Source organism: Pseudarthrobacter sp. 1G09 (genome assembly GCF_050038305.1).
Classification (GTDB): Bacteria; Actinomycetota; Actinomycetes; order Actinomycetales; family Micrococcaceae; genus Arthrobacter; species Arthrobacter equi.
Genome location: NZ_CP188306.1, coordinates 563,043 through 619,741, shown reverse-complemented (window position 1 = coordinate 619,741; position 56,699 = coordinate 563,043). Strand labels below are relative to the sequence as shown.

Sequence of the window (56,699 nt, the reverse complement as noted above, 5' to 3'; positions counted from 1 at the left end):
CGAACAGTGCGCTCATGCGGGCTGTCCCTGCTGGGAAGGGACCTGCTGGAAGGGGCCCTGCTGCACCAGGTTTGCCGGGGTATCTCCGGCGGCGAGTGCTTCGAGCTGGCGCTTCAGGAGCTTGAGGATCCTGGGCTCGAACGCGGAGGCGTTGCCGCCCACGTGCGGGGTGATGAGGGCATTGTCGGTGGACCACAGGGGGTGTCCCTTCGGCAGCGGCTCGGGGTCCACCACGTCCAGTGCACACTGCAGCCGGCCGGAAACAACTTCGGCGGTGAGCGCGTCGGTGTCGATGACGGGGCCGCGGCCCACGTTGACCACCAGGGCGCCGTCGGGCAGGGCAGCGAGGACCTGTGCGTTGACCAGTTGGTGGGTGTGGTCGTTCAGCGGGAGGACCGACACCAGAATGTCGTGGTCCCGGGCGAGAGTTTCCAGGTCAGTGGAGGAATGGACCTGGCCGTGCTCATCCGTGCGGGCCGTGCTGCCCACGCGCGTGACGGTGACCTCGAAGGGTTCGAGCCGGCGGGCCAGTTCCTGGCCGATGCCGCCGATTCCGAGCAGCAGGACGCGCCGGTCCGCCAGGGACTGGCGCCGCTGCGGTGCCCAGTTTTCGGTCTGCTGGTCGCGGACGGCCTGGTCGATGCCGCGCAGCTTGGCGAGGATGAGGCCTACCGCCAGTTCCGCTGTGGCAGCGGCGTGCACGCCCGAGGCGTTTGCCACTGCGGCGCCCGGCCCGGCTGCCTCGCGGACGCCGTCGAACCCGGTGGACTGGCTCTGCACGAACTTCAGGTCCTGCACCTTGTCCAGGTTCCCCAGGACGGCCCCGGCATTGATGTAGGGAAGGATGACGCCGTCAATGCTGCCGTGGGCCGCGTCGGGTTCGCCCTGCATGTCCCACACCACGCCCCTGAGTCCTTTGGGAAGCGGGGAAAGGTCAGCCAGGAGCTGGGGTTCGGGGAAACTGACGGTACGTATCAACTGCATCGGTGCGGCCTATCGGGTTGGCGGGCTGGATATTCGGCTGCCCGGTCCCGGGCAGTGCGGAGTGGCTGTTTCGTCAGTCCTCGCGGCGGTCAAAGGTGAGGCCGCCGGGAACCTGGAACGTGGGCATGAGTTCAAGCATGCCAACATTCACGTGGCGCGGGGTTTCGATGGCGTAATCAAGCGCATTAACAATGTCGTCCGTGGTCAGCGACTCGTAACCCTCGTAGTACGTCTTCCAGGCTTCTTCCATGGCTTCGGGGCTGCCGCCCATGTTCCGGCCGAAGATCTCGGTTTCCACCCGGCCGGGGCAGATTTCGGTGACCCGGATGCGCTTGCCTACGGTGTCGTTGCGGAGCTGGCGGGAAATCTGGTGCACGGCGGCCTTGGTGGCGTGGTAGACCGTGTGGCCGTAGAAATTGTAGGTGCCGGCGATCGAGCTGATGTTGACGATGTGGCCAAGGTCGCGCTCCACCATGCCCGGCAGGACCAGGCGGGTCAGCTGCAGCAGCCCGCGGAGGTTGACGTCCACCAGTTCATCGATGTCCTCTTCGGAGGAGTCCAGGATGTTGCCCGGGCGGGAGACGCCGGCGCAGTTGACCAGGACGTCCACGTTCAGGTCGCGGACGACGGCGGCCAGGGCGGCGGTGTCGGTCAGGTCCACCACGTGCGGGACTGCTCCCGTCCGGTCCGCCAGTTCAGCGAGGCGTTCTTCATTGCGGGCCACGGCGTGGACGGTGAGTCCGCGCTTGGTGAGGCGTTCGGTGATGGCGGCGCCCATGCCGGTAGAGGCTCCGGTGACGAGGGCGGTGGTGTAGTCAGAAAAAGACATGTGGTTCTCCAGGTGTGGGGAATGGGAGTGCTCCTGCGCCCGGCAGCGGGGCCGGACGCAGGAGCCTGTGGGTCAGGGGTGCTTACGCGTCCCGCAGCGGTTCGTGGGCACGGTCCTTGACGGTGCTGACCGCCGCGAGGGTGCCGAGTGCCGTGATGACGGCGTAGAAGGCGGGCATGTAGATGTTGTTGGTTTCCGCAATCAGCCAGGTCATCAGCAGCGGAGCGGTTCCGCCGAAGAGTGCCGAGGAGATGTTGTAGCCCACGCCGTAGGCGGAGTAGCGGACGCGGGTGGGGAACAGTTCCACGAGCAGGATGTGGATGACTGCCGTGTGGCCCGCGAAGACGACGGCCATGATGCAGGCGCCGAGGATGGCCAGGCCCATTTGGCCGGTGGCGATCAGGGCGTAGGACGGGATGCCCAGGACTGCCATGGCGATAGCCGAGCCGGCGATGACCTTCTTGCGGCCCAGGCGGTCGGACAGGGCGCCCATGAACGGGATGGCGATGCAGATGACCACCAGGCTGCAGGCGGTGACCAGCAGCGCCTCACCGATGGTGAAGTTCAACTGCTTGCCCTTGAGGAACGTGGGCATGTAGGAGAACAGGACGTAGTAGCCGGAACCGTTCATCAGCGGAATGAACAGCGCCAGGAGCATGGCGCGCCGGTGTACCGGGCTGGCCAGGGCTTCCTTGAGCGGGTTCTTGGAAAGGCCGCCTTCTTCCTTCAGCTTCTGGAAGTTGGGGGTGTCGCTGATGGCCTTGCGGATGTACCAGCCGATGATACCCATGGGGATGGCCACCAGGAACGGAATACGCCATGCGAAGGAACCGAAGCCGCCGCCTTCGATTGCTGCCTGGGTGAGCCACGGGGACATGGAGAAGGCAACCAGGGTGCCGGTCAGCAGTGCTGCGAAGGAGGCGATCTGGGCGTAGGAGGTGATCACGCCGCGCTTGCCTTCGGGGGCGTGCTCGGCGAGGAAGGTCATGGCGCCGGCAGCTTCGCCGCCCACGGAGAAGCCCTGGACCAGGCGGAGCAGGACCAGCAGGATGGGCGCGGCAATTCCGATGGCCGCATACGGCGGCAGCAGGCCGATGCCGGCGGTGGCAATGCTGATCAGCATGATGACGAAGACCAGCAGTTTCTGCCTGCCGATCCGGTCACCCAGGTAGCCGCAGACGACGGCGCCGAGGGGCCGGACGAAGAAGGACACCGCGTAGCCCGCGAAGACGAACAGCAAGGCGTTGTCCGGGTTGCCCGGGGCCAGGAAGACCAGGGCCAGGGTTCCGGCCATGAAGGCAAAAATGCCGTTGTCGTACAGCTCCACGAAGATGCCCACGCATCCGGCGGTGACAACCTTGCGTGTCTGCTTCGCAGTCAGACGGTCATTCTGCGGTGCTACCGCATTCGTTGATGTTGACATCTTGTTTTCCTTTGTGGGTTTGGGAAAAGCATTCACGGGATTCAGCTTCCTGACGCTGGGCTGAGTTCGTGCCAGCGCTCGCCGGCTCCGATGCCGAGGAGTCCGAAGACCGTTTGGATGGTGCTCCGCAGCCTGTCCAGTTCCAGGCAGGCTGCCCTGTGGGTGGCCGTTGCATCAGCAACGGTTGTCTTTCGAAAGGTGATGGTGTGTCCGGGCCTGGCCTGCGCCAGGGCGTCCAGGGAGCGGCTCGTGACCACTGCCAGGACCGGATATCCTGCCGTCACGCCGCGTCCCCGGTGCAGGACCAGCAGTTCCTCCCGGGACGGGACCTCTATGGCCCCCACCGGGACGCCGCGGGACAGTACTTCTGTGGTGAGCTGGCGTTCGGGCAGTGCGCCGCCGAGCCGGAGGCCGATGTGGTTGCTCCTGGGGCTGACGGTGTACTGCGAGGTGAAAAGCAGGTCTGCGGTGTTGCCGAATTCCGCCACGTCCGGACCATCGGTGACGTCGATGACCGGGTGGGTGGTGAAGTCCGGTTTGGTCAGGCCCAGCCGGAACAGGGGCAGTCCGTAATGCGGTTGGGTGATGGGGGCGGTGGCCTTTTGCGTGGCGAGTTGGGTTCCCTCAATGAGCTTGAGGCCAAAGCCCACCACAGTGTCCGGGGCGCAACTGCCCAGCAGGGTGGGCACCGTGAACGATCCGTGGACGGCGATGTAGGCCCGGAGCCCGGTACGGATTCCCCGCACTGCCACTGTTTCGCCGGCCCGGACCGAGACCGGCTCCCACTGCGGGCAGCCGCGGCCGCCCACGGTGAGGTCCAGCGGTGCGCCGGTGACGGCGATCAGCAGGTCCGTGGTGGCGCGCATCCGGAAATCCAGTGCGGTGAGTTCCAGCAGCGGTTCGTTGTCCGTGTTGCCGGCCAGGATGTTGGCGGCCTTGGCAGAGAATTGGTCCAGGGCGCCGTTGACCGGGAGGCCAAAGCCTGGGCCCTTGGTGCGGCCGAGGTCGGTGACCACGGAGTGTCCGGGCTGCAGGATGACGAGGGATCCGGTCATGGCCGCGCCTCCAGGAACTGCCCGGCGAAGCTGTCGAAGTCCGCGTCCGGAATGGCGTAGAAGCGCAGCTCGTCGCCCGGAACGTAGGGCACCAGCGGTTCCCGGGTGGCGTCGAGGACTGTCAGCGGCGTCTGGCCGATGACGCACCAGCCGCCGGGTGCCGCAGCCGGGGCGATCACTGCCTGGCGTCCGGCAACGGAGACTGCCCCTGCGGGGACGGAGAGCCGCGGGTCCTTGAGCCTCGGGACGGGGAACGGGAAGTCCGGTCCGTCCATCATGGGAGAGCCGGCGGGCGCTCCGAGGCAGCGGATGACGTAGGTCTTTTCGGTATGCCGGGCGATGACGTCCGCGGCGCCCAGGCCCTGCTGCGCTGCCACGCGGTCCAGGTCCGGTCCGTAGCTGCCGCCGTACACCACCGGCACTTCGAAGCGGCGGGGTTCGCGGACGGTGGCGCCGGTGAAGTCCAGCTGGCGCATGGCGAGGAGCACGAAGGCCCGGACCTGCCGCGCGGAGGTGAGGTAGGGATCGAATTCCACCAGTACGGAGTCGTAAGTGGGCACGGCGCCGTGGACGCCGTCGACCCCGGCCGTTGCCAGCCACCCTGCCAGGGAGTGGACGGTGGCCCAGTCGGCTTCGGCGTTGCCGGAGGTTGCCACCACCCGGAGGGCGGCATCACCCGACTCGTGGATTTCCAGTGCCGCGGGGGCGGCGATGGTTGGAGCCGGCATGGTCAGGAAACCTTCTGCTTCGCGGCGAGCACCTGCGCCAGCGGGGCCACGGTGACGCCCGCGGCGATCAGTTCGCTGCGGATCAGGCGGGCCAGTTCGACGGCGCCGGGGTTGTCCCCGTGCAGCAGGATGGTGTCTGCCTGGATGGCGAGGTCCCTGCCGGACGCCGTGGTGATCAGGCCTTCGCAGACCATGCGGACGGTCCGTTCGACAATAACTGCGGGGTCGTGGATGACGGCGCCGGGCTGGCTGCGGGGAACCAGGGTGCCGTCCTCCTGGTAGGCGCGGTCGGCGATGCCCACGATGGCAACCTGCAGGCCACGGTCAGCCGCGGCGGTGGCCAGTTCGCCGTCCTGGGCCAGCACGATCAGGCGGGGGTCCACACGGGCTGCGGCGTCGGCCACAGCCTCTGCGTAGTCGGCGCGGGTGGCTACGAGGTTGCCGAGGCGTCCGTGCGGTGCAAGGTGGGAGACGGATCCGCCGTGGTAGGCGGCGAAAGCGGTGAGGGCGCCGAGCTGGTACACGACGTCGTTGCGGACCTCGTCCGCGGTGAGGTCCATGGCCCGGCGGCCGAAGCCGCGGAGATCCGGGAAGCTCGGGTGGGCGCCAATGCCCACTTCCTTGCGGACGCATTCGGCAACGGTGGCGTTCATGATGTCCGGATCGCCTGCGTGGAATCCGCAGGCGATGTTGGCGCTGGAAACGATATCCAGGAGGGCCTTGTCGTCGCCGATCGAGTAGGCACCAAAACCTTCACCAAGATCCGCTACGAGATCAACTGTGGGCATTGCGGGCCTTCCTCTGCTGCATGTTTGGGGATGTAAAAAAGTGTGGCACCGGAGACTTGACTCACACAAAGACGTAATCGGTGTCACGGGATAGGGGACGGTTATGACCCCGCCTGCGGCGTTTTGGCCGACATGTTGAAATGTACTTATGGCGTGTTTCGGAAATGTAAAAAGAATGCGGCTAAATGATGCCTCTGCGGTTTATGCAAAACGCATATGCCGTCATCGGAAGCCGCTATGACCGGAGCGGGGATAGAATGTTCTGGTCATTGGGAAGTCATCTGCAATTAACCTATGCCTGAGGCCGGGATCACACAAAGACGTAATGCCTGTCCCGCCATAGCGCCAACGTATGACCCCCTGCAGCACTGTGCCGTCCCCGCCGGAAAGAGGAACGCTATGGACACCCGCAAGCTGGCGTACTTCGTGAAGATTGTCGACTCCGGCAGCATCACCAAGGCCGCCGCCGCCCTCCACGTCGCCCAGCCGGCCCTGAGCCAGCAGGTCTCCTCCCTGGAAACCGAATTGAAGCAGCGGCTCCTGATCCGGAGCAAGCAGGGTGTGGAGCCCACCGCCGCGGGCCACACCCTCTACCGACACTCGCAGACCATCCTGAGGCTGGTGGAGCAGGCGCGGCTGGATGTGGCAGCGTCCGGTGCTGCGCCGTCGGGCCGGGTTTCCATTGCCATCGCCCCCTACAGCATGGCGTCGAGCCTGACGCCGAGGATCATCAGCGAAGTGAACCGGCGCTACCCGGACATCGTGTTGCACCTGACCGAAATATATGGCGGTGTGCTGAGCGAAGCCATCAAGAACGGCCGGCTGGACATGGCCCTGATCTATGAGCCCGGGCCCATCCGTGGGGTGCAGTTCACCACCCTGATCGTTGAGGACCTGTACCTGATCGTCAACGCCGGCCGCGAGCTCCCGGTGGGGCCGGACGCGGACACCATCACCCTGGAAGAAGCCTCCACGCTGGGGCTCTTCCTCCCCGAGCAGATCCACACCCTGCGCCAGGTGGTGCAGGCCGGCATCGAGGGCAAGGGGCTCACGCTCCGGCTGGTGGGCGAGGTGGAATCCGTCCCCTCCCTCACCCGGCTGCTGCGCAGCGACCTGGGGGCCACCATCCTGCCGAAGTCGGCGGCAGACGCCCTGTTCCATGAGGAGGACTTCCGGGTCCTGCGGATCGTGGATCCGGCGCTGCAGTGCAAGATCGCCCTGTGCACGCCGGACCATGAGCCGCTGTCCGAGGCAGGGTCCGCCGTGCTGCTGGTCCTGAAGGAAATGCTGCAGGAAATGCTCCGCAGCAAATACCCGCCAATTTCCGCCGAAAAGCCTGCCGCTTCGAAATAGGCCATCATAAGGCGGCCTTATCAGGTCACGCTCCATTAGTCTTATCCATGGAATGGCGGGCGTTCTAGGATAAATGCCATAAGGGTTCGCCAACGGCGTTTACCCGGCACAAATGATTCCTTGGAGCCCAGCCATGAAAAAGATCACCAGCCTGCAATACCGGAAGTCCTCGGACCGAAGGATCCAGCTCAAGGCGGGCACCGGCTCGCATTGCCCCACCAACGGTTTCTGGCGGCCTGAGGACGGGCCGGCGTCGGACCCCGTTTTTGTCTTTGAGGGAAGCATGATGCCGCCGGGCAAGCGCGGCTCCACCATGTGGTACCTGGATGACACCCAGGTTGGCCCGCCGGCGCACCTCCTCCCCGGCATGAACTGACAGTTTCACCACAGCAAAAGGGCCCGGGGTTCCGAAAGGAACCCCGGGCCCTTCCGCTGTGGTTACAGTGCGGGTTCGAGTTCGGCGTCCTCCACCAGCAGGCCCTTGGCCTTGAGGACGTCCGTGAGCTTGCACAGCTCAATGGTGGTGCCGCCTTCCTTGTAGAGGCGGATGAGTTCGTCCTCGGCGTCAACGCGCGCCTGGGACAATGCGATGACTTCCTCGATCTCGTCCTTCCGGACCACCACCACTCCGTCGGCGTCACCCAGCAGGACGTCGCCGGGGTAGACGATTTCGTCGCCGAAGACCAGCGGGTGGTTGATGGGGCCGATGGTTTCCTTGACGGTGCCCTTGATGCAGACGCTGCCGGAGAACACCGGCAGGCCGAGCTCGATCAGGTCCTTGGTGTCGCGCACGCCGGAATCGGTGACCATGGCGGCTACGCCCTTGGCCTTCATGGCGTTGCCCAGCACGTCGCCAAAGGTTCCGGCTTCCTCGAATTCACCGGCCGCCACCAGCACAACGTCGCCCTTCCGGGCGTAGTGAATGGCCACCTGCAGCATGAGGTTGTCCCGCGGCGCACACACCACGGTGACGGCCGGGCCGCAGAAGGACATGCTGCGGTCGATCGGCTTAATCTTTGAGCTCAGCGCACCCTTGCGCCCCTGGGCTTCGTGGACCGTGGCGGAGGAGAACTTGGACAGGCGTTCGATGGCGTCCTCGGACGGCTTGTCGAACTTGGTCTTGACGTGGATCACGGGATGGCTCCTAAAGGGGCTGGAAAGGGAGGTGTTTCAGAGGGCGGATGCAGGTCATGGGGCTCAGAAGAGCGCCAGGACCGCTTTTTCGATGGCAGCGATGGATTCCTCGATCACGGGCAGTCCCGTGGCGTAGGAGATCCGGAAGTAGGGGCCCACGCCGTAGGCCGAGCCCTGGATGACGGCTACGGAGGCGGCGTCCAGCAGGTAGAGGGTGAAGTCCTCGTCGTTGGCGATCGGTTTCCCGTCCGGCGCGGTTTTGCCGATGACCCCGCCGCAGTTGACGTACGCGTAGAAGGCGCCTTCCGGCGTCGCGCATTTAAGGCCTTCGATAGCGTTGAGCCCGGCAACTGCCGCGTCCCGGCGTTCGCGGTACACGGCCACGCTTTCGCGGACGAAGGACTGGTCGCCAGTGAGTGCCGCGGCGGCGGCCGCCTGGCTGACGGACGACGGGCAGGAGGACATCTGGGACTGGAGCTTGTTGATGGCCGCTACCAGGGGCGCCGGTCCACCGGCGTAGCCGAGCCGCCAGCCGGTCATCGCGTAGGCCTTGGAGACACCGTTGGTGACCAGCACGCGGTCCTTGAGTTCCGGCGCCACGGCAACGAGGCTGGTGATCGGTTCCGAACCGAAGTGGATTTCGTCGTAGATCTCGTCGGTGAGGACGTGGACGGCGGGGTACGCCTTGAGGACCGCGGCCAGGCCGGCAAGTTCTGAACGGGAGTAGACAGCCCCGGTGGGGTTGGACGGCGTGTTGAGGATGACCCACTTGGTGCGGTCCGTGAGGGCGGCCGCCAGCACCTCCGGGGTCAGCTTGAAGCCGGTGTCCTCGGAGCAGGGGACGATCACCGGGGTGCCCTCATTGGCGAGCACCATATCCGGGTAGGACACCCAGTAGGGGGCGGGAATGACCACCTCGTCACCCGCATCCAGGGTGGCCATGAAGGCGGTGAAGATGACCTGTTTGCCGCCGCCGCCGATGGTGATCTCGCCGGCGGTGTACTGCTGACCGGTCTTGCGCTCGAGCGTCTGCAGGATGGCTTGCTGGAGTTCCGGCGTTCCGGTGACCGAGGTGTACTTCGTTTCGCCGCGGCCAATGGCGGCGATGGCGGCGTCCTTGATGTGCTGGGGGGTATCGAAATCCGGTTCACCCACCGTCAGGTCCAGGATCCGGCGGCCCTCGGCCTTGAGTTCCCGGACTCGGGCCGCTGCGGCCACACTGGGTGAGGATTTGATTCGGGTGACGCGTGACGCTGGCACGAATTCAGGCATGTTCTCTTCCGGGGCCTTCCACTGCGGACGGAGTGTGATTCATTCGAGCGTAGGGAACGAAGGTCCCGCTTGGATAAGACCTAAAGTGCGTGGACGGATAAGCGGCCCTTATGACACCGCACCCAGAAGAATCCGCTATAACACCACGCCAAATTGGTATTCCCCGCCCGGCGGCGAGGCCGCGTAGCGTGGCAGGCTGGACATCCTTCCCGCGCTCGGCGCCATGGCGCACGACGGCGGTGGCCGGCTTTTCCGCTGCCGCCCGGGAGTCCTCCGCCACTTTCGTCCCAGGAGCCTTTTGGCAGCAAGGAGCCGGCCGTGTCCGCCCATCATGCCTTCCGTCCAACGGCCGCTGCCGCGGCCGCGGCCACGCACTCCGGCGGCTCCCCGCGTGGTGCGTACCGGTACCGGGGAACACCACAGCCGGACCCTGCAGCCGCCAAGGTTGGCGAGATCCGGGACCTCCTGGAGGAGCAGCGGAGGATGATTTCCCTCCGGTCCAGCCGGCTGCGGGCCCTGTTCTCCGAGCTCAACGAACGTGTGGCACAGGCCGTCTGCGACGGCGTGAAGGTCACCACCATCGCGCAGGCTGCGGGCGTGCCGGTCACCGCGGTCCGCGGCATCGGGCTGGGCCGGGACGGGCTGTACCCCTCGGGCCTGCCTGCGGAGGACCAGCTGCGCACCATTGCCGGGATCGCGGACGAGGTGTCCGCCGTCGAAGCGGCGCGTGCCGCCGTCGAACGCCACCGCATCCAGGTGCTGGCGGACGCGAGGAAACAGCGCCTGCTGGACGATTACCAGCTCGCCTCCGCGAGCGGCCTGAAGCACGACGAAATCCGCAAGATGACCAGGGGCGTGAACACCCGGCCGGAGGGCTGACCGGCTGCGCCCGGAACCCGGGCCGGCCGGGAATATTGTGGCCCAGCCCCGGCGTTGTTGCCCTGTTCGGAAGAATCTGTCCAGAAGAATCAGTCGGGAACAATCCCGTCGGAAGAACCTGTCCAGGCGATTCCGGATTTCACCAGCCAGAGAGGAGAACGCATTAATGGCAGTTGACTACGACGCTCCACGGGTGACGCCGGAAGACGAACCGAACGTTGCCATCGAGGAGCTGAAGGCCGACAAGCCGGGACGCCGTGAGGCTGCTCCCGATGTGGACGAGACAGACCTTGCGGACAGCTTCGAGCTCCCCGGAGCCGATCTGTCCCACGAGGAACTGCAGGTCCAGGTGGTCCCGGTCCAGGCGGATGAGTTCACCTGCATGTCCTGCTTCCTGGTCCACCACCGCAGCCAGCTGGCGCGGGAAAAGGACGGAAAGAAGTACTGCAGGGAATGCGAGTCCTGAGCGGTCATGCGGAGGCGGCTGACGGCCGCTTCCGCCCGGACCGGTTGGCCCGCCAATAACGGAAAGCCCTTTCCAAGGCTCGCCGGTCCTGATTGAATGAAGCACGCCACCCTTTCTTCAATCACACAGAACGGCTTTCACAGTGCGCATCAATGACAACGGGGCATGGTGCTGGTTCCAGGACGAGCGCGCCCTCATCGATCCGGCCAACAACACCCTGCTGGTGGGTTCCGTCGCCGCTCCGGAAGGCCCCGGCGGTGCTGGGCGCGGCGGCAACATCGAGGTGGCAGTGCTTGACCCCGTCACTGGGCGCAGCCAGGTCCACGTTCTGCACGAACGGCTGGAATCCGATGACCACAATGCCCCGGCGCTGCTGATCCGGCCAGACGGCAGGTACGTGGCCATGTACGCCCGGCACAAGACGGACAACTACTCCCGCTGGCGCGTATCCGTCCGGCCGCATGACGCCTCCGAATGGGAGCCCGAGCAGGTATTCGACTGGACCGAACTGGCCGGCGGCCGCGGCGCCACCTACTCCAACCTGCACCGCCTGGACGCCGAGTCCCGCGTTTACAACTTTGTCCGCGCCATCAACGACGACCCCACCATGCTGGTGTCCGAAGACGACGGCAGCACCTGGCGCTACGGCGGCAAGCTGTTCACCCGCCCCAAGGTGGGCTACGTCAACGGCTACACCCGCTACTGGGGCAACGGAGTGGACCGGATCGACCTCATCACCACTGACCACCACCCCCGCGACTTCAACAACAGCATCTACCACGGCTTCCTCCGCGACGATGCGCTGCACGACGCCGAAGGCCGGGTGGTGAGCAAGCCGCTCCTGGGGTCCGCGGGCGTCAACCAGGACACCCTCACCACCGTTTTCCGGGCCGGCACCGAGATCGACGGCGACGTCCTCACCCACGCCTGGACGGCAGACCTGCGTGGCCGGGACAACCAGCTGGCGGCCATCATCAGCTGCCGGGCCAACGACGTCAACGGGCCGCTCCAGCGGGAGCAACGGCTCGACGTCGACGACCACCGGCTGCTGTACGCGCGCTTCGACGGAACCGAGTGGGCCCTGCACCCGCTGGCGGTGGCCGGTCCGGGCCTGCTCCCCCACGAGCAGGACTACACCGGACTGGGTGCCGTGGATCCCAACAACCTGGACCAGGTCTACATTTCCACCCCGGTCCACCCCGGCACCGGCGAAGCCACGGGCCACTACGAGATCTACCGGGGACGGACGGCCGACGGCGGCGCCAGCTGGAGCTGGCACGTGGTGACGGAAAACTCCGGCATGGATAACCTCCGCCCCATGGTGGTTCCAGGAGATCCGTCCGTTCACGCCGTCCTCTGGTTCCGCGGCAGCATGAGCTCGTCGCAGGCGTACAGGGCCGAAGTAGTGGGACAGGTGAGCAGCCCGGAAGAGACCTGACGGACGAACCCACAGCCGTCCCGCTGAACGATTCTGATCGAACCGCCCCAACACGTTGACCCGTCCACGGCACCCGCAAAGAATGGTTGAAACGATATTTCTCACACACCGGGGAGACCCTTGCAGTACCTTCCAGAGGGCCGCCCGGTCCTGACCGTTTCCACCCTGGGCGCCCCCGGCGAAGGGCTTGGCACCGTCCTGGGCTGGCTGGCCGCGAACGGCGTATCGGGCGTTGAACTGCGGCTTGCGCCGGGCCAGATCGCAGCGCCGGCGATGACCCGGCAGGACCGTGCCCGCCTCCGCGCGGAGGTGGCGGACGCCGGTGTGGCCATCACGGGGCTGGCCAGCTACATCCGGATGGCGGACCCGGCGCCGGACGAACTCGTGGTGGGCGCCCTGGAGGCCGCGCTGTTCCTGGCCGCGGACCTCGGAGCACCCACGGTCCGGGTCTTTCCCGGCGCCCCCACGGAGCCCGCCGACTACCGGCAGGTTCCCGTGACGACGACGGCCCGCCACGAAGTCAACGCCCTCGCCGCCCGCCGGCTCACCGCCGTCGGCCGCCTTGCCGAAGAACTGGACGTGTTCCCGGCGCTGGAAACCCACGACTCCCACCCCCGCGGAGAAGACATTGCCGCCATCCTGGCCCAGGTGGAGGGAAGGGTGGGTGCGGTGTGGGACCTGATGCACCCCTGGCGTGTGGGCGAAAGCCTCGAAGATACGTGGAACATCCTGGCGCCCTGGCTCACCAACGGCCTGGGCAGTGTCCAGGTCAAGGACGCCGGGCTGCCGAAGAGCCGGACCCCGGTGACGATCGGGAACGGGACCCTCCCCGTGGACGGTTTCGCGCAGCTCCTCAAGGACCGCGGCTACACCGGGCTACTGTGCCTGGAATGGGAGAAGGCATGGCACCCCGATGCGGTCCGGCTGGACGCCGCCATCGGGTCCACCAAGGCCTGGTACCTGCGCCACTGGCCGGACAGGCCAGCGGCGGTTGAAGAGCCGCAGCCTGACCTGCCGGCCGGGAGCCCCGGCGGCCCGCCCGTTTCAGCCCAAGACACCGTTGTGGAGATACCGTGAACGCCCAGCCAGACCTCAATTTCGATTACTCCCCCTGGACCTTCCGGGACCATGCCTCCACCGCGCAACGTGAGGCGCAGGCGGAACGGCAGCGGGCACTGGCCGGCAAGGACGGCATCACCATCGGCGAAGGGGCCTTCGTTTCCGCGCTGGCCATGGTGGACCCGGACAGCCTGGCCCTGGGGGACGAATCGTTCATCGCCGCCCACGCGTACCTCACCGGGGACCTTCGGATCGGCAGCAACTGCACGGTCAACGCCTTCACCGCGGTGCGCGGCACCGTCAGCATGGGCGACGGCGTCCGCATCGGCGCCCACACCTCCGTCCTGGGGTTCAACCACTCCATGGAGCCGTCCGCAGCGGTGTTCCGGCAGCCGCTCACCAGCAAGGGCATTGTCTTCGGCGATGACGTCTGGATCGGTTCCAACGCGGTGGTGCTCGACGGCGTCACGGTGGGTTCCCACGCGGTCCTCGCCGCAGGTGCCGTGGTCACCAAGGACGTGCCCGACTGGGCGGTGGTGGGCGGCAATCCCGCACGGTTTATCCGCGACAGGCGGACTCCCCGCAAGCCTGCCGGCAGCGGCGATGGGATCCTGCGGGAACGGCTTGCGTCATTCGCCGCAACGGCCCGCGCCGACGCCCCGGAGATCATCGCCCGCTCGTGGCAGCAGGAAGCGTCAGGCACCGGCGGCTTCGGCGAAGGCCGCTACGTGGACTTTCCGGGTGCGGCGGCAACGGTCCGGGCCCACTGCGACGCGGTGGAAATCGCAGATCTCCTGCTCCGCACCACTCCCCCGCAGCTCAGCAGGGACGCGCACGCGGACCGGCTCCGGTCCCTGCAGGATCCACGGACGGGCCTGGTGCCCGAGTACGGCCCGGACGGGCTGCCGGACGCCGGAGAAGAACTGGCTTTCGGGCACGGGGCGGCCACGTATCACGTGCTCTCCGTGGGGTACGCCCTCGACCTGCTGGGAAGCGGATTCAAGCACCCCATCCACGCCGTGGCCGGAACCGGTCCAGCCGATCTGGCGGAACGGCTGAACGGGCTGCCGTGGCGGAAGGAAGCCTGGGAATCCGGCGCCTGGGCGGATGCCTGGGGAACTGCGGAGTACTGGAACCTGGCCCGCACTGCGGACGCCGGCCCTGGACGCACCGGCACCCTGGAGGCCCTGTTCGGCTGGCTCCTGACCAGAGTCAACAGCTCCGCGGGAACCTGGGGTACCCCCTCCGCCGATACCCGCCTCAAGGTGGTCAACGGCTATTACCGGCTCACCCGCGGAACCTTCGCCCAGTTCGGCCTGCCGGTCCCCCACCCGGACAAGCTCATCGACACCGTCCTGGAGCACGGCGCTGATCCCCGGTACTTCGCAGCCGGCCGGCAGAACGCCTGCAACGTGCTCGACGTGGTCCATCCGCTCTGGCTCGCACGGAAACAGGTGACGCACCGGGAGGCGGACATCAAGGCCTGGGCCGCAACCCAGCTGGACCACGCCCTCGGCCAGTGGCGCCCCGGGCAGGGCATGGCCTTCAGCGCGGCACCCGAAAGCGGCCAGCAGAACCTCCCCGGAATGCAGGGCACCGAAATGTGGCTCAGCATTATCTGGTACCTGGCGGACCTGCTGGGACATTCCGAGGCCCTGGGCTACCGCCCCCGCGGCGTGCACCGGCCGGAGTCGGCTTTCCTGCTGCCCACACTGTAGCTACGGGCCGGCAGCGGGCTGTTCATTGATTGAAAACCGGGCCTGACGCACGGCGGGCAGTCCGTCATGCTGGTGGGGACTCACTCTCCGGCCGTGCCGGGCGACCCGAAAGAAGGAACCGATGTCCCTCAGCGTGGAGGAAATGAACAAGCAGCTGCCGGTGGCCAATGCGCTGCCGGGCGAGGCCGTCCCGTATTACATGGCCTCCGGCGAGGGCGCCCGGTATGAGATCAACGGGCAGCTGGTCACGGTCATCGCCCGGGCCGCGGACACCGGCGGCATCTTCAGCGCCGCCTACATTTCCGGCGGCATGGGCGCCGAATCCCCGTTCGTCAGCCACACCATCGAGCACAAGACCCTTTACGTTTTCGACGGCATCCTGCACGTCTGGCTGCCCGGCGAGAGCCGCATCCTGACTCCCGGGGATTCGGTGGTCATCCCGCCGAACACGCCGCACGCCTACCGCATGGCCAGCCACTACACCCGGTTCCTGAACTGGATGACCCCCGGCGGCGGCGAGGCCTACTACGAGCGGGTGGGCACGCCCATCGATTCGCACGTCCCGCCGGTCCGCGCCGGCCGGTCCGCGAGCCTGCAGGAGCAGGCCGAGGTGGGCACCGAGTTCGGCATCACCTTCCCGGACGTGGAGCGCGTGCCGGCGTCGTTCAAGCACGACGCCGGGCTGCCGCCCACGCAGAGCCCCTACTTCCTCAGCGCCGGCGAGGGTGAGCGGTTGGCCAGCTACCAGACGATGTTCACCTACCTGTCCCGCCCGGCCAACACCGGGTCCAACTACTTCGCCGTGCACACCAAGGGCGCCAAGTCGCCCTACATCCCGCTGCACTTCCACTCCGAGCACACCGAGAACTTCCTCTGCACCGAGGGCCGGATGTGGCTCTACGCCAACGGCCGCGAGATGCTTCTGACGAAGGGCGACTTCGTGCACGCCCCCGCCGGCACCATCCACTCGTTCGCGCTGGACGCGCACAACACCCAGATGGTGGGCTTCCTGACGCCTTCGGTGTTCAACGGGTTCTTCGAGTACTTCAACAAGCCCACCGAGGACTACATGTACACCGAGGGTGGCCAGCCCTACATGGACATGGAAGGCTTCGGCCGGGCCCAGGCGGAGATGGACCTGACCGTCGTCGGACCCCCGCCGCAGCGCCGCGCAGCCCTGGACATCCCCTAGCGCCAGCCGCCCCCGCCACAACAGAAGGCCCGGAATTCCGAAAGGAAATCCGGGCCTTCTGCTGTGGTGGAGAACATGGGTCAGGCGGTGGCTTGTTTCACCAGTTCGCGGCCGTAGTCGTTGCCGTTGGGGGTGCGGACCACGGTGTGCATGTGGAACGGGGCAGGTTCATCGTTGCTGAGGAACACGCCGGTGTGGTGGTCGAGTTCCAGCACCACCACCGGGCTCTGCAGGCGGAAGTAGAACGCCTCGTTCCCCTCCCAGCCACCGATCCAGCTGAAGTACGTCTCGCCGTAATGCTCCTGGATTTCCCGACGGCGGGCGGCGCGGGGTCCGTCCGGAAGGTAGCCGATGAAGTCGTCCACCACGGCGTCCAGGAGTTCGCGGGCTTCCGCCGGCATATCCGCCACCAGGATGCCCTCGTACGGGATCACCCGGTTGTCCTGGAAACAGCCGCCCAGGTGCCGCTCGTCGCCCGGGTGGATCCGGCCCTCAGGCATTGCAGGGTCCACCATGGACCCGTAGGACACTGAACGTACACGCAGGTCCGCCGGAAGTGCCGCCATCAGCTGCCGGGCCAGGGCGATGCGCTCCTTGAACACCTTCACACCCCGGTGCGGGCCGGCGTCGATCATGTCCGGCTCGGCGCCCATGAACACCGGCGAGATCACCAGCTGGCTGCCTGCCACCAGGCAGTTCAGCGCCGCGTGGTGGCCAAAAAGCTGCCACCCCCACGGTTCCGTTTCGGACGGCTCCCCGTAGAGCGCAAAGTTGTAGCTGAACTCGTTCATGAGCAGCGGCAGTTCCACCAGGTCGCCCAGGAAACCGTTGATGCGCATCAGGTTCCGGACCAGCTCAAACCCTTCCCCGGACAGGCTCGCCTCCACCGTGCCAAGGATCGCGTCCCGGACCGGCCCGTCCAGCTCGTCCAGGCGCAGCCCGGTATCGTGCTGCATGAACTCGGGGTTGGCCCAGCTCTGCCACTCCGGCGCGTCCACGGCGTAGGCGAGCTTCCCCGCCTGTTCCGGCGTGATGGTGCCCAGGAGCTTGCGCGCGGCGGCCACCATGTCCGCCGTCGGCGCTTCCTCCCCGGGCCGGGCGGGAGCGAGCGGAAACAGGCCTTCCCGGCGGACGCCGTCGCTGGTGATGCCGGCAAAGGGCTGCGGGTACAGCTTCTGCCAGCCCTCGATCATGGGGCCCGCGAAGGAGTCGGTCTTCGCGGCCTCGGCATACTCACGGGCGTTCAGGCCGCGGATCTCCGCAACGCGCGGATGGTCCGGGGCAAACAGGTAGTCACGGAATGACGGCGTCGACACGGGCGCTCCTCGCTGAAAATTCTGCTGCTGGAAATTCTGCTGCTGGGATTTCTGTGACCGGCTCGTGTACCGGCCCGGTGGCTGCGGCTTCTTGCGGCGAACCGGGAAGCCGGCCCGCCGCGACGGACAGCGCGGCCGCGGCGGCTTCGGCTGACGTGCCCCGCCACGCCACGTGCTGGTCGGGCCGGACCAGCACGGCGTCGGCGCCCCACTGTTGGGAAAGGCGGGTGCCGTCGTCGGAAGGCCCGACGGCGGCGACGGTCACCGGAATGCCCTGCCGGGCCGCTGCCTCCACTACCGGCGCAAAAGCCTCATCCGCCGGCACCCCGCCCAGCGTGCCGGCGGCGGCCAGCAGCGTGAAACCGGGGCCGAGCGCGTTGTACAGGGAGAAGGACTCCGCCAGCCAGGCATGCGGCAGCAGTGAGCCCGGGCTGGCGGACGGGACGTAGTGGATGGGGTCCTCGGGCGGTACAGGCAGTCCGTCGGGCACCACCAGGGGCGACCCGGTGTAGGCATAACCCAGCACCAGCCCCAGGGAATCGAACTCGCTCTGCTTCACGGCCAACGCGTCGTGGGCGGTGAGCCGCGCGGCGTCACCGGCAGGCCCGGATGCCGCCAGTTCCGGATCCGCGAAGTGGTACGCCAGCGCTTTGCCGTTCCGTGCGGCGTCGCCGATGGTGCGGTCCGCCACCGGCCGGCGCTCCTGGCCGTAGCTGGCCAACAGCGCAGGTCCGCCCCACCCGTTGATGGTTGCGGCCAGCTTCCAGGCCAGGTTGGCGGCATCGCCGATGCAGGTGTTGAAGCCGTGGCCGCCCCACGGCGGGTTGAGGTGCGCGGCGTCGCCCACCAGGAAGATGGTGCCGCGGCTGTATTCGGGGGCGAGCAGCATGCGGGCGGTCCACGGATCGGTGGCGAGCACCTCGATGTCCACCTCGGTGCCCACCAGCGCGCGGACCATGGCGCCGGCGTCCTCCGTGCTGACGGTGACGGACGGGTCCACACCCTGCACGATGGCCCACCAGGTGCCGGCCCGGTCCATGGGCCCCACCATGCCGGACGTTTCCGAGCCCACCACCCAGTACTGCACGGCCGGGTCCAGTGCGATGGCCGGGGCCAGAGACTCCGAGCGGAACAGGATGCTGATGTTGGACAGCGCCGCGGAGCCGCCCTCCAAGCGGATCCCCAGGCTGCGGCGGACTGTGGAGGACCCGCCATCGGCACCGATCACATATTCCGCCGCTATGGTGCGGGCGGCACCGGACGTTCCGTTCGAAACAACGGCGGTATGCGTCGCCGGGGCAGATTCATCCGACTCCTGGACCTCGCTGACGGACCATCCGGTCACGAATGTCACCAGCGGATGGCTGCCGACGGCGGTCCGGAGTACTTCCTCGAGGACCGGCTGCGGCACCTGCTGCCCGCCTTCGGGCTGCGGGCCGTAGCGGCCGGGGACCAGCTGGAAGGCGTTGGAAAAACGCCGCAGCTCGTGGGCGGCCGGGCCCGTCAGGCCGGTGCAGAAGATGACGTCCTGGGCGTAATCCACCGGCAGCGGCGACGCGTCCCGGAGGGCCTCGGCGAGCCCCAGCCGGCGCAGGTGCGTCATGGTGCGGGCGTTGGTGGTCTTGGCCCGTGGCCTGGTGTGGTCCACGCCGGTGCGGGGTTCAACCACCGTGCTGGCGACGCCGCGGGAGGCGAGGTCCAGCGCCAGGAACAGCCCGCTGGGGCCGCCGCCGGCGATCAGGACCTGGGTCTCATCCGGGATGTCCGCCGCATCCGTCACGGGGAAAACGCGCGGGAAGGTGCCCTGCGAGGTGTCCATCAGGCACGGCTCCGCAGGGAAATGTCGCCCACGGGGGTGGTCAGGCTGCCCAGCTTCTCGATCTCCACCACCACGGTGTCCCCGGGCTGCAGCAGCCACTGCGGGGTGCGGGCGTAGCCCACGCCTTCCGGGGTGCCGGTGGCGATGACGTCGCCCGGGTGCAGCGTGAAGGTCTGGCTGATGAGCGAGATGATGGCCGGCACGGAGAAGATCATGTCCCGGGTGTTGCCGTTCTGGGCTTCAATGCCGTTCACCAGGGTCCGGACCTGGAGCCCGTCGCGGAGATCGCCCACCTCGTCACGGCTGACCAGCGGACCCAGCGGCCCGCTGAAATCGCCGTTCTTGCCCAGCGTCCACTGTGAGGTCAGCTTCTGGGCCTTGCGGGAGGTGATGTCATTGAAGGTGGAGTAGCCAAAGACGGCGTCTGCCGCAGCGGCCTCGTCCACTGATTCGACCCGGCGGCCGATGTAGGCGGCCACTTCCCCTTCCCAGTCCAGCCCGGCCTCACCTGCGGGGACGGGAACCGGGACGTTGTCCACGGACAGGGACGCGGTCCAGCGGGCGAACAGGGTGGGGTACGGGGGCAGTTCCTGGTCCTTGAAGCTTCCTTCGGCCACGTGCGCCTTGTAGTTCAGGCCCACGCAGATTACCCGGCCCGCAGCGGGGACGAGGGGCACCTCGGTGACGCTGCCCCGCTCCAGCCAGGCGCCGGCGTCGGACGCATCATTGCCCTCCGCGCCGGCATGGGACGCAACGCCGGCAACCAGCGTGGCTGCCTTGTCCTGCCAGCCCTCGGGGTCGGCCCAGAAGTCGGTGACGGTGGCCAGCGGGAGGACGTGCGATCCGGCGAGGGCTGCCGCCCAGGGTTCGCCGTTGTGGTTGATGCCGATGAATTGCATGAGATGGCCTTTCAGGTCTGGCGGCCGGGCAGGAGGGCTGCCCGGGCGTGTGGAAAATCAGCGCTCCGACTGGCGGCGGAGGAAATCGAGGGTTGCTGCGGTGGCCGTTTCGGCGGCCCCGCTGCTGCCGTCCGGGGTGGCCCACATATGGTCCGCGCCGTCCAGCAGGAGAAGTTCGACGGCGGCGCCCGCGTCTTCCAGCGCTTCGGCAAGTGCGGTGGACTGGGCCGCCGGGACGAACCGGTCCGCCGTGCCATGGATGAGGAGGAAGGGAGGGGCGCCCGCATGCACGTAGGTGAGGGGGCTGGCGGCCCTGGCCCTGTCCGGGGCGGCCGCGGGCTGGGCACCGATGAGGAGGGCTTCCCGGGAACCGGAATCGTCGGCGCTGGCAACGGCATCGGGCCGGGCCTGGGCTCCCATCCGCACCAGGTCCGTTGGTGGATACCAGGCCACCACCGCGGCGACGCTGTCTCCCACGCCCGTGCCGCCGTCGCCCGCAAACGCGGCTGACCCGGCGGTCAGGCCAACCAGGCTGGCGAGATGGCCGCCCGCGGAATCGCCCCAGGCGTAGATGCGCCCGGGGTCCACGTTGTAGCGGGCGGCGTGGGCCCGCAGCCAGCGGACCGCAGCCTTGGCGTCGTGCAGCTGGGCGGGAAATATGGCGGTGTCCGTGAGCCGATAGTCGGCGGAAGCCACAACAAAACCGGCGTCCACCAGCTGTTCAATAGGGCTGAGCCCGAAGCCGTCCACGGTGGGCCCCAGCGAGGAACGCTCCCCCATCCGCCAGCCGCCCCCGTGGAAGTGGACCACCGCCGGGTGCGGGGTACCGGACGCGGTGCCCCGGGCGGGATCCGCCGCCGGGAGGTAGAGGTCCAGCAGCAGCGGCGCTCCGCCACCGGGGCGGGCGAACTCAATCCCCCGAAGGATCCGCCCCGCCGTCGTCGTTGACTCCATGTGTACCGCGCCGTTCTGTCCCGTGATGATCCTGTGGTGACTGCCTGACAAGCCCGGTGTGGGCTGCGTCATGAATCAACTGTGGGGTATCGGGAAGCCGCACGGCGCGGCTGGTTTCACTGAATGAAAAGGCTTGCCGATCCGGGCTGGTAGTGGGCGGCCAGCTTCGCGAGTCCGTCATCCAGCGACACCGCAGGGGTCCAGTCCAGGAGCTCCCGGGTGCGGCGCTGGTCGAACCAGTGGGCGGTGGACAACTGCTCGGCGAGGAACCTGGTCATGGGCGGCTCTTCGGTGCGTCCGGCCCACAGCCACAGTCTTTCCACCACGGCCCCCACACCCCGGGCCACGGCTCCGGGAACGGCCCACGTCGGCGCCGCAACGCCACCGGCAGCGCAGATGCCGGCCAGCAGTTCACCCACCGGGCGGGGCTCGCCGTTGCTCACCACCACCGCCTGGCCGTGGACGTGCTCCATGCGTTCCAGCGCGGCCACCATGGCGGACGCCGCGTTGTCCACGTAGGTGGTGTCGATCAGGGCAGCTCCGGCGTCCAGCAAGGGCAGGCGGCCGACGGCGGCGCGCGCCAGGACTCGCTCCACCAGTTGGGTGTCGCCCGGGCCCCAGACGATGTGCGGGCGCACGGCGGCCACCCGGAAGCCCGGGGAATCAGCGGCCAGGGCCAGCAGTTCGGCGGCGCCCTTGGTGCGGGCGTAGTCGCCGTGGGCGTGCTCCGGGTCTGCCGGGCCTGCTCCCAGCCCCACGATGGCGGCGCCGGAATTCGCCACGGACGGGGACGAGACGAACACGAAGTCCGGAACGCCCACCGCCCGCGCGGCGTCCAGGATCCGGCGGGTGCCCTCGATGTTCACCTCGTCGAACTCGGCCGCGCGTCCCGTGAAGGAGACCTTCGCGGCCAGGTGGATGATGCCGTCCTGGCCCCGGACGGCATCCTTCAGCACCCCGGCATCGGTGATGGAACCGCAGAGGTCCGTGGCGCCGTCGACCCCCGACGGGCGCCGCTGCAGCGTGGTGACGGTGTGGCCCTCGCGGACCAGGAGCCGCGCAACGGCGCCGCCGAGCATGCCGCTGGCGCCGGTGACCAGGACCCTCATGGCTTCCCCGGCCGGCCGCCGGCCAGCACGCGAGTTGCCCAGCGCGAAAGGCGTGTCCTGTCGATCTTGGCGTTGTGCCGGATGTCGGTGGGCTGTGCGGGAACGGCCAGCACAGCGGAGATTTCGACGCCGGCCGTGCGGGCTGCTGCGCGGACGCTTGCGGCGAGTGCGGGTTCGGCCGGTCCCGCGGTGCGCGTTGGAGGCACGGTTTCGACGACGGCCACCACCGCCTGCGTGCCGGCCGGGCCCACGCCGGTGACGGCTGCCAGCCGGACGCTGTCCAGAAGTTCGATGGCCTGTTCGGCACCCACGGGGGTTATCGCGGCGCCGGGTGCCGTCACCACGTGGGCGAGCCGGCCTTCCACCCAGAGCCGGCCGGCGGCGTCGAAGTGCCCCACGTCCCCGGTGCGGTGCCAGCCGGGCAGGCCGGCGCTTTCCCGCTGGGTCAGCCAGAGCCTGTCGTACGAGTCTTTGACGTGCGGGGCGCTGACCAGGATTTCACCGGTGACGCCGGCGTCCGTCACAGGCCTGGTTCCGGACGCGGTACCGTCCGCCGCGAGCGGGATGATGGCCAGGCGTGCTCCGTGGACGGGTTTGCCCACGCATACGCCGTTGCCGCCGCCCTGGAGGTTTCCGGCCGCCGTTTCGGCGTCGGCTTCCCTGATCTGTTCCAGGCTGATGTCCGTGACCGGCAGGGCTTCGGTCATCCCGTAGGGGGTGTGCAGCGAGGCCGCGGGGACCAGTTGCTGGACCTCTGCCAGGAGCGGTTCGGGGACGGGGGCTCCGGCGGAGAGCAGCAGCTCAACGCGTGCCAGCGCCTTCAGGCCCGCCTCATCGAGGTCTTCCCGGGTGGCAACGACGTTCCGGAGCGCGGCCGGCGAGGCAAACACCACGGTGGCGTCGATGGCTCTGGCAGCGTCGGCCAGCGCGCGGGCTGTCAGTGTTCGGGGTGCCGTGACGTCCATGGCCGGCGTGACGGACACAGCGCCCAGTGCCGGGCCCAGGAGGGCGAAGGGAGCGAAACCGGCCACCAGGTTGGACCCTGCCCGGACCCCGAAGGTGCTGGCCACGGTGTCACGCATCGCCGCCAGCTGACGGTGTGTGTAGAGCACGCCCTTGGCCGGCCCGGTGGAGCCCGAGGTGAACAGCACTGCGGCGGGGGCGTCGGGGCTGGCAGCACCGGCGTGCTGCGCGCCCGCGCGTCCGGCGCCGGGCCGGGTCAGTTCTGCGAGGGAGGTTTCGGCGCCGAGGAGACGGCGGCGGGCGGCCGGGAGGGTGCCCACGCTGATCCGGCGGCCGGGCCAGCCAAGGGCGGCGGCCGCCGCCAGGGCTTTGTCGATGCCGATGATGAAATCCGGGGTGGCGCCTTTCACGGCGCGGCTCAGGCCCTTGGTTCCCAGTCCGGCGTCGGCCACCACCACCACGGCACCAAGGCGCAGGCAGGCGTAGAGGGCCACCGTGAGGTCCACCCCGGGCGGCACCATGAGGCTGACCCTTCTGCCGCGCTGCACTCCGGCTTTCGCCAGCCCGGCAGAAAGATCCAGGATCTTCTGGTCCAGCTGCTGCCAGCTGAGCGACCGGGCTGCCGTGCCGTCCGGGCCCATCTCCACGACGGCGGAACCGGTGCCGGCGGGCCCTGCGGCCTGCTCGCCGAGCAGGGTCCAGAGGGGCCGGAATTCAGCGGTCTCCGGTTCGGCCGGTTTAACTGCGCCCACAACGTCAGCGGCGACGTCAGTACCGTCACCGCCCAAAGCGCTGTCAGGACCAGCGCCCTCCCGGGCGGCAAGCCACTCAAACACCGGTGTGGCAATGTCCCGGTCTTCCGCCACAAGGTGTCCGGCACCTTCGAAGCGGTGCACCTTGGCATGCGGAAGTCTGCCGATCAGGTCCTTGAGGTAGCGGTCCGAAAAAATGGGATCGCGGGGGCCCCACAGCATCAGGGCCGGGACAGTCAGCCCGCGCAGCCCTTCCGCCACGCCGGCCAGTGCCGCAAAGCTGGGATGGAATTCATCCACCGGGATATCGGCCACGAAGTTGCCAAGACCGGACCGCCGGCCGGCGCCCCGGTAGGGGGCCATGTAGGCGGCGTGGGTGTCGGCGGCCAGCGGCGGGTGGGCCAGTGAATGGGTCACCCGCAGGAACGCATCAGAGGTTACCGTTCCCCACTGGTGCACGGCGGGGTGCAGGGCCAGCCGGAGCGCCGGCGGAATTTTGGAGGTGGACGGCTGGTGGACTGCCGTGTTGGTCAGGACCACCCCGGCGAGCTGGTCCGGGTGCGCCAGTGCCCAGCCCAGGCTGATGACCCCGCCCCAGTCGTGTCCCACGGTGACCACGGGACCGTCCAGGCCCAGCGCCGTGGTGAGGTCGCCCAGGTCGTTGATCCGGTCGGCGAGGCGCCGGAACGTGCCGGTGCGTTCCGAAAACCCCATGTCCAGCTGGTCCACCGCCACCACGCGCCACGGGTGGGCGGGATCGGACCCGGCGGCCAGCAGCGTGCGCCAAAGATAGGACCAGGTGGGGTTGCCGTGCACGCACAGCAGGGTGCCTGCGGGTGTCAGTCCCCGGGCCTCGAGCTGGGCGCCGTTGTCCAGGATGTGCCAGTTGCGGACTGTTCCGGGCTCATCCGCCCCGGAGGTGGAGGGCACGGCAAGTTCGCGGGACCACTGCGGATCCACGCCGGGCCAGGCGGCGGCTACCAAACGATTTCAATCATTGCGGTGTTCAGGCCGGAGCCCACTCCCATGCAGAGGACGCGGTCCCCGGCTTCGAGGGACTGGGATTCGGCGGCAAGGGTCATGGGCAGCGAAGCCGGTCCCACGTTGCCCCAGTGCGGGAAGGTGATGGGCACCTTGGCCGGGTCCAGGTCGATGGCATCGATGATGGCCTGGGTGTAGGCGTTGCTCACCTGGTGTGTGACGTACCGGTCCATGGTGGCCCAGTCCCACTCCGGCTGCGCCTCGTGCCAGGCGTCCACCACCAGCTGCAGGCCGCCGTCGAGCAATCCTTTGGTGTCGGTGTTCATGCCGTCGATGCCGCCCACGCACAGTTCGTGGTGTTCGGTACCGGCGCGCATCACCCCGCCCACCAGCCGGTGCGCGCCGGGGTGTCCGTCTGCCGGGCCCAGGACGGCCGCGGCAGCGCCGGAGCCCAGGGTGAGCGTGGCGAACTCGCGGTTGAAGTCCTCGCGGGTGGTTTCGGGCCGCTGCAGCCGGGCGAGCGTCGCTTCCTGGGTGGCTTCGGCGTCCTCGGCGTTGACAATCACGGCGTATTTGATCTGGCCGGAGTCGATCATGTTGGCCGCGAGGGTCAGGCCGTTGACGAACCCGAGGCACGCGTTGGCGAGGTCGAAGTTCATGGCCGACGACGGCAGGCCCAGTCCGTGGTGGATCTTCACCGCAACGGAGGGCTCCAAGTTGCGCCGGGTCACCGAGGTGTTGATCAGCAGGCCAACCTCGGACGCTTCCACGCCGGCTTCGGCAAGGGCCTTGGCTCCTGCCTCGATGGCGGCGTCGTCAAACGACGTGCCGGCCGCCCACCAGCGGCGGTGCGTGATCCCGGCGACGCGTTCCAGGAGCCGGGGCGGGAATTTCAGCCGCTGCAGTGTCGACGCCAGCCGGCGGTCGAAGTCAACGGAACTCACGATCCTTGGAGCTTCGACGCTGCTCACCGAGAGCAGCGCGGTGTTGGTGTGACGGAAGGTTGCATTACCTACCAATTCAAGCCCCTGTTCGTTTCTGTCCTGCGGTGTCTATTACCCACCGGCGCAGGAGCTTAACTATGCAGGCAAGTGCCCCGTCGTGCACATTTATTCCCGGTTCACTGCGGTGCCGGGGTGTCCTGGAGGGGGCGGCGGGCCAGCCAAGCTGCCACTATGGCGCCTGAGATATTGTGCCACAGCGAGAAAACGGCGGACGGCAGCGCGGCCAGCGGGCTGAAGTGTGCCGTGGCCAAAGTGGCGGCCAGCCCGGAGTTCTGCATGCCGACTTCGAAGGCCAGGGCGCGGCGTGCCTTGTCATCCAGCCGGCCCAGTTTCCCGGCGAGGTAGCCCAGTCCCAGGCCGAATCCGTTGTGCAGGACCACGGCCAGGAACACGATGCCGCCGGCGGCCACAATCTTGCTGGCGCTGCCGGCCACCACGATGGCCACAATGAGGGAAATCACGACGGCGGACGCCCACGGCAGTGCCGGCAGCACCTTGTCCACGAGCTTCTTCAGGAACAGCCGGGCCAGCAGCCCGGCGACCACCGGGAGGAGGACCGTGTTGAGGATGTCCACAACCATGCCACCGGCATCGATGTTCAGGTAGGAGCCCGCCAGGAACAGCACGAGCAGCGGTGTGACGATGGGCGCGATCAGGGTGGACACTGAGGCCACTGCCACGGAGAGGGCAACATCACCCTTGGCGAGGAAGGCCATGACATTGGACGCGGTGCCGGACGGGGCACAGCCCACCAGGATCAGGCCCACTGCGAGCTCCGGCTCGAGGTTCAGTGCCTGAGCGATGAGCCAGCCGGCACCGGGCATGATCACGTAGTGCGCCACGATGCCGAGCGCCACAGCCCAGGGCCGCTTTGCCACAGCGGCGAAGTCGGGCGGGGTCAGGGTAAGCCCCATGCAGAACATGATGATGCCCAGCAGGTAGGGCACGGCAGGCCCCATGGGCTTGAAGGTCCCGGGAAGCAGGTAGCCTGCGATACCTGCGGCCACCACGAGGAGCGGGAAGACCGTCACGGCGACGCGGGCAATCCTGCTTTCCGCTGCCAGTGCCGGGTTAGGGGGCTCTCCCTCAGGGGATTTCTGCGATTTGGTTGCCTCAAGCATCCAATCATGGTGTCACCGGCTGGTAGGGTTCCGCCAATTGATGACCTCTGCCCGTCACGGCAGCAGTCCATGCTGGCCTGACCGCGGCGTTCCGCGGGGCAGGCGCGGGGACCTAAGACTCTGCCCGGCGCGCGCCCGGTTCGGGACAATTCAGCTGGGGCCATTGACCGGCCCCGCCGGCCAGGGAAGGACGCTGCAATGATGTATTGGGACGGCAGTATGGGGACGTGGGGATACATCCTCTCCGGGCTCAGCTTCATCCTGTTCTGGGGTGCCGTCATTGCCGCCATTGTCTTGTTCGCGCGGTCGGCCATGGCAGGCCGCCGCGGCTACGGCGGGGATGGAGGAAGCTACAGCGTGGCGGAGCATCTGCTCGCGGAACGCTTTGCCCGCGGCGAAATTGATGAAAGCGAATACCTGGCCCGGCTTGCGGTCTTGCGCCGCGGCCGCAGCGCCTAAGTAACACCCTCAACCTTCGAGGCTTTGGATAGGCCTGGGTGTATTCGGCCATGAGGCCCTGCGCCCAGGTTGCCGCGCAGGGCTGTGGTTGGCCACCGCGGGGTTACCCGGTCACAGGGCGTGCCATGCGGGCTTAGCCGATCTCCACCCACTGTGACCGCCATTCGGGTGCCGGGAACGCCTCGCTCCAGTAAGCCGTCTCCGTCGCGATCCGGCCGTCCCGGAACTCGAAGATGAACACCGTTTCGTAGACGGGGCCGCCATAGTCCAGGGACGCCTCGGCCACCACCAGGTTGCCCCCGCTGGTCAGCCGCCGCGGCGTGATGGTGGGCAGCTGCGGAAAGGCGTTGTAAATGCCCCGCCGGTTCTCCGCGCCACGGACGTACTCGCCGGACTGGGGCCAGTGCATCACCGCGTCGTCATGGAACAGTTCGTCCATGACCTCGATATGCCGGTCGTTGATGCACTGGATCAGCCGTTGCACCACCTGCTCGTTGCTGCCCGTCTCATCCATGGCTTGCCCCGCCCCTTCCCTGTGGACCGTCCACTTTCGCAGTGGATTGTGCGCACATGCTAGGCCTGTCCGGCCGTCAGGGCAACGGCCCGGCGGACGGACGGCGGGCCGCACCTTGGGCGGCTGCGGTTCCTAGGACCCGCCGGTGCCGCAGCCGGTGCCGCCGCCGTATTCCAGCCAGCCCGGCAGGGCGGCGGCGAAGGAGTCACGGATGGCCGGGGTGCTGGTGACGGTCCAGTCGATCCGGCCGCCCACCTCCGCCTCGTCCTTGTCCCATTCGAACCAGTTGAGCATTTTCAGCTGCGGGAACTGCTCACGGGTTTTCGGGCTGAAGACCTGCTGCCACCAGGCCTGCTTGATTCCGGCCTCAGCGGCGCCGCCGGCACCGGGGTTGTAGAGGGCGGCCGTTCCCGGAATGGCCAGCGGCTTGTTATGGTTCACGGCGTACTCAGCGTAGAAGTCCGGAAGGGAGCGCTCGTCCCCGTTGGCACCGTTGTAGTTCCCGGTGAGCTGCTCGGCGAACTTGCCCGCTTCGGGCACCTCGTTGTCGCCCCACGGGTAGGTGGATCCCCAGTGGAACAGGGACAGGCCCACCCAGTCCACCGCGTCGTCGCCCGGGTAGTACGGGGCGTAGGGGTCGTCCGCCGTGTTGAGTGCGCCGTCGCTGTTCGTGTCCAGGGCGGCGAAGTCCGCCGAGCCAGCCTCCACGCCGTACTGCCGGCCCGGGTAGGCGTACCCGCCGGCGTAGGACGGCGCCCACATCATGGCTGAACCCGGCGCACCGGCGTGGACCGCGTCCGCCACCCGGGTGAAGGCCGCCTTGTATTCGAGCGGCTGCTGCGCCCAGGGGAACCAGAAGCCGTTCATCTCGTGCCCGAAGCGGACAATCGCGGGAACGCCGCCGGCGTTGATGCCGGACAGGTCCTGTGCCAGCGTGGCGGCAACCTCCGGCGTGACGGATCCGAGGTCCCGGTTCGGTTCGAGGGTGAGCAACAGGATGCGCCCGTCCGCCCGGACCTTCGCGGCGGTGTCCTTGAGCCGGTCCCGGTCCTGGTCACCGTAGGGAAAGTCGAGGTAGGACACGGCCACGGCCGGTTTATGGCCAAGTTCCGCTGCATAGGTGGACAGCGGTTTGGTGTCCAGGTCCGAGTTGATGCCGAAAAGGACGCCCGACGCCGGCGCGAGGGTTTTCCCGTCCGTCACCGGGCAGGAGGAAAGGTCTGCCGGGGCGGCAGTGGTTGCCGGCGTTTCCCCGGCGGGGCGGTCCCGGTTGGCCAGCCCGCTGGAGATGCCGGCCGCGCCGATGCCTGCAGCGACCAGCACCACCGCCACGGGGAGCGCCCAGTCCCTGGCGCGGCTGAAAAACCTCCGGCTCCGGGTGCTTTCCCGCTCGGTGGACGGATCGTCGGACATGGCGGGGCTCCCTGCTGGCCTGCGGTTTTGTTCCATCCTAAGGTCAGCAGCTGGTAAGGCAGGGGCTGGCTACCGCTCCCCCGCGGACCGGAGTTCGCCCGCCAGGAAGTCCAGCGCGGCCTTGCCTTCGGGCAGCCCGGCCGTGTGGTTCAGGTGCCCGTGCACTCCGCCCTCGGCGAGGAAGTAGGTCACGGGGACTTTGGCCTGTTCCAGGCTGGCGGCGAAGAGCTCGGCGGACCCTCGGGCGTCGTCGTACTCGCAGGCAAGAAGGGCCGTTGGCGGGAGTCCTGCAGGGTCCGCGTACCCGGGCATCGCGTAGGACGGCGCCATGCTGACCGGGCCGCCCACGTAGTTCTCGGCCGTCCGGATGCAGTCCTCCAGGGTGAACCGCAGGTGCCGGGGCAGGCCCGCCATGACCTCCTCGTCCAAGCCGGCGGCCGGCGGCGGGAGTTCGGCGTGCAGGAAGGGGTAGGCCAGCAGGAGCTTGGCGGGCAGCGGCTTGCCGGCATCGATCAGGTAGAGCGCGGCGCCCACGGCCAGGTTGCCGCCCGCGCCGGCGCCGCCCAGGCACAGCAGCTCCGGGTCCAGCCCCAGCGAGATGGCGTTCTCGCGGGCCCAGAACCAGCCGGCCAGGGCGTCATCGTGCGGGATGGGGTAGGACACGCCGTCGCGCGCCAGCCGGTAATCCACGGACAGCACCGGTGTCCCCAAATCCGCCAGCACCCGGGCCAGGTAGTCCGATTCGGGGATGTCCACGCTGCCGCTGACGAAGCCGCCGCCGTGCAGCCACACCAGGGCCGGGGTGTCCGTCCCGGTGGCTTCGCCGTAGATCCGGATGGCCACGGGACCGTGCCGCCCGTCGGCTGTCACCGTGCGGATGGGAACGTCGGGGCCAGGCGACCGCTCGGCGTCCTCGTTCAGGAACCTGGGGCCTTCCGGCGAGGCAAGGTATTCGGCAAACCCGGCGGCCGGGGCTCCGGGCAGCTGCCGGGCTGCCTGCCGGGCTGTTTCGCGGGGCGTCATGGTGTTCCCAGCTTCCGGGAGAAGTAGCCGACGGCGAGGGCCAGGATGGCGTCCATCTGGTCCTCGGCGCCGAAAAAGCAGTGGTCGGCGTCTTTGATGGTGACCACCTCGTGTTCCACGCCGGCCTCCGCGAGCGCGGCTGCCAGCAGGTCAGTCTGGGAATGCGGAACCAATCCGTCGCTGTCGCCGTGGACCAGCAGGAAAGGCGCGGCGCCGGCCGTCACGTAGCTGACGGGGCTGGCCGCTGCCAGCAGGTCCGGGGCGTCCGAGCCGCCCACCAGCATGTATTCCGGCTGCAGCGTCATGCCGGGTGGAACCGCCGCGGTGAGCGCGGGCGGGAACAGGCCCTCCGGGACCTGCATGGGCGGGATGTCCGCCAGGGAGGACACGCCGTAGAAGTCGACGACGGCGCTGACGCCGGTGGGGTGCCCCTGCGCGCCGAGGCCGCCATTCATTTCGGGGCGGTTGCCGGTGAGCCCCAGCAGCGCAACAAGGTGCCCGCCGGCGGACTCGCCCCAGGCGCCGAACCTGTCCGGATCGATATTCAGGTGGGCGGAAAACTCGCGGAGGTAGCGCAAAGCGGCCTTCAGGTCGTGGAGCTGGGCCGGGAACGGCGCCTCCAGCGAATGCCGGTAGTCCGCTGTGGCGCAGGCGATGCCGGCCTCGTTCAGGAGCCTGAAGACCGAATCCGGCGCGAAGGTGGGCGGCAGTTCACGCCGGTCCCCCAGCTGGAAGGCGCCGCCGTGCACCCACAGCACCAGCGGCGTCGGGCCGGATGCCTGGCGTGGCAGCCAGATGTCCAATTTGAGGGGGCGGAAGCCGATGGCGCGCGCATAGGTGACCTCGCGGTGCACGGACGACGTGTCCGAGACGGCCTCCGGAGTGCCGGGTGCGTCGTACAAGGGGAACGGCGGGACGTCCCTGTTTCCCGGCCGGGAAACGTCAGGGCGGGAAGGGTCAAGTACGTCGGTAGCGCGGTCCACTGTCATAGTGTGCTCCTCATCAGCTCGGGGTGTGCGGTGTCCCCGCCGGTGGCGGCGGCGAAAGTATGGTGTCCGGGCCCCACGACGGCGGCAGGCTCCCCGGGCAGCAGCACCTCGGCGGTGGTGCCGGAGGGGATGTCCGCGGTGAGCGTCAGCACGCCGTCGTCCGTCATTCCACCCGGCGCCCAAGCACTCTTCGACAGGGTCCAGGCCACGGTGATCTGGCCGTGCGGCCCGTGGTGGGAGGTGGCGGCGGAGGTGATGCCGGCACCGGGGCGCGGTTCGATGACGACCCGGTTCCAGCCGGCGCTGCCGGGGGCCTGCCGCAGCCCGGCGGTGTAGCGGTGCAGGAAGGAGACCACGGCGCCCTTGCTGTAGTGGTTCAGCGACTGGTGCGCCGTGCCGGCGGCGTCGATGCCGTTCCACAGTTCCCAGACCGTGGTGGCGCCGCGGTCCACCATGGCCAGCCAGGACGGCTCCGAGTCCTGCATCAGCAGTTCATAGGCAAGGCCCAGGTGGCCGTTGCCGGCCAGGACCGGGAGCAGGTACGGGGTGGCCAGGAAGCCGGTGCCCAGGTGGGTGCCGGCTTCGCGGATCAGTTCCACCAGCTGTGCGGTGACGGTGGGGCGGTGTTCCGGGCTAACCAGGCCGAACGCCAGTGCCCGGACGCAGTTGGCCTGGCTGGCTACGGTGACCCGGCCGGACGCGTCAAGGTATTCCGTTGCCCAGGCGTCCCGGATGTCGTCCGAGAGTTCGGCGAGGTGGGCTGCTTCCTCCGCCAACCCCAGCACCCCGGCGATGCGGGCCATCAGGTCCGTGGTGTGCCGGTAGTAGGCGGTAGCCACGATGCCGTTGTCCGCGGTGCGGGCGGCGAACAGGTCCGGCTCGGGCCCGTCCGGTTCCATCCATTCGCCGAAGTGGAAGCCGGTGTCCCACAGGAACTTCTCGTGGGCGGCAGGGACAGGCGCCTGCGCCGAGCGTCGGGTGTGCCGCTGCGTTGCGGCGGTGGTCCGGACGAAGCCCAGCCACCGGTTCATGGCCGCCCAGTTTTCAGCGAGGATCGAGGCGTCCCCGGTGGCCAGGTAGATTTCCCAGGGCACCATGACGATCGCGTCGCCCCAGCCGGAGGAACCGTTGGTGAAGCCCATGAATTCGGCCGAGGTGACGGCAGGGCCGGGCGACGGCGAGATGTTGGCGATGACCCCGTTGCCCCACTGGTCGGCGCGGACGTCCCGCAGCCATTTGCGGGTGAACCCGGTGACGTCATACAGGTACGCGGCGGTGGGGACGAACAGCTGCCAGTCCCCGGTCCAGCCCGCCTTTTCGCGCTGCGGGCAGTCGGTGGGGACCTCGCAGGAGTTGCCCAGGAAGCTCCACTCCACAATTTCGTGGAGCTTGTTCAGCCGCCCGTCGCTGCAGTGGAACGAGCCGATGCGCTCCAGGTCGGTCCGCACCAGGCAGGCAGTGATGTCCCCCTGGTGAAGGTCCGCGGTGAGGCCCTGGACCGAGACGAACTGGAATCCGTGCGTGGTGTGCCGGGGCTCAAAGACTTCGCCCGCGGCGCCGGAGGCGGTCACGGTGTCCACCTGCCCGGCGTCCCGGAAGGCCCCGGGCGCGCGGAAGTCGTGCGGGCGCAGGTGGTCCCGGGTGACCTCGCCATCCGGACCGAGTACTTCGCCGTACTCGAGGGTGACGGTTTCGCCCGGCGCGCCAAGTGCAGCCAAGCGGATCCAGCCGTGGATGTTCTGGCCGAAGTCCACCACCTGGTGTCCGCTGGGCAGCCGCGTGATGGACACCGGCGCCAGCTCCGCCGTCACCCGCGTGGGCGGGGCGAGGGGCCCGGTGAGTGCGTCGAAGCTGCCGGAACGCACGACGGCGGCCCGCGGCGGCGCTGGCAGAAGACCTGGTGCGCGCGCACCTTTCCCACGGTCGCCTGCCCGGGGTGACTCGCCGCCGTCGGCCGCCCGGAAATCAACATGCTGCCCCGCCATGAGGTCCGCGCTGGTGACTTCCGTGGCGGACGCCAGCCACGAAGCGTCGGTGCCGATGACCAGCCGTCCCGCCCCGGACTCCAGCTCAAGCTCAAGCTGGGCGAGGAATGCCGTGTGCGTGCCGTACATGTCGGCGTCGCGCGTGTACCCGAAGGTACCGCGGTACCAGCCGTCGGTGAGGACGGCGCGGAGGCTGTTGAGGCCCGCGGCGAGCAGGGCGGTGACGTCGTAGGCCTGGACCTGGAGGGTGGTGTTGTAGCTGGTGGAGCCGGGAGTGAGCTGCTGGTCGCCCACGCGTTGGCCGTTGATGAAGAGTTCGTAGATGCCGTGGGCGGTGGCGTAGGTGCGGGCCCTCTCCGGGGCCGCCGGCAGCGTGAAGGTCCTGGTGAGTGCGTAACCCGGGCGCTCGCCTGGTTCGTTGACCGCCTCCTCACCGGGGCCGATCCACTGCGCCGTCCAGTCCGAGGGGTGCAGGAGGCCCAGTTCCACAGGCATGGGTTGGGACCAATCACTGGCGGTTTCCGTGCCGCCGGCGGTGACGTCCCAGGTGCGCACCCGCCACTCGAACCGGCTGCGGGAATCCAGGGCCGGTCCGCTGTAGGCGATGCCGCTGGACTCCGCGGACGCGATCCGTCCGGTGTCCCAGCCGTTCGAGGCTGTGATCCGGTACGCGGTCTGACCCGTGGTTCCGGCGGGCGGCGTCCAGCTGAGGCGGGGCTCCCGGACGGCCAGGCCCATGGCTTCGCTCAGGTGTTCGGCCCGGAGCCGGGTGGGGGCTGACATGCGGCAGGACTCCTGGAGGTGGTGGTGCTGGGAATTCAAGCTTGGTTGGCTGTGCCTTGCCCTCATAGGCGGCTTTCAATGGTTGGAATAGTATTGTGGTTCAGCTCACGGTGCCGCTGTGGGCCGTAGCTCTGCCAACGGCGCTAGGAACCACTGCCATGACCCTCACTCCGGACACGGATACCCCCAACGCCGCGCCTGCCCGCGGCAAACGGCCCAAGCAGGGCGAACCCGTCATTGACCGGGCGCTGAGCCTGCTGGCCGTCTTTTCGGACCGCCGCCGGGCGCTGACCCTCTCGGAGCTCGCCCGCCACGCGGACATGCCCGCGCCCACCGCGCTGCGCCTGATCTCCCGGCTGGTGGCGTGGGGTGCCCTGGAGAGGCTCGACGACGGCCGCTACGTCGTGGGGGTCAGGCTCTGGGAGGTGGCATCCCTGTCACCGCGCGGGCACGGCGTGCGCGAGATCGCGCTGCCGTACCTCGAGGACCTTTTCGAGGTCACGCGCCACCACGTCCTGCTGGCCGTGCGGGACAACGAGCAGGCGGTGCTGATCGAGCGGCTCTCGTCCAAGGACGCCACCGAGGTCGCGTACCGGGTGGGCGGCCGGGCGCCGCTGCGGTCCACCGCCGTGGGGCTGGTGCTGCTGGCGGGCGCGGACCAGCAGTTCCAGGAGGCCATCATGGCCAAACCGCCGGAGAAGGAACCGGGTGTGGCGGAGATGCCCGAGGGGCAGCTGCGGCGGACCCTCTCCGACGTGCGCCGCACCGGAATCGCCATGATCCGGCGCAGCCACCCGTCCATGACGGTGTCCGTGGCGTCGCCGGTCTTCGATGCGCAGGGTTCGGTGGTGGCTGCCCTGTCCATCGTGGTTCCGGACGGCTCCACGCCACCGAACGTGTTGGCGCCGGCGGTCCGTGCCGCCGCCCGCGCCGTGTCCAGGAACCTGGGGCACCAGGCAACGGTCAGCGCGGACGTGCGGACGCACTCGCGGGGGTAGCCGCCTAGCCCGCCGTGGCCGGGGCCTTCCGGGCAAACGTGCGGGCCGCCCGTGAACCCGCGGCGGCGCTGGCCCCGATGGTGATCAGGGCGCCCAGGATCAACGCCGAGGCTTCGCCCGGCTCCAGCAGGTTCAGCTGGGTGCCGATGGCGGCGGCAGCAACCGGCACGCCCAGCTGGGATGCCGAGAGCACCGCGAGTGGCAGCGGCTGGCCGAGCAGGCGCAGGCTGCCGTGGACCACCAGGGTTCCTGCTCCGAGGCAGAGCCCGAGGAGGACCATTCCGGGGGTGCCGGCGAGGGCCCGCAGGTCCAGCGATGCGCCCAGCCAGACGAAGAACACGGGCCCGAGGAAGCCGTCGCTCACTGCGAAGAGCTGATGCGCCAGCCGCCGGGGTTCACCCACGGCCGCCACCACCAGGCCAAAGGAGAATCCGGCCAGCATCACGGACACATGACCTGCTACGGCCAAACCTGAGAGGGCGAAGAGCAGGGCCAGCTGGATCCGGAGTTCAAGGGCGAACTTCCGGTCCTCGGACACGTCATGCACCCGCCCGCGGGTGCCGCTGAGCTCCAGCCAGCGGAGCACGAAGAACAACGCCACCGAACAGGCCGCGACGGCGGCCGCCCCCACCGCCGCCCGCGCAGCGTTGGGCGGGTCCACGGCGAGCGGCAGCGCCACGATGCAGGCGATGTCTGCCACGGCGACCTGTGCCGTGGTGGTGAGGACCTTTGGACCGGCCAGCCGCAGGGAATCAATGATCGGCAGGACGAGGGCCGCCGACGACGACGCGAGCAGGACGATGTAGAGCGGAGCGTGGCCGGTGCCGAAGACGAAGGCAATGGCGGTTCCGACTCCGGCCGCGAGCGCTGCGGCGATGGCCGCCCGGAGCGCGCCGCCGGCCAGGGCAGGGCGGATGGCCCGGTCCCGCACCGGCACGTGCGTGCCTGCCACGAACATGATGAGGGCGAACCCCACGTCCGCCACGAACGTGAACGTCGGGTCGGAGGAATCCACCAGGCCCAGGCCGGTGCGCCCAACGGCGATGCCGGCCAGCAGCTGCCCCAGCACCATGGGCAGGTGCCATTTCCGCGGGAATGCCAGCAGTGGTCCGAGGAGTGCGACGGCAGCGATCAGCGAAAGCTGGAAGAACGACACGGTCCTCCTTCCGCCGGCGCGCCCGGACCCCCATCCGCTCCCGGTACCGGCTACGCCAGTGGGCCCTTGGGATTCGCCAGCGGCGCGGATGGTGCGCTCACAGTACCCACGCCGCTTCAGGCGGTCAACGGCGTGGGTCCTGTGGGCCGATCAGGAGGCAGACCGGGTATCGAACGCGGCCGCTGATTCACGCAGCAGCCGGGCAACGGTATCCAGCGGGGTGCTGGCCGGCCGGCGCCCCGCGAACCGCCGCAGGACGATGCGCCGGGTTCCCAGCCCGGGAACGTCCAGGACTTCCACGCCGTCCTGGACCACCCCGGCCAGGGCCAGGGTGGGGACGATCGCCGCCCCTTCGCCCGCGGCGACAAGCGCGAGCGCCGTCAGGGTTTCCTGGTACTGGTGAACCGTTTCGATGTGGGCGCCCGTCGAGTGGCGGAGCCGTCCGATCACGGCGGCGTTGGCTGCTGATTGCTCGACGCCCAGCCACGGAAGCGGGAGCCGGCCAAGGTCCACGTTTTCGGTGGTCAGCAGCGCCCCGGTGGGGACCACCAGTTTCCATGGTTCGTCCAGGAGCGGCTCCTCGATCATCCCGGCCGCGAGTGTGCGCTGCTCCGCCGTGGTCGAGTCCAGCTCCACCACCACGGCATCGAGCTGGCGTTGGCGGAGCAGCCGCATCAGGTCGGGATAGTCGTCCTCCACGATCCGGATCTGCAGCTGGGGGAACTGGTTCCGCCATTCGGGGAGCCTCGGGATCACCACTGACCGCACGAAGCTGGTGAACCCGCCGATGCGCACTACCCCTTCGATGGTGGCTCCGCTTTCCATCCGTGCGCGCGCCACGGTGAGGGCGCGCTCGATCTCTTCGCCCGCCTCTGCCATCGCCAGGCCGGCGGGTGTCAGCACCGAACCCTTCGGCGTCCGCAGCAGCAGCGCCTGCCCCGTTTCGTGCTCCAGTTTGCTCAGTTGCTGGGACACCGCAGAGGGCGTGATCCTCAGCTCATCGGCCGCCGCGAGGACACCGCCCGTCCGGGCAACGGCCAGCAGCACCAGCAAGCGGCGCGGGTCGAGATTCAAGTTAAGCCGTTCTAAACCTGGTCTTCAGAAGAATGCAATTGAACTACACCTCCTCCGGCCCCGACAATTGCCGTTAGGTAACGATTTCAGAAAGGACACCATGGAACCGCTATGGGAAATTGCCGGTTGGGCCGGCGCCGTCGCCATCCTCAGTGCATATCTGAGCGTATCCATGGGGTGGCTGAAGGCCGGCAAGGCTTTCCAGACCGCGAACCTCGTGGGCGCGTCCGCATTCATCATCAACGGCGCCTTCCACGGCGCGTGGCCTTCCGTGGCCACGAACGTTGCCTGGTGCCTCATTTCCGCCGTGGCGCTTCTTCGCATGCGCGCCGCCGGCGGCTCTGCCGGCAGTGACGCTCCCGCGGTGCAGCTGCCCGGCGTCCCGGACACCACCGGCCAGCTCGCCGTCATCGAGCCGCGCATCAGTGGACCGCACCCCGTTGAGGCGCGAGGGGTTGAAGCCTATGCGGCCGAGTCCTATGCCGCTCAGCCCCACATCGTTGAGCCATACACTGCTGAGCCTTACGCGGCATGCACGGCATCCGCCGTCGCACCCGCACGGCAGGGTGCCGTCGCCATCTAGCGGTGGCCATCGGGCGCCGTGCTGAAGCGGTCAGTCTTCGCCGCGGTAGGACACCCGGCGGACCAGGACCTCACCGTCAGCGGCGTAGACGCCGAACGCCCTCCCGGTGAAGGCCTTGGCAGTCTCGAAGGCCCAATGCCGCCCGTCGAGCTCGGCCAGCAGCACCTCCTCCGGGCTCCCGCCAGCCCGGGCGGAACGGGCGGTAAGGCGGATCCTGTCGCCACCCACGGCACCGGCGCTGAAGTCCGACGGCGGCGGGCTGGCCACGATGGCCAGCTCCACGTCGCCGGACGGGACCGTCGCCTCCCACGTCCGGTCAAAGCCGGCGACGACGGCACGCGCGGTGATCCTGACGCCGTCGCAGTCCTGGCCCTGCCCTTGGCAGGCTTCGATGCCGAACCAGTTGTCCTCGGCGTTCCGAACGGCCACGCCCCCGCTGCCCGTGGCCACGCTGAGCACGGCCCGGAATTCCATGCCGAGGTGGCGCTGGCGCTGGGCGAGGAAACAGGGCCGGGGCGAACCCATGGTGCTCCCGTCGCCGGCGATCAGGAGGCCCTTGGACGTCGGCGCCGTGAATTCGGCGGGCATCCTGCGGACCGCGATCCAGGCGGGGTGGTCCGGGCCTGCACCGTGGGTGAAGTCGTACTCCACCTGTTCCGGCCGCGTCGCGCCCACAACGGGCAGCTGAGCGTGAGGCCACCCGTCTTTCCACTCCACACCGGTGAGGAAGGCCTCCCGGCCCAAGGGTGAAAATGCCTGGGTGAGCCCTACCGGACGGACGCCCAGCAGGACCATGGCCGTTCCGCCGTCGGGCAGCTCCACCAGGTCCGCGTGCCCGGTGTTCTGGACTGGCGATCCAGTGCCGGCCGCGGTGAGGACGGGGTTGTGCGGCGCTGACTCGAAGGGCCCGTCCGGGCGGCGTGACCGTGCCACGGTGACGGCGTGGCCCCTGTCCGTCCCACCCTCCGCAGCGATCAGGTACCACCAGCCGCCGCGGTGGTAGAGGTGCGGCCCTTCCGGCGAATACAGGCCGCTGCCGGGCCATAGCGCGCGGGGCTGCTCAAGCGCTTCTCCGGTTGCGAGATCCACCCGCACCTGCTGGATCGCGTCGGGATGGCGGGCGAAGGTGACATAAGCGGTGCCGTCTGCACCCCACGCGAGGTCCGGGTCGATGCCGTCCACCGCCTCGATGGCGGTGCCATCGCTCCAGGGACCGGCGGGGTCGGTGGCCGTGAACACCACGCAGCCCCGGCCGCCGAGGAAGACGGACACGATCAGGTAGAAGACGCCGTCACGGTAGCGGAGGGTGGGCGCCCAGACGCCTCCGGGTGTGGGGACGTTGGCGAGCCGGACCTGCTCCTCGCGGGTGGCCACGTGCCCCACCAGCTCCCAGTCCCCAAGGTCCTTGCTGTGATAGATCGGCAGGCCCGGCAGGTATTCAAAGGAGGACGTGGCCAGGTAGTAGCCGTCCGGGGTGCTGACGATGCTGGGATCGGGGTTAAATCCGGACAGGATGGGGTTGGTCTGCATCCAGCCATCCTGCTGCCTGCAGCCACGTCACGGCCGGGCCGGTTTCACCCTTTGGAAGGCATTCTGGCGGAACGTCCGGGCCGGCGAGCTGCCCGCCCGCTACACGAAGCTGCCAGCACTGAGCTCGAGGTCCTCTCCCCTGGCCAGTTCAACGCTGATGCGCCGCCCGTCCCACACGATGTCCCGCCCCACGTCCGCGGGCGAACGGAGCACGGCGCTCCCCAGGACCCCGCCGGACCACCGAAGGTCCACGACTATGCCGCCCACGGCGCGCAGCCCCCTGACCGATCCGTCGCCCCACGCGGCCGGCAGTGCCGGGAGGAGCCGGATGGCGGCGGCGTCCGACTGCACCAGCATCTCCGCGATGCCGGCCGTCGTTCCGAAGTTGGCGTCGATCTGGAAGGGCGGGTGCGCGGTGAACAGGTTGGGGTAAACCCCGCCGCGTTCGGCCAGCCCGTCCCCGGCCACGCGCAAAGCGAGGTGCAGGCTCTCCTCCGCTTTGCCGGCGTCGCCCAGATGAGCCCACAGTCCGAGCCTCCAGGCCATGGCCCAGCCCGTCGATTCCGGGCCACGGAGTTCCAGCGTCCGTGCTGCCGCGGCAGCCAGTTCCGGAGTGGCCTGCGGGCTCCATTCCTGCAGCGGGAACAGCCCCGCCAAATGAGAGGTGTGGCGGTGTTCCGGCTCGTGTTCGGTGGCTGGGAAGGACCATTCGAGGACTTCACCGCGGCTGCCGATGGCGGGTTGCGGAAGCGCCGCCACCTTCCGGGCGAGGTCATCGAGCCACGGCACCGGGGAACCGAGCGCTGCCGCCGCCTGCCGTACCGAGGCGCACAGCGCCCTGAGCAGGGAAACGTCCATGGTGGCGGACCTGCCCACCGCCGCTGGGCCGCCGTCGTCCGCGACAAAGCGGTTTTCGGGAGAGGTCGACGGCGACGTGTGAGTTCCGCTGTCAGCTTCGCCGATGATCCAGTCCAGTGCGAAGAGGGCCGCGCCTTCGAGAGCGGGCCACGCCGCTTGGAGGCGCGCGAGGTCCCCCGTGTAGGAGTAGTTCCGCCACACGGCGTCTGCCAGCCACGTTCCGCCCATCGCCCAACTGGCCCACATCGCGTTGCCCTTGCCGGCTCCCACCGCGAACGGGTGGCCCCAGGGGTCGGTGTTGTGGTGGGCCGCCCAGCCGCGGGCACCGTACAGGCCTGCCGCCGCGGTCCCGGTGCGGGCGAGGGTATCCACCAGCCGGAGCAGCGGTTCGTGGCATTCCGCGAGGTTGGTTGTGAGGGCGGGCCAGTAGTTCATCTGGGTGTTGATGTTGATGGTGTAGTTGCTGCTCCAGGGCGGCTGAAGCTGCTCGTTCCAGATGCCCTGGAGGTTGGCCGGGAACCCGCCCTCCCGCGAGGAGGCGATCAGCAGGTACCGGCCGTAGTGGAACAGCAGCGCCATCAGGGCAGAGTCGGACCTATCCGTTTCAAAGGCGCGGATGCGCTCGTCGGTTGGCTTCCCTGCGGCGGCCGCCGAGCCGCCGCCGAGCTCCAGGGATACGCGGCTGTAGAGCCCGGCGTGGTCGGCGAGGTGGCGCTCCATGGCCGGCTCAAAGGCTTCTTCCTTCAGTACCCCCGCGATCCGTGCGCTGAGGAGCCTTGCCAGCGCATCGGCGTCGTCCGCGGTGTTGGCATGGCGGGCAGAAGGGTGGTTGAGCACGGTGCCCGTCGCCAGAACGATCCGGACAAATGTGGCGCCCCGGATGCCCAGGACTCCGTCCGCAAAGCCGGCGTCGCCGTCCGTGACAATGCCGGCGTGTACCGCTCCGGCGCGGGAATCCGGACCATAAACGACCGGTTCGGCAGCCTGCTCATGGGACGGCGCGACGTCAGCGGGAAGCAGCACGCCCAGCCGGAGCTCCGTTCCCCAGTCCTGTGTGACGGCGTCCATGCCCCGTGCGGTGATTTTGTCCGGCGAGATCCCGATCCGCAGGTCGGCGGGCGCACCGAACGCGATGTCGTGCACGATCACGGCGTCGGGGTGGGAGGCGAACGTCCGGTGGCGCGCCTCGGCACCGTCCAGGAGGTAGCGGTGCCCGGCGACACCGGTTCGCAGATCGAGGCACCGGGTGGGGCCCTCTGCCGGGGCAACGGTGCCGGCAGCTTCGACGGACAGTACGGCGAACGGAAGGTACGCCTGCGAATGAGTGCTTTGGAAGTCCATCAGCAGGTCTTCCGCCCGCCGGACGTCACCGGCGTCGATGGCATCGCGGACGGCCTGGAGCGTTGCCGCCCCCTCGGCCGGGTCCAAAAGCGGCGCGGACCGGTCCGTGGGGCCGGACCAGGCCGAGCCCTCGTTGAGCTGGATGCGCTCGCCGCCGGCCAGGCCGCGCAGCGTGGCACCGGCGAGTCCGTTGCCCACCGGCAGCGACTCGACGAACTGTTCCGCCGGCCCGCGGTACCAGAGGACGTGGCCGGGATCGGCGCAGGGCAATTCGATGGCCAACGGATCCACCGCGGTGGCCTGCCGGCTCAGTACTGTCCCTTGATCACGAAGTAGGAGCCGCGGATGGTGCCCGCGAGCTTGGATTTCTGGCGCGCAAACTTGAAGCTGGACGCCAGTTCCTCCGGCACCTCCATGCCGTCGGACAGCTTGAATCCCACCGCCCGCTTGCCGCCCTCCTCGATGCCATACATCACGTTGATGGACAGCCCGGACTCGTAGAACACGTACGCCATCCGCAGCCCGTCCACCTCGAAGGAAGACACTTCAAGCGGCTTTGAGGCAATCACCAGGTTCCGCTCAGTGGCGAGGATGTTGTGGATGTACGCGAGCGTCTCCGGATCCTCTTCGGCGGGGGTGACGGTGAAGTCGTGGTCGTACTTGTTCTTGTAATAGCGTGCCTCGTTGGCACGCAGCCCGGCCAGGGCGTCCACTACCGGCGATGATTCCAGGCCAACGGTGGACACGTTCTTGAAATCCACGGTGTACGGCATGAGTCCTCCTGGGTTTTGGTCCTGTGGCACATCGTTGCAGATCAGCGGCTGCCGCGCATTCACACCTGTGGTTTGCGGGCAACCACGGTGTAGGTGCAGGGGACGAGGTCCCGTTCGGCGTCCGGCCACGCGTAGCCGTCCGGAACGTCCACCATGCGGGGCGAGAACTTCCACGGCAGGGTGGTGCCTTCGTCGAGGCGGAGGATCTGCAGCCCGGCGCCGATGAGGGAGTTGAGGATGTCGGACAGTGGATGCGCCCACTGGTAGGTGCGGGAATGGGCCACCTTTCCGTCGCCCACGTAGGTGGACTCCTCGTCCCACACCTGGGCTTCGCCGCGGTTGAAGTACGGGTAGCGGAGCTGCAGCCCCTTGGCGTCCTCATCCACGGCATAGAGGGCAGGATGGCCGTCGCGGATGTAGAAGGTGCCGCCGGGTTTGAGGAGCGCTGCCACCTAGGAGGCCCACTGCGCCAGGTCCGGGAGCCAGGTGATGGTTCCGATGCTCGTGTAGACGACGTCGAAGTCGCCGGAAACGGCCAACCTCGCCTGCAGGACATCCGCCTCCACCCACGCCACGTTCAGGCCCAGCCGTTCCGCCAGGCCGGCAGCGGAGGCGAGGGCGGCCGGCGAGAAGTCCAGGCCGGTGACCCGGGCACCCGCACGGGCCAGCGACACAGTGTCCGCCCCGATGTGGCACTGCAGGTGGCACACGTCCAGGCCGGCAACAGTCCCCTCCGCTACGAAGGGCGCCAGCGCTTCCAGGTCGGTGCGCACCATGGGGGTCAGGTAGCCGGGATCATCCAGCGCGCCGAGTCCGTAGGCTTCCTCGTGCAGGGGCACCCGGTCTTCCCAGTTGTCCCGGTTGGTGGCGCGTGCGGTCTCCCAGTCGACCGTGATCGGGCTGTCGCTCATTCCGGCAGCCTACAGCGTTGTACAGCCGCAGGTGCCGGAAAACACTCCTCCGGTACCCGCGGCCGGAAATTACCTCACCAGCACGCCAACCTGGGCTTCGAAGCGGTGCGTTCCGCCCGTGACGCCGTGCCGCGCACCATCCGGAAGGACGACGTCGGCCGCCACCCCGTCGGGAACGGTCGCCTCAAGCCGGAACTCGCCGCCCTCGAGCGTCCAGGCTGCGCGGACCTCGCCGTGCGGAGTCTTCAGGGACGTCTTGGCCCAGCTGATCCCCTCCCCCGGCTGCGGCTGGATGAGCACGCGGGCGTAGCCGGGTTCCAGCGGGCGGATGCCGCCGATGGCCTTGTGCATCCAGTCCGCCACGGCGCCCAGGGCGTAGTGGTTGAAGCTGGTCATTTCGCCGGGGTTGATGGTGCCGTCCGGGAGCATGGAGTCCCAGCGTTCCCAGACAGTGGTTGCGCCCATGGTCACCGGGTACAGCCAGGACGGGCAGCCCTCCTCCAGCAGCAGCCGGTACGCCTCGTCCACGTGCCCGGTGTCCGTCAGTGCGTGGGTGATGAACGGGGTTCCCGCGAAGCCGGTGGACACCCGGTAGCCGTTGTCCCGGACCAGTTCGGCCAGGCGGTTGCCGGCGAACTCCCGCAGCTCCGGGGTCAGCAGGACGTCGAAGGCGATGGCCAGCGCGTAGACGGTGGTGCAGTCGCTGGAGATGGTGCCGTCGTCCGCTACGTAGTGCCCGGCGAAGGCGTTCCTCACCCGGGCGGCGAGCGCCTCGAAGGAGGCCTCGTCGTCGTGCTTCCCCAGCAGCCCTGCGGCCTGGGCTGTGAGCATTGCGGTCCGGTACATGCAGGCGGTGGCCACGACGGCGGTGTCCGCCTTGGCTGCCCACGGCTGGTCCGGCGCGGCGTCGGGATCGAGCCAGTCACCGAACTGGAAGCCGGAGTCCCAGAGCCCGGCGGGCGAGAGCAGGCCTTCCACCCGGCGGGTGTGCGCAGCCATCGATTCGTACTGGTTCTCGAGGACGCTGAGGTCACCGTAGGCCTCCCACAGGGCCCAGGGCACCCAGACGGATGCCTCGCTCCACAGCGCGGAGGATTCCGGGGCCGGGAATTCAGCCGGCTGCGGGCAGTACTTCAGGACATCCGGCACGGTGATGGGGACCAGACCGTCCTGTGCCTTCTGCTCCGCTGCGAGGTCCAGCAGCCAGTCCTGCAGGAAGCCCTTGACGTCGTAGAGGTAGGCGGCGGTGGGCGCGAACACGGCGATATCGCCGGTCCAGCCGAGCCGTTCGTCGCGCTGCGGGCAGTCCGTGGGCAGGTCAAGGAAGTTGCCGCGCAGGCCCCAGACGATGTTGCGGTGCAGCTGGTTTACGAGTTCGTTGGAGCACTCAAAGGTGCCGGTGCGCTCCAGGTCGGAGTGGACCACCACCGCTTCGAGGTCGCCTACCGTCAGGTCCCCGGGCCAGCCGGTGACCTCGGCGTAGCGGAAGCCGTGGAAGGTCTTGGTGGGCTCGAAGGAGTCCGGGCCGCCGGAGAGGACAAACGTGTCCGCGGCCTTCGCTGTGCGCAGCGGCCGGACGCCCAGTTCGCCGTCCTCCAGCACTTCGGCATGCCTGATGGTGATGGCGTGGCCCGCTTCGCCCTGCACGGTGAACCGCAGCCAGCCCACCAGGTTCTGGCCGAAGTCCACCAGCGTCTTGCCAGTCGGTGAGGTGAAGACCTGGACGGGACGGACGGCGCCGGCACGCACCACGGGCGGGCCCACCGGCTCAACCAGCCGCCCGGTGTCGAACGCCACTTCGCGCACGCCGGTCCACCCGGTGCCGGGCACGAAGCCTGGCTCCGCCCAGCCCTGCTGGAGCCGGCGGGCGTCGATGGTTTGGCCGTCGTAAAGGTCGTTGAAGGTGGTGGCGGACGGGCCGGCCTGCCAGGACGCATCCGAAGCAACGGACTGGACGTGCCCGTCGGCGAACTCGATGTCCAGCTGGCCGAAGAAACCCAGCTCGCTGCCGTACAGGTTGGACATGCCGTGCCAGGCAAGCCGGCCGCGGTACCAGCCGTTGCCGAGCTCAACCCCGATCACGGTGGTGGGCCGGATGAGCGCGGTGACGTCGTAGCTGCGGTGGCGGAGGCGCCACTCGTAGGAGCTCCAGCCCGGGCTAAGCACATCCGGGCCCGCGGGGACGCCGTTGATGGACGCCTCGTAGACGCCAAAGGCGGTGGCCCGCAGCGTCGCCTTCATCACGGCGCCGTGGCCATCCTCAAGGGTGAACTCCTTGCGGAGCAGCGGGGCGCCGTCGAAGTCGTTCTCGGGCGTGATCATGGCGGCGAGCCAGGAAGCTGAAGTCATGGAGGAAGTGATCCGTTCTAGGTGTCATATCTGAGGTTTGGTAGGCGGCAGCGACAGGAGAGACAGCATCCTGCTAGAGCGGTATGACGTCCAGCGCCTTCGGCGCGATGATCTCGCCCTCGTAGCCGATGGCTTCCGCCGCGGGGGTTGCCATCGCCAGCCAGACAGCGGGCGGGTGTGCAACAGGCGTGTAGTGGCTGAAGACCAGCTTCTTGGCCTGTGCCGCATGCGCGACAGCCGGGAGGTCAAGGACGCTGGAGTGTGCTTCGAAGAGATGCTTCTTCAGCTCCTCACCACGGGGGTGGGGAAGTCCGGCTGCAATGCGCTCGATGGCGCTGTTGTCCTGCGTTTCGTGGACCAGCACATCGCATCCCGTGGAGATGGCGGCAAGATTGACATCATGGGCGGCAGTGTCACCCGAAAAGACCACCACCCTGCCTGTTCCCTTAACCGAAAACCGGTAAGCATAGGCATCCGCCACTTCCGGGCCATGGAACACCCGGGTGGCGTCAACACGTACATTGTCGTCTTCCATGACAGGTACGATCCCGCCGTCCAGGGGGACCTCCACGTCATGCCCAGCTGGTGCCGTGAAATCTCCGAAGCCACCGCCGGCTTGAAAGAGGGCGATCTCGTCCTCAAAGCCGGCCAGGAGATTGGTTGCCTTTTGCTTAGCCCCCGGCGGCCCCCAGATGTCCACGGGCGGCAGGGGCGGCCGCGCTGTCCAGCCGTGCAGAAGGAGTCCGGGGAGCCCGGAGGTGTGGTCAAGATGATGATGCGTGATGAAAATGCCCCGGATCCCGGCAAATCCCAATCCCGCATTGAGCAGCTGGCGGGATGTGTCCAGCCCGCAGTCAACCAAGTACACAGCGTCGTTGACCACCAGCGCCAAGGCAGGTTTGGCTTCGTCAGGGGCCAGGACGGGGCCGCCGTTGACCCCCAGCATGACAATCCGATCGCCTGTTCTATCCGGCTGCTGGTGCCGCTCTGTCATCGGGGCTCCCCTTCTGGGTTGAATGGTGTCTTGAGGTGATACAGGAAGCTGCACCTCCGGAAATGCCGGCGGCGATCCGCTCAGGCGTAGTGGCAGGCGACGTCCGCCGTACCCACGCGCCGCAGCGCCGGGCGTTCGGTGGCGCACAGTTCGGTGGCGAGGGGGCAGCGGAGCCGGAACGGGCAGCCGCCGGGACCGGGTACTGCGGCGGCGCCGGTGCGGACCCCGAGGGACTCGCGGGCTTCCCGCCGGGCAGCCTGCTCGGCGGGCCGGGGTACGGGTGAAGCAGCCACGAGGGCCTGGGTGAAGGGGTGCTGCGGGTTCTCGGTGACGGCCGCCGCCGGTCCGCTTTCCATGACCTGGCCGCGGTACAGCACCACCACCCGCTGTGCCAGGAACTGCACCACGGCGATGTCGTGGGCAATGAACAGGTAGCTCAGGCCGCGTTCGTCGCGGAGGTCGGCCAGGAGGTTGAGCACCTGTGCCTGGGTGGAGAGGTCAAGGGCGCTGACGGCTTCGTCGCAGACCACCAGCCGGGGGTCGCAGATCAGGGCGCGGGCCACGGAGATCCGCTGCCGCTGGCCGCCGGAGAACTGGCTGGGGTACCGGTCCACGGCTTCGCGCGGCAGCCCGACACGTTCCAGCATGTCCTCCGCCTTGGCGCGGGCCTCTGCCGCCGGCACGCCACGGAGGCGCAGCGGTTCCGCGAGGGACGTGCCCACGGTGTTCCGCGGGTTGAGGGAGGAGTTGGGGTCCTGGAAGACGGCCCGGAGTTCGCCTCCGAGGGCCCGGCGCTGGGCGGCGCCGGCCGAGGAGATGTCCTTGCCCTGGTAGCTGATGGACCCGCCGGAAACCTTCTGCAGGCCCAGGATGGCTTTGCCTATGGTGGACTTGCCGGAGCCGGACTCCCCCACCAGCCCCACGGTTTCGCCGGGGGCAATGCTGAAGCTGACATGGTCGACGGCGGCCGGCGCGGCGGCTGCCTTGCGCCCCCGGCCGTAGCGGACCACCAGGTCCTTGACCTCCAGCATGGGCGTGCCGTCGTGGGGAAGGGTGGAATCGGTGCGTTCCGTGACTGCGGTGCTCATGCCAGGTCCTTCTCGATGACGGCGGTGTGCTGGGAGGTGGCCGGGCTGACCGGGAGGAGGCGGGCGGCGGGCACGTCGGTGGCCAGCCAGTCCATGCCCTCGACCGCCAGCTGGTCCGCCTTGACGCAGCGCACCAGGCCCTCGCCAGCGCCGGAGGCCAGGAGCGGAACGGGGTCCGTGCAGGCGGAGCCGGCGAACTGGCACCTGGCGGCGAAGCGGCAGCCGGTGGGCCAGTCCTTGGGCTGGGGTACCTGGCCTTGAATCGTGGCCAGGCGTTCGGGCATGTTGTCCGCGTCGTTGGCGTGCGGGTCCGCGGCGAGGAGGGCCAGGGTGTAGGGATGGCGCGGGTTGTCCAGGATGGCGGCGGTGTTGCCGTTCTCCACCACCTGCCCGGCGTACATCACGGCTACCTGGTCGCAGATGTCTGCCACCACGCCGAGGTCATGGGTCACCATCACCACGGACATCCCGGTGTCCTTCACCAGGGCCCGGAGCAGGGAGAGGATTTCGGCCTGCACCGTGACGTCCAGGGCCGTGGTGGGTTCGTCCGCCACCAGCAGCCGGGGCTGCCCGGAGAGTGCAAGGGCGATGGCCACGCGCTGGGCCATGCCGCCGCTGATCTGGTGCGGATAGGTCTTGAGGATGCGCTGGGCGTCCACGATGCCCACCTTTTCCAGCAGGTTCCGGGCCTCCGTACGCGCCTCAGACTTGCCCATGCCGCGGAGCCGGCGGATGGCTGCCGTGAGCTGGTACCCCACGGTGAACATGGGATCCAGTGCCCGCATGGGCTCCTGGCTGATCAGCGCGATGTCGCGGCCGCGGATGCCTTCCATGTCTTTCTCCGTTGCGGCGGCGAGGTTCCTGCCGTTCCAGAGGATCTGCCCGCCACTGACGGAAACACCGGAGGGCAGCAGGCCCAGGAGGGACAGTGCGGTCATGGTCTTGCCGCAGCCGGACTCCCCCACCAGGCCAAGGACTGTGCCCTGCTCGACGTCGAAGGAGACATCGGTGACCAGCCTGACACCGTTGTCGACGCCGACGGAGAGGCTGCGGACGCTGAGTGTCCCTTCCGACGCAGCATCGTGAGAGGCGCCGTTCCTTGCGGCCTGGGCCTCTGATACCGGCGCGGCGGCAATCGCGGCGACGGCTTTGGCGCGCTGCCGGCGGGCCGCGGCGGAGGGCAGGTGCGGTGCGGCGGCGTTGGGTGCCTTGCCCAGGGCGTTGCCGATGGCGTTGGCGGACAGGACTGTCAGCGCCAGGACGGCGCCGGTGGGCACCATCATCCAGGGGGCGTCATAGACGTGCTGCGAGGCGCCCTGGATCATGCCGCCCCAGCTGGGCTGCGGGATGGGCGGCCCGAACCCGATGAACGCCAGCCCGGCCTGGATGAGCATGCCCACGGCGAAGATCAGCGCGGCCTGCACCACGATGGTATTGGCCAGCCCGGGCAGGACGTGGCGGAGGCTGATCCGCAGCGGGCTGACGCCGTCCACCTTGGCCGCATCCACGTAAAGCTGGGACTGCAGGGACTTGGCCTGGCCCAGGATCACCCGGTAGATGCCGGCGGACATCAGGATGCCCAGGATGGCCATGACCACCGGAATGTTGGTTCCGACGGCGCCGATGACGGCCAGGATGATCACGGTGCCCGGCAGGGACATCATGATTTCAGTGACCCTGCTGATCACGGCCTCAGTGCGTTCGCCGGTACCGGCGGCAAGCATGGCCAGGATGGTGCCAAGCCCGACGCCGACAATCACCGTGAGCATCGACGTCCCCAGGGTGCCGGCCGCGGCGGCGAAGATGCGGCTGAGGATGTCCCGGCCCAGTTCGTCGGTCCCCAGCCAGTGGGCGGCGGTGGGGCCGGAGAGGACCGCGGTGAAGTCCTGGTCCTCGGTTTTGAACGGCAGCCACAGCGGCGCGGTAAGAGATGCTGTGACAATGGCCGCGAGCCAAACGAGCCCGGCCACGGCACCGGGCGAGGTCAGCAGCCGGTGCCGGGAAAACTTGGTGAGGCCCGCCTTGCCGGCGCTGCGCGCGGGCGCTGCTGCCGGCGTCGTACTTCCTGCCTGGTCCGCGTCCGCGGGGGCCGGGGCAACTGTTGGGATCATGAGGCACGCAACTTCGGGTCGAGGAACTTGGTGGCCAGCTCCAGCAGCAGGTTGACGGCAACCACCACCACGGTGGCGATCACCACCACGCCCTGGACGGCGGGAGCGTCATGGGTGCTGACGGAGGTCTGGACGGCCTGGCCCAGGCCGGGCATGGCGAACAGCTGCTCCGCGATGACGGAGCCGCCGAACAGGCCGATGAACTGCAGGGCGATACCCGCAACGATGGGCAGGCTGGCGTAGCGCAGGGCGTGGACGTAGAGGATCTTCCAGGTGGGGGTGGCCGTGGCGCGCAGGGTGCGGATATGTTCCTGCTGCAACGCTTCAAGCATGGAGGCCCTGGTCTGACGGGCAATGAATGCGCCACCGCCCACGGCCAGCGTGATCACCGGCAAGGCCAGGGACAGGGCCCAGTCCTGCGGCGAGACCTCGAACGGCACATAGCCGGTGGCGGGGAAGACGGAGGACTGGACGGCGAAGACGTACACGAAAATGACGCCCACCCAAAAGGCCGGCAGCGCCACGAGGAGTCCGACGAAGCCGCCGATGACCTGGTCCAGCAAGCCGCCGCGGACAGCTGCAGTGACGCCCAGGCCGATGCCAAGGACCGCGCTGAGGACGGTGGCCCCCGCGGCGAGGGACGCTGTGACGGGGAGGCGGCTGGCAAGATCCGCGCTGATGGAGCGGCCGTCGATCAGGGAGATCCCGAGGTCTCCCTGGACCGCGGAACCGAGCCAGGTGAAGAACTGCGTGAACAGTGGATCGTTCCAGCCCAGCCGCTGGTTGACCTCGTCGATGGCGTCCTGGGAGGCGCCGGCGCCGAGGGACACGGCCCCCGGGCTGCCCGGCATCGCGTGCACCAGCAGGAATGCCAGCAGCGCAACCACCAGCACGGTGGCCAGCGCCATCAGCAGGCGCTTAGTGATGAATAGTGCCATGGTGACCTCCATCGGTCAGGCCCTTCCGCCGGGCCTCCTGTCTGATGAGGAGCCCCGGCGGGAAGGTGCGGGTATTAGCTGGCCGGGGTGTAGGACGAGAGGAGCGGGTAGGCGTTGGTGCCGGCGAACTTCACCTGGGCCACCTTCTTAGTGTTGTAGCCCTGGTTGGTCAGCGCCTCGTACAGCGGGATCATCCAGCCGGACTCCACCAACCGTGTGTTCAGCTTGGTCGCGGCGGCCTTGACGGCAGCGTCGTCCTTGGCTGCGGCCAGCTCGCCGGTGGCGGCGCTGAGCTGGTCATCGGTGGCCTTCTGGACGTTGGTGAAGCCGTTGAGGATGGCGCCGTACATGACGCCGACCGGGTTGTCCCAGTTCAGCGGCGCGTAACCCAGGGGCGTGGTAGCGACGGCGGCGAAGGCTTCGTCGGTGGAGGCGGCCATCTTCACGTTCATGGTGATGCCGACGGCGGCCAGGTCCTTCTGGACGGCCTGCAGGTCCGTCTGGGTCTGGGCGCCGGCGATGATGGTGAACTCGAAGCCGTTCGCGTAGCCGGCCTCGGCCAGCAGGCTCTTGGCCTTGTCCGGGTTGTACGCGAACTTGGTTTCGAGGTCCTTGGTGAATCCCGCTGAATCCTTGGGCAGGGCGTTCCAGGCAGGGATGTCACCCTTGTGCAGTGCGTCTACCAAAGCCTGGCGGTTGATGGCGTACTGGATGGCCTGGCGGACCTTCTCCTGCGCGAAAGCCGGGGCGGTCTTGCCGATCTTGTCGAAGGAGATCATGGTGTTGACGGTGCCGCCGATCTGCGAAACGCCGACGCCCTTTGACTTGGCGAAGTCAACGGTGTTCGACGTCAGCATGGCCACGTCCGCCTGCCCGGAGACCAGGGCGTTGGCGCGGGCCTGGGGGTCCAGGACAACGCTGAAAACCACCTTCTTGAAGGCGTACTTGGCAGCGTCCGCGTTCTTGTCGTTCTTCACCAGGACGTACTTGTTGCCCTTCACGGTGGAGGGGTCAAGGGTGTACGGCCCGGAACCGTCCGGGGTAGCAGCGAGGCTGCCGGTGTCCGTGACGCCGTTCTTGCCCACGATCATGCCGGTGGTGGAGGCCAGGTTCTTCTCGAATCCGGGCTGCGGCTTGGCGAAGGTCAGCGCCACCTGGGTGGGGCTGACCACGTCCACGGAGGTGATTTCCTGGGCGCCGCCCTTGGCTACGGCGGAGTAGGCGCTCAGTGCGGGATCGGAGCGGCGGTCCAGGTTTGCCTTGACCAGTGCGGCGTCGAGCTTGGATCCGTCAGTGAACGTGACGTCGTCCTTGAGGGTCAGCGTCAGGACTGTGTTGTCCCCGTTGTAGCTGAACTCCTTGGCCAGGCCGGGGCCCGTGGAGCCATCCGGCTGCAGCGTCATGAGGCTGTCGTAGAGGCCTTCGAAGAACTGGCGCTGCGCTGCGGAGACGCGCAGCGGGTCATAGCCGAAGGAACCCGAGTCGCTGTCGATGGCCAGCGTGAGGCTGCTGGTGTCGGCCTTGGCGGAGGCCTGGCTGGACCCGCCGCCGCAGGCGGCCAGGGAGCCGATCAGCAGGGCACCGGTCAGGACGGCAGCACTGCCGCGTGCGGTGGTGGACAGAAGTTTCATGTGGTGCGCCTTCGCATTCTTCTCTGACTGCAACGGAAAGAAATCAGTGGGGCCGGTGGTGTCCGGCACCTTTCAAGAATCAGCCGGGGCCGTCAGGGCCAGACATGACAATGTCATTGATTGAAAAAGTATTGTGGCGGGGGTCACGCGGCCGGACAAGATGGTGAAGGCAGAGACGCCTGGGCGCCGCCTGGCCGGCCCCATCACGAGAGGAACCACATGACCAACCCGTTTCCGCAGGACTTCCTTTGGGGCGTGGCCACCGCCGGCCACCAGGTGGAAGGCAACAACGTCAACAGCGATACCTGGTTCCTGGAGCAGCTGCCCGGAACGATCTTCGCGGAGCCGTCCGGGGACGCCGTGGACCACTACCACCGCTACCGCGAGGACATTGCCCTGATCGCCGGGCTGGGCTTCACCAGCTACCGCTTCTCCCTGGAGTGGGCTCGGATCGAACCGGCCGAAAGCCAGTTCTCCGTGGCCGCGCTGGACCACTACAAGCGCGTCCTGGAGGCCTGCGTTGAGCACGGCCTCACCCCTGTGGTGACGTTCCACCACTTCACCTCACCGCTGTGGCTGTTGCAGTCCGGCGGCTGGGAAGGTGCCCGCACAGCTGAGCTGTTCGCGCGGTACTGCGACCGTGCCATGGCGCACCTCGGCCACCTCATCGGCGTCGCGTGCACGTTGAACGAGCCCAACCTGCCCTGGCTCCTGGAGTCCTTTGGCATTGGCGGGGAAGCTCCGGCAAACCGCGGCTCCGTACCCATCTGGGCTGCCGCGGCGCAGCGCCTGGGCGTCGACGCAAGTACCGTTGCCCCGTTCCAGTTCTGCTCCACTGAGGCCGGGTTCGCCGTGAAGCTGGCCGCGCACCAGGCCGCCACCGCCGCGATCAAGGCACACCGCCCGGAGCTCCAGGTGGGCTGGACGCTCGCCAACTCCGACATCCAGGCCATCCCCGGCGGCGAGGAGATTGCGGACAAGGTGCGCCGCGACGTCAACGAGCGCTTCCTCGAAGCTTCCCGGAGCGACGACTTCGTGGGCATCCAGACTTACGGCCGCACGGTTTACGGCGCGGACGGCCATGCACCCGCGCCGGACGGCGTGGAAACCAACCAGATGGGTGAGGAAATCTACCCGCAGGCCATTGAAGCCACCGTCCGTGAAGCCGCCCGCGTGGCCGGTGTTCCGGTGATGGTCACCGAGAACGGCCTGGCTACGGAGGACGACACGCAGCGGGTTGCCTACCTGCAGGCAGCGGTCGACGGCGTTGCCTCCTGCATGGCGGACGGCATCGACGTGCGCGGGTACATCGCGTGGACCGCGTTCGACAACTTCGAGTGGATCTTCGGCTACCGGCCCAAGTTCGGGCTGATCGCCGTGGACCGCACCACCCAGGAGCGCACTCCCAAGGAGAGCGCGCACTGGCTGGGCACCTTCGCCCGCAAGCAGGCATCCCAGGTGGCCCTGCCCGCCTGATCACGGCGAATGGCCCGGATTTCCCATGGGGATCCGGGCCATTTCTTTTTTGTGCCGCTACGCCTGCAGCCGCAGCTTGGCGGCGAAATCGGCCATGATAAGCCGGGTATCCACTGAGGTGTAGGTGCGGCGCTCGGGCTGGGTGCCTGTTTCCGTGAAGGCGGAGGTGGCGTCGTCGAGCCCTGTCACCACCAAGGGTGCGCTGTCCCCCAGGCACCACAGCGGCCCGAACTTCACGAAGTCCGGCACGTCCAGTCCGTGGAAAAGCTCCCACAGCCAGGCGCCGGCGGTTCCGGCAGTTCGGAACAGCTGGTCCAGCTCCGCCACCGGGGCAACAATCCGCCGGTACGCTTCGGCCGGGAACTGCCACACTGCAAGGTCCTTGTTGCCCAGGACGAAGTCCGCAGCGGCGGGGTCGGTGAAGTAGTTGTATTCGTCGTCATTGACCTTTGCTCCGCCCACCCACGCAAGCGTGAACGCCGACGCGATGGCAGGCTCCACCAGGAGTGCATCAGCCACGTTCGTCAGGGGACCTGCGCAGACCAGGACCAGCGGGAGGTCTCCCCCGGCCGGTTCGGCAGCGGCGGCGATGATGGCCCGGGCCGCTGCCGATTCCCGCGGCTGTCCCGTGAAGGGGGCGTCGGGTCCGGCCTGGACGGTGGACGGGTCCGGCAGCTTGAGGACCCGCAGCAGGTCCTCCGCCAAGGCCGCGCCGGCCCCGGCACGGCCCTGCGGCGGCCCGAACATGGGATTCGTCAGCGATGCCGTGACGGCGATAATCCGGTTGGCCGGGGACAGCGCGTGATGCGCCAGCCCCACCAGCCCGTCCGGATCACCCGCCCAGTCGTTGTCGATGATGACCCTGCATTTGGGTTCAACCCGAATCATGTCCATCCTGGTCCTTTCGCTTGGCCGGGCACCTGCATGTCCGGGCGCTTGTGCGCACCAGTGGCGTCCAGGGCCCCGGCTCGACGGGTAGTCTCAGGAACAAGTCTTGCCGCCGCACCGCACCTCACGGCCATGGCTTTCATTCACTGGAAAGCTCTGGAATCCGCCTGCGGCCGGCAGGGCGGAACATAGGGCATTCGCAAGGGATGCCAGGAGAGATTCGGGGGAATCCGTGCCGCGGTTCATCTGGTGGGGCAGACTGTACTTTGCCCTGCAGGCGTTGGCCGGAGCCCTATGGTGGGCCGCCGTTGCGGTGTCTCCCACCGTGCGGACAGCCACACTCGGCAGCCTCGATCCCGCCCTTGTTGCTGCTTTCGATATCCCCCTCTTCGTGGTGGGGTCCGCCGCGGCCGCCGCAGGTGTCCGGGCCGCTGCCGCCATTGTTTCCGCGTGGTCCGCCGTGGTCACCATTGCACTCGGCGCCTACGCCACGGCCACAACGCAGGCGGGCACGGGAGCCCTCCTGATGACGGCCGCGGTGGCGGGCTCGATTGCGGCCCTCTGTTTGGCCTGCTGGGGACGGATTCCCGTTGAGTGGATTATCCGCGGCCCGTTCGCGTTCCGCCCCGCCCGTCAGCGGCGCGCCCGGTTCCATGTGGCTGCCACCTTTGGGCAGATCGTTGTGTTCTGGGGTTTCTTCCTGGGAGTCCTTCCCCTGTTGCTGGACTTCCTTGAGCAGCGCTGGGGACTGGCTGCTGCTTTTCCGCAAGCGGCCGGCCCGGCCGGCCTGGTGGTGTTGATCCTGGCCAGCGCGCTGGGCATCTGGTCTGCCGTTTCGATGTCCACCAGGGGAAATGGGACACCGTTGCCCGCAGCCATGGCCACCACGCTGGTGGTTGCCGGACCGTACCGCTGGATACGCAATCCGATGGCGGTGGCCGGCGTTGTCCAGGGCGCGGCGGTGGGCCTGATGCTGCACTCCTGGTTCGTGGTGGGCTACGCGGTCCTGGGTTCGCTGGTCTGGAACTATGCCGTGCGGCCGCTTGAGGAGGCGAACCTTAAGGCCCGCTTCGGCAGCGTCTTCGAGGCATACCGCGAGGCCGTACCCTGCTGGATCCCCACCCTCCGCCGGCGCAGGACTTCACCCGTGGCTGTCACGCCGGGAAGCGGACGCCAGGCCCTCCCGCCGTCAGCTATGCCGAAGGTACCGCTGGGGTGAATCGAGGAAGTTGCGGCAGTTGGTGATGAGGTCCAACCGCCCCAGGCGCGCTCCCGCAGTCCCCAGGGGCCCGCTTTCAGGATTTGCGCTCGGACCCATTCTCACAGGAAAAAAATCCCATCCGCACCCATCCGCAGGCATCCCGGCTCCGAATCCCGGTGGAGATCATCTCCCAAAGCTAGGAGGGGACAATGGATGAGGCGGACCAGCAGGCCCTGACCGGGGCTGTCATCAGGCTGCACAACCTGGATATCGGCGGCCTGTGGCTCGATTACGTGGCCCTTGGCGGCGACGCCTCAGAAGAGGACATCCGCAATTACAGCCTGGAATCCGGGGCGCTGCCGCAGAAGGAGCGCGACGCTTTGTCCCAGGCCGTCAA

50 protein-coding genes (2 of these 50 cut by a window edge) are annotated in these 56,699 nt (G+C 68.4%); 14 read left to right on the top strand and 36 right to left on the bottom strand.

Translation table 11 applies throughout. The annotated features are described in order from the left end of the window. From ACP3TD_RS02940 to ACP3TD_RS02910, 7 genes are all read right to left on the bottom strand, one after another. On the bottom strand, positions 1–16 hold the 5' end (the start) of the coding sequence (locus ACP3TD_RS02940) for an SDR family oxidoreductase (RefSeq protein WP_426765300.1). 755 nt of this gene lie to the left of the window's left edge; only the first 16 of its 771 coding nucleotides appear in the window; its start codon is at positions 14–16; the stop codon falls past the left edge of the window. After that, positions 13–984 carry a 2-hydroxyacid dehydrogenase gene (locus ACP3TD_RS02935; RefSeq protein WP_426765299.1) on the bottom strand — a complete coding sequence of 324 codons (972 nt, stop codon included), beginning with the start codon at positions 982–984 and terminating at the stop codon, positions 13–15. The genes ACP3TD_RS02940 and ACP3TD_RS02935 overlap by 4 nt, the downstream gene beginning before the upstream one ends. A 73-nt stretch (positions 985–1,057) precedes the next feature. Then, entirely contained in the window at positions 1,058–1,813 is a 756-nt protein-coding gene (locus ACP3TD_RS02930; protein ID WP_045732117.1) for an SDR family oxidoreductase, read from the bottom strand. An 82-nt stretch (positions 1,814–1,895) separates the two neighbouring features. Further along, positions 1,896–3,236, bottom strand: coding sequence for an MFS transporter (locus ACP3TD_RS02925; RefSeq protein ID WP_426765297.1), 1,341 nt, complete (start codon positions 3,234–3,236; stop codon positions 1,896–1,898). Positions 3,237–3,277: 41 nt separating this feature from the next. Continuing rightward, on the bottom strand, positions 3,278–4,291 hold the full coding sequence (locus tag ACP3TD_RS02920) for a biotin-dependent carboxyltransferase family protein (RefSeq protein WP_426765296.1): 1,014 nt from the start codon (positions 4,289–4,291) through the stop codon (positions 3,278–3,280). Continuing rightward, positions 4,288–5,019: a 5-oxoprolinase subunit B family protein gene (locus tag ACP3TD_RS02915; protein WP_426765295.1), complete on the bottom strand. Its 732-nt coding sequence runs from the start codon at positions 5,017–5,019 to the stop codon at positions 4,288–4,290. The genes ACP3TD_RS02920 and ACP3TD_RS02915 overlap by 4 nt, the downstream gene beginning before the upstream one ends. Before the next feature lie 2 nt (positions 5,020–5,021). Then, positions 5,022–5,807: a LamB/YcsF family protein gene (locus tag ACP3TD_RS02910; protein ID WP_426765294.1), complete on the bottom strand. Its 786-nt coding sequence runs from the start codon at positions 5,805–5,807 to the stop codon at positions 5,022–5,024. A 399-nt stretch (positions 5,808–6,206) separates the two neighbouring features. On the opposite strand from ACP3TD_RS02910, the gene ACP3TD_RS02905 reads away from it, so the two are divergent. Both ACP3TD_RS02905 and ACP3TD_RS02900 read left to right on the top strand, forming a co-directional pair. Then, on the top strand, positions 6,207–7,160 hold the full coding sequence (locus tag ACP3TD_RS02905) for a LysR substrate-binding domain-containing protein (protein ID WP_426765293.1): 954 nt from the start codon (positions 6,207–6,209) through the stop codon (positions 7,158–7,160). 133 nt (positions 7,161–7,293) lie between these two features. After that, the gene (locus tag ACP3TD_RS02900) at positions 7,294–7,536 is read left to right on the top strand and encodes a hypothetical protein (RefSeq protein WP_426765292.1); all 243 of its coding nucleotides are present in this window, start codon (positions 7,294–7,296) and stop codon (positions 7,534–7,536) included. Between the two features lie 62 nt (positions 7,537–7,598). On the opposite strand, the gene ACP3TD_RS02895 is transcribed toward ACP3TD_RS02900, so the two are convergent. Further along, positions 7,599–8,294, bottom strand: coding sequence for a 4-carboxy-4-hydroxy-2-oxoadipate aldolase/oxaloacetate decarboxylase (locus tag ACP3TD_RS02895; RefSeq protein ID WP_091717628.1), 696 nt, complete (start codon positions 8,292–8,294; stop codon positions 7,599–7,601). A gap of 63 nt (positions 8,295–8,357) precedes the next feature. Next, positions 8,358–9,566 (bottom strand): aspartate transaminase, encoded by a 1,209-nt coding sequence (locus ACP3TD_RS02890; protein ID WP_426765291.1) that lies wholly within the window; start codon positions 9,564–9,566, stop codon positions 8,358–8,360. A 318-nt stretch (positions 9,567–9,884) separates the two neighbouring features. Here ACP3TD_RS02890 and ACP3TD_RS02885 point away from each other — a divergent pair, with 318 nt between their 5' ends. The 6 genes from ACP3TD_RS02885 (at position 9,885) to ACP3TD_RS02860 (ending at position 16,318) form a co-directional block, all read left to right on the top strand. Next, positions 9,885–10,445 carry a hypothetical protein gene (locus ACP3TD_RS02885; protein ID WP_426765290.1) on the top strand — a complete coding sequence of 187 codons (561 nt, stop codon included), beginning with the start codon at positions 9,885–9,887 and terminating at the stop codon, positions 10,443–10,445. Positions 10,446–10,611: 166 nt separating this feature from the next. Next, positions 10,612–10,911 carry a DUF4193 domain-containing protein gene (locus ACP3TD_RS02880; RefSeq protein WP_056082606.1) on the top strand — a complete coding sequence of 100 codons (300 nt, stop codon included), beginning with the start codon at positions 10,612–10,614 and terminating at the stop codon, positions 10,909–10,911. A 142-nt stretch (positions 10,912–11,053) separates the two neighbouring features. Next, positions 11,054–12,349 carry a BNR-4 repeat-containing protein gene (locus tag ACP3TD_RS02875; RefSeq protein ID WP_426765289.1) on the top strand — a complete coding sequence of 432 codons (1,296 nt, stop codon included), beginning with the start codon at positions 11,054–11,056 and terminating at the stop codon, positions 12,347–12,349. Between the two features lie 120 nt (positions 12,350–12,469). Then, positions 12,470–13,426: a sugar phosphate isomerase/epimerase family protein gene (locus tag ACP3TD_RS02870; protein WP_426765288.1), complete on the top strand. Its 957-nt coding sequence runs from the start codon at positions 12,470–12,472 to the stop codon at positions 13,424–13,426. Further along, complete coding sequence (locus tag ACP3TD_RS02865) at positions 13,423–15,126, top strand: acyltransferase (protein ID WP_426765287.1); 1,704 nt, start codon at positions 13,423–13,425, stop codon at positions 15,124–15,126. The genes ACP3TD_RS02870 and ACP3TD_RS02865 overlap by 4 nt, the downstream gene beginning before the upstream one ends. 121 nt (positions 15,127–15,247) lie before the next feature. Beyond that, a complete protein-coding gene (locus ACP3TD_RS02860) occupies positions 15,248–16,318 on the top strand; it encodes a quercetin 2,3-dioxygenase (protein ID WP_426765286.1) in 1,071 nt (356 codons plus the stop codon). An 80-nt stretch (positions 16,319–16,398) separates the two neighbouring features. Here the strand turns inward: ACP3TD_RS02860 and ACP3TD_RS02855 are convergent, their stop codons facing one another. The 8 genes from ACP3TD_RS02855 to ACP3TD_RS02820 form a co-directional block, all read right to left on the bottom strand. Then, on the bottom strand, positions 16,399–17,634 hold the full coding sequence (locus ACP3TD_RS02855; protein WP_426765285.1) for a DUF3500 domain-containing protein: 1,236 nt from the start codon (positions 17,632–17,634) through the stop codon (positions 16,399–16,401). Continuing rightward, complete coding sequence (locus tag ACP3TD_RS02850) at positions 17,612–19,453, bottom strand: FAD-dependent oxidoreductase (RefSeq protein WP_426765284.1); 1,842 nt, start codon at positions 19,451–19,453, stop codon at positions 17,612–17,614. Before ACP3TD_RS02850 ends, ACP3TD_RS02855 begins: the two co-directional genes overlap by 23 nt. Further along, entirely contained in the window at positions 19,453–20,352 is a 900-nt protein-coding gene (locus tag ACP3TD_RS02845) for a fumarylacetoacetate hydrolase family protein (RefSeq protein WP_426765283.1), read from the bottom strand. The genes ACP3TD_RS02850 and ACP3TD_RS02845 overlap by 1 nt, the downstream gene beginning before the upstream one ends. 57 nt (positions 20,353–20,409) lie before the next feature. Next, a complete protein-coding gene (locus tag ACP3TD_RS02840) occupies positions 20,410–21,378 on the bottom strand; it encodes an alpha/beta hydrolase fold domain-containing protein (RefSeq protein WP_426765282.1) in 969 nt (322 codons plus the stop codon). A 44-nt stretch (positions 21,379–21,422) separates the two neighbouring features. Further along, positions 21,423–22,415, bottom strand: a complete 993-nt coding sequence (locus ACP3TD_RS02835; protein ID WP_426765280.1) for an NAD-dependent epimerase/dehydratase family protein — start codon at positions 22,413–22,415, stop codon at positions 21,423–21,425. Beyond that, positions 22,412–25,114, bottom strand: coding sequence for an alpha/beta fold hydrolase (locus tag ACP3TD_RS02830; RefSeq protein WP_426765279.1), 2,703 nt, complete (start codon positions 25,112–25,114; stop codon positions 22,412–22,414). Before ACP3TD_RS02830 ends, ACP3TD_RS02835 begins: the two co-directional genes overlap by 4 nt. Continuing rightward, a complete protein-coding gene (locus tag ACP3TD_RS02825) occupies positions 25,108–26,130 on the bottom strand; it encodes a 3-oxoacyl-ACP synthase III (RefSeq protein WP_426765278.1) in 1,023 nt (340 codons plus the stop codon). The genes ACP3TD_RS02830 and ACP3TD_RS02825 overlap by 7 nt, the downstream gene beginning before the upstream one ends. Positions 26,131–26,231: 101 nt before the next feature. Further along, positions 26,232–27,236 (bottom strand): bile acid:sodium symporter family protein, encoded by a 1,005-nt coding sequence (locus tag ACP3TD_RS02820; RefSeq protein ID WP_426765277.1) that lies wholly within the window; start codon positions 27,234–27,236, stop codon positions 26,232–26,234. A gap of 198 nt (positions 27,237–27,434) precedes the next feature. On the opposite strand from ACP3TD_RS02820, the gene ACP3TD_RS02815 reads away from it, so the two are divergent. Continuing rightward, complete coding sequence (locus ACP3TD_RS02815) at positions 27,435–27,695, top strand: SHOCT domain-containing protein (protein WP_426765276.1); 261 nt, start codon at positions 27,435–27,437, stop codon at positions 27,693–27,695. Between the two features lie 133 nt (positions 27,696–27,828). Here ACP3TD_RS02815 and ACP3TD_RS02810 read toward each other — a convergent pair whose 3' ends face one another. The 5 genes from ACP3TD_RS02810 to ACP3TD_RS02790 all read right to left on the bottom strand — a co-directional run bounded on the left by ACP3TD_RS02810 (position 27,829) and on the right by ACP3TD_RS02790 (position 34,402). Then, complete coding sequence (locus ACP3TD_RS02810; protein ID WP_426765275.1) at positions 27,829–28,209, bottom strand: nuclear transport factor 2 family protein; 381 nt, start codon at positions 28,207–28,209, stop codon at positions 27,829–27,831. 132 nt (positions 28,210–28,341) lie between these two features. Continuing rightward, positions 28,342–29,622 carry a glycoside hydrolase family 26 protein gene (locus tag ACP3TD_RS02805; protein ID WP_426765274.1) on the bottom strand — a complete coding sequence of 427 codons (1,281 nt, stop codon included), beginning with the start codon at positions 29,620–29,622 and terminating at the stop codon, positions 28,342–28,344. A 69-nt stretch (positions 29,623–29,691) separates the two neighbouring features. After that, the gene (locus ACP3TD_RS02800; RefSeq protein ID WP_426765273.1) at positions 29,692–30,645 is read right to left on the bottom strand and encodes an alpha/beta hydrolase; all 954 of its coding nucleotides are present in this window, start codon (positions 30,643–30,645) and stop codon (positions 29,692–29,694) included. After that, positions 30,642–31,634, bottom strand: a complete 993-nt coding sequence (locus ACP3TD_RS02795) for an alpha/beta hydrolase fold domain-containing protein (protein ID WP_426765272.1) — start codon at positions 31,632–31,634, stop codon at positions 30,642–30,644. The genes ACP3TD_RS02800 and ACP3TD_RS02795 overlap by 4 nt, the downstream gene beginning before the upstream one ends. Next, on the bottom strand, positions 31,631–34,402 hold the full coding sequence (locus tag ACP3TD_RS02790; protein WP_426765271.1) for a family 78 glycoside hydrolase catalytic domain: 2,772 nt from the start codon (positions 34,400–34,402) through the stop codon (positions 31,631–31,633). Before ACP3TD_RS02790 ends, ACP3TD_RS02795 begins: the two co-directional genes overlap by 4 nt. 158 nt (positions 34,403–34,560) lie before the next feature. Between ACP3TD_RS02790 and ACP3TD_RS02785 the strand changes: the two genes are divergently transcribed. Continuing rightward, positions 34,561–35,400 (top strand): IclR family transcriptional regulator, encoded by an 840-nt coding sequence (locus ACP3TD_RS02785; RefSeq protein ID WP_426765270.1) that lies wholly within the window; start codon positions 34,561–34,563, stop codon positions 35,398–35,400. A gap of 4 nt (positions 35,401–35,404) precedes the next feature. On the opposite strand, the gene ACP3TD_RS02780 is transcribed toward ACP3TD_RS02785, so the two are convergent. Then, positions 35,405–36,556 (bottom strand): cation:proton antiporter, encoded by a 1,152-nt coding sequence (locus ACP3TD_RS02780; RefSeq protein WP_426765269.1) that lies wholly within the window; start codon positions 36,554–36,556, stop codon positions 35,405–35,407. A 150-nt stretch (positions 36,557–36,706) separates the two neighbouring features. After that, positions 36,707–37,630 (bottom strand): LysR family transcriptional regulator, encoded by a 924-nt coding sequence (locus ACP3TD_RS02775; protein ID WP_426765268.1) that lies wholly within the window; start codon positions 37,628–37,630, stop codon positions 36,707–36,709. A 100-nt stretch (positions 37,631–37,730) separates the two neighbouring features. Between ACP3TD_RS02775 and ACP3TD_RS02770 the strand changes: the two genes are divergently transcribed. Next, the gene (locus tag ACP3TD_RS02770) at positions 37,731–38,213 is read left to right on the top strand and encodes a CBU_0592 family membrane protein (protein ID WP_426765266.1); all 483 of its coding nucleotides are present in this window, start codon (positions 37,731–37,733) and stop codon (positions 38,211–38,213) included. Positions 38,214–38,243: 30 nt separating this feature from the next. Here the strand turns inward: ACP3TD_RS02770 and ACP3TD_RS02765 are convergent, their stop codons facing one another. The 11 genes from ACP3TD_RS02765 to ACP3TD_RS02715 form a co-directional block, all read right to left on the bottom strand. After that, on the bottom strand, positions 38,244–39,743 hold the full coding sequence (locus ACP3TD_RS02765; RefSeq protein WP_426765264.1) for a family 43 glycosylhydrolase: 1,500 nt from the start codon (positions 39,741–39,743) through the stop codon (positions 38,244–38,246). A 99-nt stretch (positions 39,744–39,842) separates the two neighbouring features. Further along, positions 39,843–42,233, bottom strand: a complete 2,391-nt coding sequence (locus ACP3TD_RS02760; protein ID WP_426765263.1) for a glycosyl hydrolase family 95 catalytic domain-containing protein — start codon at positions 42,231–42,233, stop codon at positions 39,843–39,845. A 17-nt stretch (positions 42,234–42,250) separates the two neighbouring features. Next, positions 42,251–42,715 (bottom strand): phage tail protein, encoded by a 465-nt coding sequence (locus ACP3TD_RS02755; protein ID WP_426765261.1) that lies wholly within the window; start codon positions 42,713–42,715, stop codon positions 42,251–42,253. Between the two features lie 59 nt (positions 42,716–42,774). Further along, on the bottom strand, positions 42,775–43,167 hold the full coding sequence (locus ACP3TD_RS02750; protein ID WP_426765260.1) for a hypothetical protein: 393 nt from the start codon (positions 43,165–43,167) through the stop codon (positions 42,775–42,777). After that, positions 43,168–43,626 (bottom strand): class I SAM-dependent methyltransferase, encoded by a 459-nt coding sequence (locus ACP3TD_RS02745; RefSeq protein ID WP_426765259.1) that lies wholly within the window; start codon positions 43,624–43,626, stop codon positions 43,168–43,170. A 69-nt stretch (positions 43,627–43,695) separates the two neighbouring features. Then, positions 43,696–45,975 carry a family 78 glycoside hydrolase catalytic domain gene (locus ACP3TD_RS02740; RefSeq protein ID WP_426765258.1) on the bottom strand — a complete coding sequence of 760 codons (2,280 nt, stop codon included), beginning with the start codon at positions 45,973–45,975 and terminating at the stop codon, positions 43,696–43,698. Positions 45,976–46,048: 73 nt separating this feature from the next. Beyond that, the gene (locus ACP3TD_RS02735; protein ID WP_426765257.1) at positions 46,049–46,969 is read right to left on the bottom strand and encodes an MBL fold metallo-hydrolase; all 921 of its coding nucleotides are present in this window, start codon (positions 46,967–46,969) and stop codon (positions 46,049–46,051) included. Positions 46,970–47,049: 80 nt separating this feature from the next. Beyond that, positions 47,050–48,057 carry an oligopeptide/dipeptide ABC transporter ATP-binding protein gene (locus ACP3TD_RS02730; RefSeq protein ID WP_426765256.1) on the bottom strand — a complete coding sequence of 336 codons (1,008 nt, stop codon included), beginning with the start codon at positions 48,055–48,057 and terminating at the stop codon, positions 47,050–47,052. Beyond that, complete coding sequence (locus ACP3TD_RS02725) at positions 48,054–50,168, bottom strand: dipeptide/oligopeptide/nickel ABC transporter permease/ATP-binding protein (protein ID WP_426765255.1); 2,115 nt, start codon at positions 50,166–50,168, stop codon at positions 48,054–48,056. The genes ACP3TD_RS02730 and ACP3TD_RS02725 overlap by 4 nt, the downstream gene beginning before the upstream one ends. After that, positions 50,165–51,118, bottom strand: a complete 954-nt coding sequence (locus ACP3TD_RS02720; protein ID WP_426765254.1) for an ABC transporter permease — start codon at positions 51,116–51,118, stop codon at positions 50,165–50,167. The genes ACP3TD_RS02725 and ACP3TD_RS02720 overlap by 4 nt, the downstream gene beginning before the upstream one ends. Positions 51,119–51,180: 62 nt before the next feature. Then, a complete protein-coding gene (locus tag ACP3TD_RS02715) occupies positions 51,181–52,737 on the bottom strand; it encodes an ABC transporter substrate-binding protein (RefSeq protein WP_426765253.1) in 1,557 nt (518 codons plus the stop codon). A 219-nt stretch (positions 52,738–52,956) separates the two neighbouring features. Between ACP3TD_RS02715 and ACP3TD_RS02710 the strand changes: the two genes are divergently transcribed. Beyond that, complete coding sequence (locus ACP3TD_RS02710) at positions 52,957–54,213, top strand: glycoside hydrolase family 1 protein (RefSeq protein ID WP_426765251.1); 1,257 nt, start codon at positions 52,957–52,959, stop codon at positions 54,211–54,213. A gap of 57 nt (positions 54,214–54,270) precedes the next feature. Here the strand turns inward: ACP3TD_RS02710 and ACP3TD_RS02705 are convergent, their stop codons facing one another. Then, a complete protein-coding gene (locus ACP3TD_RS02705; RefSeq protein ID WP_426765250.1) occupies positions 54,271–55,101 on the bottom strand; it encodes a nucleoside hydrolase in 831 nt (276 codons plus the stop codon). A gap of 232 nt (positions 55,102–55,333) precedes the next feature. Here ACP3TD_RS02705 and ACP3TD_RS02700 point away from each other — a divergent pair, with 232 nt between their 5' ends. Both ACP3TD_RS02700 and ACP3TD_RS02695 read left to right on the top strand, forming a co-directional pair. Further along, the gene (locus ACP3TD_RS02700; RefSeq protein WP_426765249.1) at positions 55,334–56,320 is read left to right on the top strand and encodes a methyltransferase family protein; all 987 of its coding nucleotides are present in this window, start codon (positions 55,334–55,336) and stop codon (positions 56,318–56,320) included. 191 nt (positions 56,321–56,511) lie between these two features. After that, positions 56,512–56,699 carry the 5' portion of a hypothetical protein gene (locus ACP3TD_RS02695; RefSeq protein WP_426765248.1) on the top strand. The gene runs 103 nt beyond the window's last position, so 188 of the gene's 291 nt are visible here — the first part of the coding sequence; its start codon is at positions 56,512–56,514; its stop codon lies beyond the right edge, outside the window.

Coding starts and splice junctions, on each gene's coding strand:
- ACP3TD_RS02935 (WP_426765299.1), bottom strand. CDS start 984: ATGCAGTTGATACGTACCGTCAGTTTCCCCGAACCCCAGCTCCTGGCT.
- ACP3TD_RS02930 (WP_045732117.1), bottom strand. CDS start 1,813: ATGTCTTTTTCTGACTACACCACCGCCCTCGTCACCGGAGCCTCTACC.
- ACP3TD_RS02925 (WP_426765297.1), bottom strand. CDS start 3,236: ATGTCAACATCAACGAATGCGGTAGCACCGCAGAATGACCGTCTGACT.
- ACP3TD_RS02920 (WP_426765296.1), bottom strand. CDS start 4,291: ATGACCGGATCCCTCGTCATCCTGCAGCCCGGACACTCCGTGGTCACC.
- ACP3TD_RS02915 (WP_426765295.1), bottom strand. CDS start 5,019: ATGCCGGCTCCAACCATCGCCGCCCCCGCGGCACTGGAAATCCACGAG.
- ACP3TD_RS02910 (WP_426765294.1), bottom strand. CDS start 5,807: ATGCCCACAGTTGATCTCGTAGCGGATCTTGGTGAAGGTTTTGGTGCC.
- ACP3TD_RS02905 (WP_426765293.1), top strand. CDS start 6,207: ATGGACACCCGCAAGCTGGCGTACTTCGTGAAGATTGTCGACTCCGGC.
- ACP3TD_RS02900 (WP_426765292.1), top strand. CDS start 7,294: ATGAAAAAGATCACCAGCCTGCAATACCGGAAGTCCTCGGACCGAAGG.
- ACP3TD_RS02890 (WP_426765291.1), bottom strand. CDS start 9,566: ATGCCTGAATTCGTGCCAGCGTCACGCGTCACCCGAATCAAATCCTCA.
- ACP3TD_RS02880 (WP_056082606.1), top strand. CDS start 10,612: ATGGCAGTTGACTACGACGCTCCACGGGTGACGCCGGAAGACGAACCG.
- ACP3TD_RS02860 (WP_426765286.1), top strand. CDS start 15,248: ATGTCCCTCAGCGTGGAGGAAATGAACAAGCAGCTGCCGGTGGCCAAT.
- ACP3TD_RS02850 (WP_426765284.1), bottom strand. CDS start 19,453: ATGGACACCTCGCAGGGCACCTTCCCGCGCGTTTTCCCCGTGACGGAT.
- ACP3TD_RS02845 (WP_426765283.1), bottom strand. CDS start 20,352: ATGCAATTCATCGGCATCAACCACAACGGCGAACCCTGGGCGGCAGCC.
- ACP3TD_RS02840 (WP_426765282.1), bottom strand. CDS start 21,378: ATGACGCAGCCCACACCGGGCTTGTCAGGCAGTCACCACAGGATCATC.
- ACP3TD_RS02835 (WP_426765280.1), bottom strand. CDS start 22,415: ATGAGGGTCCTGGTCACCGGCGCCAGCGGCATGCTCGGCGGCGCCGTT.
- ACP3TD_RS02820 (WP_426765277.1), bottom strand. CDS start 27,236: ATGCTTGAGGCAACCAAATCGCAGAAATCCCCTGAGGGAGAGCCCCCT.
- ACP3TD_RS02815 (WP_426765276.1), top strand. CDS start 27,435: ATGATGTATTGGGACGGCAGTATGGGGACGTGGGGATACATCCTCTCC.
- ACP3TD_RS02810 (WP_426765275.1), bottom strand. CDS start 28,209: ATGGATGAGACGGGCAGCAACGAGCAGGTGGTGCAACGGCTGATCCAG.
- ACP3TD_RS02805 (WP_426765274.1), bottom strand. CDS start 29,622: ATGTCCGACGATCCGTCCACCGAGCGGGAAAGCACCCGGAGCCGGAGG.
- ACP3TD_RS02800 (WP_426765273.1), bottom strand. CDS start 30,645: ATGACGCCCCGCGAAACAGCCCGGCAGGCAGCCCGGCAGCTGCCCGGA.
- ACP3TD_RS02795 (WP_426765272.1), bottom strand. CDS start 31,634: ATGACAGTGGACCGCGCTACCGACGTACTTGACCCTTCCCGCCCTGAC.
- ACP3TD_RS02790 (WP_426765271.1), bottom strand. CDS start 34,402: ATGTCAGCCCCCACCCGGCTCCGGGCCGAACACCTGAGCGAAGCCATG.
- ACP3TD_RS02785 (WP_426765270.1), top strand. CDS start 34,561: ATGACCCTCACTCCGGACACGGATACCCCCAACGCCGCGCCTGCCCGC.
- ACP3TD_RS02770 (WP_426765266.1), top strand. CDS start 37,731: ATGGAACCGCTATGGGAAATTGCCGGTTGGGCCGGCGCCGTCGCCATC.
- ACP3TD_RS02765 (WP_426765264.1), bottom strand. CDS start 39,743: ATGCAGACCAACCCCATCCTGTCCGGATTTAACCCCGATCCCAGCATC.
- ACP3TD_RS02755 (WP_426765261.1), bottom strand. CDS start 42,715: ATGCCGTACACCGTGGATTTCAAGAACGTGTCCACCGTTGGCCTGGAA.
- ACP3TD_RS02745 (WP_426765259.1), bottom strand. CDS start 43,626: ATGAGCGACAGCCCGATCACGGTCGACTGGGAGACCGCACGCGCCACC.
- ACP3TD_RS02740 (WP_426765258.1), bottom strand. CDS start 45,975: ATGACTTCAGCTTCCTGGCTCGCCGCCATGATCACGCCCGAGAACGAC.
- ACP3TD_RS02735 (WP_426765257.1), bottom strand. CDS start 46,969: ATGACAGAGCGGCACCAGCAGCCGGATAGAACAGGCGATCGGATTGTC.
- ACP3TD_RS02730 (WP_426765256.1), bottom strand. CDS start 48,057: ATGAGCACCGCAGTCACGGAACGCACCGATTCCACCCTTCCCCACGAC.
- ACP3TD_RS02725 (WP_426765255.1), bottom strand. CDS start 50,168: ATGATCCCAACAGTTGCCCCGGCCCCCGCGGACGCGGACCAGGCAGGA.
- ACP3TD_RS02720 (WP_426765254.1), bottom strand. CDS start 51,118: ATGGAGGTCACCATGGCACTATTCATCACTAAGCGCCTGCTGATGGCG.
- ACP3TD_RS02715 (WP_426765253.1), bottom strand. CDS start 52,737: ATGAAACTTCTGTCCACCACCGCACGCGGCAGTGCTGCCGTCCTGACC.
- ACP3TD_RS02710 (WP_426765251.1), top strand. CDS start 52,957: ATGACCAACCCGTTTCCGCAGGACTTCCTTTGGGGCGTGGCCACCGCC.
- ACP3TD_RS02705 (WP_426765250.1), bottom strand. CDS start 55,101: ATGATTCGGGTTGAACCCAAATGCAGGGTCATCATCGACAACGACTGG.